Origin of the sequence: Paenibacillus ihumii (genome assembly GCF_001403875.1) — a bacterium.
GTDB lineage: Bacteria > Bacillota > Bacilli > Paenibacillales > Paenibacillaceae > Fontibacillus > Fontibacillus ihumii.
In genome coordinates, this window is the sequence record NZ_LN884299.1 from 868,117 (window position 1) to 925,787 (window position 57,671).

The following is a 57,671-nucleotide window of genomic DNA, read 5'->3' on the forward strand; positions in this document are numbered from 1 at the left end:
AGCTTCGATTGAACCACGCCATATTCAGCCTCAAGCCGTGCAGCTAGAGCATTTATCCGCTGAGCTTCAGCGGGAAGGCCTGCTGCCGGAGGGCGGCGTAAAAGGAAGTGATCTGGCCTTGGGCTCGATCAGCCGTTCTCATCTGCAGGCTGATGCGGTGGACGGAGCCGTATTACAGAGTGAATCGGTAGGATCGTCGCATATCGAGGCCGGTGCAGTGCAGGGATATCATCTGGCAGATGAGTCGATAGGGAGCCAGCATTTGTCTCCAGGCTTGGTGGAATCAGGCCACTTGGCGGAGGAGAGTGTGGCTGGAAGTCACATAGCTGCAGCTTCGATTGAACCACGCCATATTCAGCCTCAAGCCGTGCAGCTAGAGCATTTATCCGCTGAGCTTCAGCGGGAAGGCCTGCTGCCGGAGGGCGGCGTAAAGGGAAGCGATATAGCCGCGGATTCGATCAGCCGTTCTCATCTTCAGGCTGATGCGGTGGACGGAGCCGTATTACAGAGTGAATCGGTAGGATCGTCGCATATCGAGGCCGGTGCAGTGCAGGGATATCATCTGGCAGATGAGTCGATAGGGAGCCAGCATCTGTCTCCAGGCTTGGTGGAATCAGGCCACCTGTCAGAGGAGAGTGTGGCTGGAAGTCACATAGCCGAAGCTTCGATTGAACCACGCCATATTCAGCCTCAAGCCGTACAGCTAGAGCATTTATCCGCTGAGCTTCAGCGGGAAGGCCTGCTGCCGGAGGGCGGCGTAAAGGGAAGCGATATAGCCGCGGATTCGATTAGTCGGGCTCATTTACAGGCTGGTGCGGTTGATGGAGCCGTATTGCAAGGAGAGGCGGTAGGATCGTCACATATCGAGGCCGGTGCAGTGCAGGGATATCATCTGGCAGATGAGTCGATAGGGAGCCAGCATTTGTCTCCAGGCTTGGTGGAAGCGGGCCACCTGTCGGAGGGAATCGTAAGCGCCAGCCATGTTGCGGAAGGCGCGATTGAAGATCGCCATATTCGTAAAGGAGCGGTAAGGCAGGAGCATTTATCCGCCAAGCTGCGGCGGGAAGGCCTGCTGCCGGAGGGCGGCGTAAAGGGAAGCGATATAGCCGCGGATTCGATTAGCGGGGCTCATTTGCAGGCCGGTGCGGTGGACGGAGCCGTATTGCAGGGAGAGGCGGTAGGTTCTTCGCATATCAAGGCCGGTGCAGTGCAGGGATATCATCTGGCAGATGAGTCGATAGGGAGCCAGCATCTGTCTCCAGGCTTGGTGGAAGCGGGCCACCTGGCGGAGGGAATCGTAAGCGCCAGCCATGTTGCGGAAGGCGCGATTGAAGATCGCCATATTCGTAAAGGAGCGGTAAGGCAGGAGCATTTATCCGCTGAGCTGCGGCGGGAAGGCTTGCTGCCGGAGGGCGGCGTAAAGGGAAGCGATATAGCCGCGGATTCGATTAGCGGGGCTCATTTGCAAGCTGGTGCGGTGGACGGAGCCGTATTGCAGGGAGAGGCGGTAGGTTCTTCGCATATCAAGGCCGGTACAGTGCAGGGATATCATCTGGCAGATGAGTCGATAGGGAGCCAGCATCTGTCTCCAGGCTTGGTGGAAGCGGGCCACCTGGCGGAGGAGAGTGTGGCTGGAAGTCACATAGCAGCAGCTTCGATTGAACCACGCCATATTCAGCCTCAAGCCGTGCAGCTAGAGCATTTATCCGCTGAGCTGCGGCGGGAAGGTCTGCTGCCGGAGGGCGGCGTGAAAGGAAGCGCTATTGCCGCAGATTCGATTAGCCGGGCCCATCTGCAGGCTGGTGCGGTGGACGGCAGGGTGCTGCAGAATGATTCCGTCGGCTCCCCCCATTTGCAAGAAGGCTCCGTCCAGAGCTTGCATTTGGCGGATGAGTCGGTTGGTAGCCTGCATTTAGCCGAGAGTGCCGTGCAAGGCAGGCATATCAAGCAAGGGACGGTGGACTTGAAGCATTTGGCCGTTTCCCCCGTGATCGCACTTCATGGCCAGCCGGCGGTCCAGCAGTTTGGCATGGCTGCATTTCTTCTCCAGGATCATGAAGAATCCACCGAAGTGATGGTGTTGTTCGAGGAACCCTTTGCCCATGCGCATTATGTTATCGTGGCGATGTCGAACCATCCGGGGTATTACGTGTCGCTCAAATCGCAATCCCCGGAATCGGCGATTCTTGAAATTTCCAGAATTAAGACCAGCCCCAAGAATTATGGATTCGTAACCTGGCTTGCCATAGGCAGCATAAATTAATGCATAGTATCGGGATGCCAAGGTACAAATGTGTACGGACACGAAGAGTAGAGACCTGAATGTTTGAGCGCAATAGACATCTCCCCTGTCTGAAATTGCGGGTGGTAGCCTGCAGTTTCTGTATGGAGGGAGATGTCTTTTGGGCTGAACAAAACTTAGTGAAGACGGCAATATTTTGGGCCACTTTCGCGAGATCCGGGATAAATTCAGATATGAGGAAGGATATTGCGTTTATTTGCAAAATACGTGTTAAGAAAGAGTTGGAGGATATAACGGATTTTCAGGAAGCAGGGATAAAAGAATCTAGGAGTTGATGAGCAATGAATACCCGTCAACAGGAATTCACTATTACGGCAGGGAGCGTTTATCATATCCAGATGGAAATGAGCCCGCCCATCCGGCATGCCTGGAAAATGATTGCCAGAGATCACGGGACAGTGTTTGGCGAGTCTCCGCGGCAAGGGGAAGACGGTGATGTGATCGTCCGCTATGCCGTGCCAGAGGATGGGTGCCCCGAGTGGCCCGAAGCGTTCTGCTTCCGGTTTGCCGATGGAGCTGGAGGGCGGACAAAGGCTCTGCATATCGCGGGCAGGGACGAGCTGGGCATCATTTATGGGCTGCTTCATTACAGCCATACTGTGCTGGGTGTGGATCCTTTCTGGTATTGGGCGGAATTGCTGCCTGCAAGGAGGGAAATGATCCCTGTTGCGGCATATGATTATAATTCCGTGCAGCCCAAGGTACGGTATCGAGGCTGGTTCGTCAACGATGAAGTCTGCCTGATCGGCTGGAAGGAGGCTTATCCGCCGACGGAGGAGGTGTGGCAGCCGGTATTCGAAGCGCTGCTGCGCTGCGGAGGTAATATGGTCATTCCCGGAACCGATCTTCCCAGAACAGGCATTCATCACACGCTCGCTACAGAGATGGGCTTATGGGTAACTCATCATCATGCCGAGCCGCTTGGAGCAGAGATGTTCCTGCGGGCATACCCCGGCAGACAGGCAAGCTACAGCCAGCACCCGGAGCTGTTCGAAGGCTTGTGGCGGGCTGCGATTGAGAAGCAGCAGCATGACCGTATCGTATGGGTGTTATCCTTCCGGGGCCAGGGGGACAAGCCGTTCTGGGAGGATGATCCGGCATTCGATACCCCGGCGAAGCGCGGCGCATTGATCTCCTCCGTTGTGCAGAGACAGTACGGCATGGTCAAGGAATACGTCGATGATCCCGTATGCTGCATGGCGATGTACGGGGAAATCGCCGAGCTGTACAAGGCCGGGCATATCGAGGTCCCCGGGGACATCATCAAGGTCTGGGCGGACAACGGATATGGCAAAATGGTCTCGCGCCGTCACGGAAATTTAAATTTGCGCGTACGGGCATTGCCTGAGCCGGGGGATGGAGGAAAGCATGGCGTGTACTATCATGTGACGTTCCACGACCTGCAGGCGTCCAATCATTTGACGATGTTTCCCGGCCGCCCGGAGTTCATTGCGCGAGAGCTGGAGGAGGCTTTCCGCTACGGCGCATCGGAGTATTTGCTTGTCAATTGCGGCAATCTATTGCCTCATTTGTATACCCTTGATTTGACCGCCCGGCTGTGGAAGGATGGATCGGCTGAGCCGGGAGAGCATCTGCGCGAATTTATCGGGAGACTGTACAGCTCCCGTCAGGCTCAGATCGCCGGCTTGTACCGGCAATATGCCGAATGCGCCATCTCCTACGGGCCGAATGAAGACGACCGCGCTGGAGACGAATTTTATCATCATCCGGCCCGTGAAATCATGGGGCACTGGCTGCGGGGCAGGACCGATACGGATGAACGCCTCGTATGGGCGACAGAGCGTCTGCCATTTGCCGAGCAGGTACGCTGGTTCAAGGAGAAGGCCGCCGCGGCTGAAGGGAATTGGCTGCAGCTGCGGGAGCGCTGCGTTCAGGTTATGGCGCAGCTAACCGGGGAGGAGAGCAGGAGACTGCAGGTTCAGCTGCTTGTACAGCTCGATCTGCATTTGAGCGGCTGCAGAGGCTTGAATGCCATCTGCAGAGCCTATGAGGCTTATCTGGCCGGGCTGTATCCGCAGGCCTTCGTTCTTGCGTCCCGAGCAGTGTGGAGCTATAAGACCGGCCATGAAGCGCTGCGGGAAGCGGAGCAGGGACAGTGGAAGAATTTCTACCGGGCCGATTGGCTGACAAATGTCGCGAACACGATCGGGCATGCGGATACCATCCGCAAGTATTTGCGGATCTTGGGGGACAGTCCGGACATGTTCCTGTGGTACAAGGAATTTTTGATGCCGGAGACAGAGAAATACATTTATTTGGAGAACACGCACCGCAACCCGCTGGCGGATGATGAGCTGGCCCGCCGTTTGGAAGAGAAATTCACGGCCGAAAATGCCTGGGAAGGGGATTTGGACGTATGCTAGCGTCAGCTATAGATTATTTACTAAAAGATAGGTATACTTTTTTAGTAATATGAAGGATTGAGTAACGATATCCGATTTGTATTGTTCCTCAGCTGGATTGGACAAGGAGCGGAGAAGGCTGATGAAAAAACCGACAATCGAAGATGTGGCGAAGCGCGCGGGAGTTTCCAAAAGCACGGTTTCCCAGTTTTTGAATGAACGATATCAATATATGAGCGAGGAGACGAGAAGGCGGATCGCCGAGGTCATCGAGGATCTCAAATACCAGCCTAACGGACTGGCCCGAAGCCTGAAGCAGAACCGGACCTTCATGGTCGGCATCATTGTGGCTAATATCGATTACTCGCTTTCGATCAAGTGCATACGCGCCATTGAAAATGAGCTGCAGCAGCACAAGACGCAGGTGATTATTTGCAACGCCGATGAAAGCCCGGATAAAGAGCGCGAGTACATCGAAATGCTGGCGGCGCGACAGGTCGATGGGCTGATTGTGTTTCCGACCGGCAATGGCAACAGCTCCTATAACCGGGTAATGAATATGAAGCTGCCGCTTGTATTTCTGGACCGGCTTGTCGATGGGGTTACGACGCAAAGCCTGCTCCTCGATAACGAGGCCGCGGCAAAAATGGCTATACAGGAGCTGGCCGGCCACGGCCATGAGCGGATTGCACTGCTCTCGCTGCCGCTGGGCGACTATGTCATAACGCCGCGCAAGGAGCGGGTCAGCGGGTACAAAAAGGCGATGGAGGAGCTGGGGCTGCCGATCGATGAGGCCTATATTTGCCATGCGGCCAAGGAGGATATCGCCGCCGTGCTGGAGGGGCTGCTCTCGCTGTCCCAGCCGCCTACCGCGCTGCTGGCGGGCAATGATATCGTGCTGGCAGAAATACTGAAGTTCGCCAATCAGACCGGCCTGCGGATTCCGGAGCAGCTGTCCGTGATCGGCATCGACGACGCCGAATTTGCCCATATCTACAACCCGGTCATCACGACGATATCCCAGCCAGCTCATGATATGGGGACGCAGGCAGCGAGAATACTGCTCTCTGCGATCGAGCAGAAGGGGGCGGGGCTGCCGATTACGTATCGATTCCCGCCTGTGCTGCAGCAGGGGCAATCCGTACGAACCCTATAACTAGTAAAAGAACATGCCTCTTTAACGGGCATGTTCTTTTGATTTGTTATGAATATGGAAGCTTACTGCTCCATGAACTTCTGAAGCTTCTCCCGGTCAGGCAGACCGTCCATATCTCCCGGGGACATGACATTGATAGCACCGATCGCGTTGCCGCGGCGGACGGCTTCCTGCAGCGGCAGCTGCTCCAGCAGCCCGCTGATGACGCCGACGGCAAAGCCGTCTCCCGCACCGACGGTATCCACGACCTTCTCGACCTTGAAGCCAGGAACGTATCCTTCTCCGTCCGCGGATTTGAAGTAAGCTCCCTCCGGGCCGAGCTTGATCACGACTAGCGAAACGCCGCGTTCCAGATAGAAATCCGCGATATCCTCCGGCTTGTCATGGCCCGTAAGCAGCTTGCCTTCGCTAATGCCCGGGAACACCCAGTTGGAGCGGACAGCCAGATCATTGATCGCCTGCACCATCGTCTCGATATCCGGCCATAGGGAAGGGCGCAGGTTCGGATCGAAGGATACGGTCTTTCCTTCGGCCCGCATGAAATCGATGGCATGCAGGGCGAATTCAAGACAGGATTTCGATACGGCCGGAAAGACGCCGGTTGCATGCATATGCTTGGCCGAGGCGAAGTAATCGCTGTCAAAATCAGTCAGGCTTATCGTGGAGGCGGCTGAGTTCTTGCGGAAATATTCCACGACGGGATCGCCCGTCAGCACTTTGGATTTAACCAGCATGCCCGTTCTATATTCATTCGTAAATTTTACATTCGAGGTGTCGATATTTTCCCGGTTCAAGGTTTCGGTAATAAAACGGCCGAAGTTGTCGTCCCCGAGCTTGGTAACCAGACCGACGGAATGGCCCAGGCGGGATAGTCCGACCGATACGTTGCATTCGGCCCCAGCCATCGCTTTGGAGAAGGAGACCGCTTTATGCAGTTCCCCGGGTTCATTCGCGTAAAACATGGCCATCGGTTCGCCGAAAGTGACTACGTCTAGCTTTTTATTCATTTATGCTTCCTCCTCAACCTGTTGTATGATGGTAGAATTTTTTAACGGTTTATGATAATGATCGGTTATCTTGAAATTAACACATAAATCGGTTTTGTACAATAAAGGAATTGCTGATTTGCCCTTGGACCTATAAAATTGGTAAGAAAGCGTGAAATATTGCGGAAATACAATTATTTTTCAAGAATATAGTGCATTTACCTCCGAATTATTGTTTAATATGATGTAGATAATAGTAAATTGTAAAGCTAAATTAGATAAAAAAGTTTAGTAGAGAGGAAGATGATGATGAAGAAAATAAAGGTGCTGCAAAATATTACGTCGCTGGGCGTTGTAGCGGTGATTCGCGGAGAGGATGCCGAATCGGCTTATCAAATGTCCAAGGCCTGCATTGAGGGCGGCTTGAACAATATCGAGGTGACTTTTACGACGCCGGATGCGGATGAAGTCATCAAGCGGTTGATAAAGGAATATGGGGGCCAGGCTGTCATAGGCGCAGGCACGGTGCTTGATCCGATTACGGCGAGAATCGCGATCCTGGCTGGAGCTGAATTCGTTGTCAGCCCGTCTTTTGATGAAGAGACCGGGAAGCTCTGTAATTTGTACAGCATCCCTTATATGCCGGGCTGCATGACGCTTAACGAAATGAAGGAGGCGTTGAAGCTGGGCGTGGACGTGCTGAAGCTGTTCCCGGGCAATAACTTTAATCCAGGCTTTATCAAAGCTGTTAAAGGCCCGATGCCGCACGTGAACATTATGCCGACAGGCGGCGTCGACCTCGACAATATGGAGCAGTGGGTTCGCAGCGGCTGCGTCGCCGTGGGGATCGGCGGAAATCTGACGGCGCCGGCGAAGGAAGGGCGTTACGATCTGATTGCCGAGCTGGCGGCCAAATACGTAGCCAAATTTCGCGAAATCCGTTCGTAAGCTGTCCGGGAATAATATAAGCGGTAATTGGAAACGGGCAGGGGATTAAGGTATCCCCTGCCCGATTTTTGCGGCTAAAGTAATGATTTTGCGAGAAGATTCAGTCCAGCGTATACGGCGCAAGATTGTCCGGAAGAGGCGCGGGCCGCTCGCATCGGCTTGTCATTTCATAATAACGGCCTGAATCGGAGGATTCATGGAAGGCCCACATCGCCTCCAGCACATGGAAAGCAAGCTCTCCGCTTGCCCGGTGTGGACGGCCATGGATCAGGGAATAGGCCATGTCCGCCGGACCGATTCCGCGGCTGTTCTCCGTGTAGCCTGGCAGAAGGGGCTGCTCGGTCCATTCGGCTTCACCGATTTTGCGGTATTTCACGGGACCGCCGAAGGTATTCGGGTCAGGCACGAGGATCGATCCTTCCGTTCCGTGGATTTCGATCGGCGGAAGGCTGCTGCCTCCAAAGATATCGAAGCTCGTAATGAGGGTGGCGATGGCTCCATTCTCGAATCGAAGCGTACCGGCCACATGGGTCGGAATATCGACGGTGATGGCTTTGCCATATTTTTTCTCGCTCGTAATGATCCGCTCTTCCTTCGCCTTGCCCGTCATCCCGGCGATGGAATGAATCGGTCCAAGTAATTGCACCAGGGCGGTTAGATAATACGGCCCCATGTCAAACATCGGTCCTCCGCCCTGCGCATAGTAAAATTCCGGATCCGGGTGCCAGAATTCGTGGCCGCGGCTCATCATGAAGGCCGTCGCCGATACCGGACGGCCGATCACGCCGTCCCCGATCAATTTGAGGGCGGTCTGGATGCCGGCTCCAAGGAAGGTTTCGGGGGCGCTGCCGACGAGAAGGCCTAGCCTTTTCGCCGTGTCCAGCACGAGCCTGCCCTCCTCGAGCGTGGCGGTAAGCGGCTTCTCTACATAGACGTGCTTGCCGGCCTCCAGGGCTCTAAGGCTTACCTCGGCATGCACGGCCGGGATCGTCAGGTTGATAATGATGTCGATATCCGGGTCGCCGAGCAGTTCCTCCGTGGTACAGGCGCGGGGAATACCGTATTTCTCCGCCTGCTCCCGAGCCCGGGCCAGATCCAGATCGGCGCAGGCTGCGAGCTCCAGGACGCCGAATTTCTTGCAGTTCTCCATATAAATGCTGCTGATTTTACCGCAGCCGATAATGCCTACCTTTTTTTTGTCCATTGTCCGACTCTCCTCTTAGTAGCAGCATCTGAGCTGTCGCCCATAGCTTCAGGTTACTAGCCTGTCGACCATGCGTTACTGGCTGTCACCCATTCCGGTGTAATGATTCTGCTGCTGTAGCGGCTGACCGCCGTACATCTCTATAGCAAGCCGTTTACCTTCCGCTGCCCAGAGCAGGCCCCGGGTCATCAGCTCAGTGACCTGCGGCAGCGCGACGATGTCTGCATGGTGACCGAGAGAGTTATAGTATACGCGTCCGACTCCCCAGCGCTTCGTCCAGACGACCGGCATATCGACGGCTTTGTTCAAGCGGTGAGGGCCGTCCGCAACGGGGAAACGGGTGGTCGCCAGCACCTCGACCGCAGGGTCCACATGCAGATAATATTGCTCGCTAACCACCTTGAAATCCTCCATTCCGGCGACAAGCGGGCTTGAGGACTGCTTGATTTCCACAGTGTACTCCACTCCGTCATTGCCCGGGTGGGCTACCCATTGGCCGCCGGTCATGAACTGCCAATCTACGTTATGGCGAAAGGAATCGCACATCCCGCCGTGGCAGCCGGCTAGTCCGGTACCGTTCTGTACGGCCGCCGATACGTTGTTGACGTAGGCCTGCGGGATTTCTCCCATCGTCCATACCGGCACGATCAGATCGAGCTCCATCAGCTTCTCCGCATCTGAATACGCTTCCAGCGTATCCGCGACCTCCACGTCGAATTGGTGGCCCTGTAAAATGTTTTTGAAAATGCCTGCGACCTGCTCCGGTTCATGTCCGTCCCAGCCGCCCCAGACGATTAATGCCTTCTTCATATCTCTCTATCTCCTTTACATTTCCGAGATTTCGACCCAGCGCCGCTCGTCGATGGAGCGCTCTACGGCCTCTAGGACGGCCTGGCATTTCACACCGTCGTGGAAATTCGGCTGCGGCAGCCTATTTTCCCGAAGAGCGTTCGTCAGCTCCAGCATTTCATGGATGAAGGTATGCTCAAAGCCGATCGTGTGTCCTGGCGGCCACCAGGCTTCTGCATATTCGTGGGCCGGATCCGTAGCCAGCACTCTCCGGAACCCTTGAACATCCTCTTCATCGGACGTGAAGTACACCTCCAGCTCGTTCATTCGCTCAAAGTCGAATCTCACGCTGCCGAGACTGCCGTTAATTTCAAAAGAGTTGGTTGATCTGTGCCCTGCCGCGAAACGGGTTGCTTCGAAGCTGCCCAGCGCGCCGTTTGCGAACCGTGCCAGGAAGAGCGTCGCATCGTCGACGGTCACCGGGCCCTTCGGGGAATCTTTGCTGCCCTTGGCGCTTAATCCCGTCATTTCCTCGGCGATTGGCCGTTCCTTGATGAAGGTCTCGCTCATTCCGATGACTTCGTTAATGTCTCCTACCAGGTAGTGGGCGAGATCGATCAAATGGGCGCCGAGATCGCCATGCGAGCCCGAGCCGGCAATTTCCTTCTGCAGCCGCCAAACGAGCGGGAAATCCGGATCTATGATCCAGTCCTGCAGGAACCAGGCTCTGAAATGATAGATTTTGCCCAGCCGGCCGCTCTCCACCAGCTTTTTGGCCAGCTTGACCGCTGGCGAGAAGCGGTAGTTGAAGCCGACCATATGGGCGACCTTCGCATCCTCTGCAGCCTGCAGCATTTCACGGGCATCGCTTAACGTCAGCGCGAGCGGCTTTTCGCAGAAAATATGCTTTCCTGCCTTGGCCGCGGCGAGCGCGATTTCTTTATGTGCATCACTAGGAGCATTGATATCGATCAAGTCAATGTCGTCACGCGCGATCAGTTCCTTCCAGTCCGTCACGACATCTGACCAGCCCAATCGTGCGGCGGCCTCGGATACGGCTTCCTTGTTTCTCCCGCATAGAGCGGTCATTTCTGGCCTCAAAGCCTCCGGAAAAAACATTGGCAGCGTCCGATAAGCGTTGCTGTGTGCCTTACCCATAAATTTATAGCCAATCATTCCGACGCGCAGCTGCTTCATGGTATCCCTCCATCGATAATAAATTTGGTTTCACTATCATTATAGAAAGTAGCAGGATGAATCTCTCGCCAGTTTATGCTTATTCATAGACAAAAAATGCACTTTAGGCTTAAAGTGCATTCCAGAAGTGGATTTTAAACTTTTAGATTGAACCGATGACTAGTGCGTTGCCCGCCCAAGTACCGGTGCTGCTATGAAACACCGTGACGGGAGCTGGAGGGGACGCAGCCCTTAAGCTCCTTGTAAACCCGGTTGAACGTGCGGATGCTGTTGAAGCCGCATTCCAGTGCAATATCCATAATGCTGGCATCGCTGCTGATCAGCCTGCGCTCCGCCTTGAGCACTCTGATCGTATTGAGATAGGTCTTGAAATTCATGCCCACGGCACGTTTGAATGTACGGCAAAAATAAGACGGCTCCATCTGGAAGCGGGTCGATATCATTTCTACCGATAAATCATCCTGATAATTCTCTTCGATGAATGACAAAATTTGCTGTATTCTAGCCCGCTTCGATTCGAGCTTGCTTTGCGAGCTGCGGTTCAGGCTCTGGGTCGGCCAGCTTCTCTGCAGCGTTCCGCACAACTCGAGCAGTCCGGCTTTGATGAACATTTGGTATCCCGGCTTGGCGTTCTCTTTTTCCTCCATAATGTCGTAAAGCAACTGCCTGATATGCGTAAAGGCCGGGTGCCCACCCGGGATAAAGGGAGAAACGAAGCTGAAATCATGCGGCCAGTTCACGGACAGGCTGATCATTTCCGGCTTGAATATGAGAATTATAACCTTCGAGAAATCCTTGCTCTCAAAATAATGAATGTCATTGCTGCAGCAAATGACCATATCGCCTTGAGTGAGCAGGCGTTTTTCCTCATTTACTCCGACAAGAATGCTCCCCGATTCGACATAGATAAACTCGACTTCCGAATGATAGTGCGCATAGAACGTCAGGTTGTTTCCCCAGTAGATGACCAAAGGCAGCTCATAGTCGAGCTTCCAATTCTGATAGAAAGATTTCATGCCCTCACTCCCATGCTTTGAACATTTGCATACTCTCATCATATCGGGAAGTACAAATCATGTCTAATTAGGGCTGCTATATAAAATTGGAGTATATTCATCTTGAAGTCGATAAAGTATAATAAATCTATTATAAGGAAAATATGGTTTATTCTATCTTATGGAGTTAATTATCCTAAGGAGAAGAGGGAGAGAGCATATGTCCATCCATAAATTGATATGCCTTGCGCATGCGGGCGGCAGTGCATCGTCTTACTTGCGATGGAGCAGGTTCCTTGACCCGGGTGTGGAGCTTATTCCGCTGGAGTATGCGGGGCGGGGGGCTAGATCGAGCGAGGCCTTATTTGAAAATATGGATGAGGCTGTGTCGGATCTTGTCAATATATTAAAGCCCTGGTTGGCGGACGGGGCTCCATATGCATTATTCGGACACAGCCTCGGGGCGTTGGTTGCTTACGAACTAGCATGTGTATTGCAAACGGAGCAGCTGCTTTTGCCAAATCTTTTAATTGTGTCAGGTAAAAATCCGCCCCATATGGCGATGCAAGCCCAGCGTCATCTGCTGCCGGAGCATGAGTTCCGGGAGGAGCTGGAATCTCTGGGCGGAACGCCTCGCGAGCTGTTGAAGGATCCGGCCTTCGTAGAATATTTCCTGCCGATTGCCCGAGCCGACTTCAAGCTTGTGGAGACATACCGCCTGCAGGCTGGAAGGCCTAAGCTGCATACGGATATTTGCACGCTGAACGGCAGCGATGATACATTCGTTGATTTAGGACGGATGGAGGAATGGGGAGACTACAGCGATGGAGAGGTCAGGCATCAGCAGTTCCCCGGGGGGCACTTTTATTTGCATGAGCATTCCGAACAGGTGGTTTTGTTTCTGAACTGGCTGCTCGTTCAGCAGCAGGCGTGGCAGCCGCAGGCTTAAGGTGCGCAGGCCTAAGGCACGCAGGCTTAAAGCGGATTCACGGGAGAAGGGTGCTGTCCCAGAAGTCTTCTATGATGACTTTTGGGACAGCACCCTTCTTTTAGAGAGCTCATTCGTTTCTGTGGAGATAATTTCTGTAGAAACAATTCTGTGGAAACAATTCTGTGGAAACAATTCTGTAGAAACAATTCTGTAGAAACAATTCTGTAGAACAATTCTGTGGAAACTATTTTTGCGGAATCGATCTTTCCCTTGCCTGCATCCTATTCTTTAGCTCATTCTGTATACATTTCGTGCATTATACTGTGCCGTAGACCAATATGCCATACACTGAGCTGTCACGTACACCAATATGCTATGCACTGAGCTGTGCTGTACACCAATATGTCATGCACTGAGCTGTCACGTACACTAATATGCTATGCACTGGGCTGTGCTGTACACCAATGTCATGCACTGAGCTGTCACGTACACCAATATGCTATGCACTGAGCTGTCACGTACACTAATATGCCATACACTGAGCTGTCACGTACACTAATATGCTATGCATTGAGCGTTACGTACACCAATATGCTATGCACTGAGCTGTCACGTACACTAATATGCTATGCATTGAGCGTTACGTACACCAATATGCTATGCACTGAGCTGTCACGTACACTAATATGCTATGCACTGAGCTGTCACGTACACTAATATGCTATGCATTGAGCGTCACGTACACCAATATGCTATGCACTGAGCTGTCACGTACACCAATATGCCATACACTGAGCTGTGCTGTACACCAATATGCCATACACTGAGCTGTCACGTACACTAATATGCTATGCACTGAGCTGTCACGTACACTAATATGCTATGCATTGAGCGTTACGTACACCAATATGCTATGCACTGAGCTGTCACGTACACCAATATGCCATACACTGAGCTGTCACGTACACCAATATGCCATACACTGAGCTGTCACGTACACTAATATGCTATGCACTGGGCTGTGCTGTACACCAATATGTCATGCACTGAGCTGTCACGTACACTAAATGGAATTCATGTATCTAATTTATGCCTAAACGAATGTTTCAGGGGATTGGATGGAATTGTTGTACCTAAAATTAAGAATCCCGCTCATGATGGACAATTCCCTTCTTTTAATGACATGAAATCCATTTAAATCAATTTTTCTTTCTTTGCCGCTGAATTTAACTACTATAGATCCACTTAGAACGACAAATCTGCGATTCTTGCTCGACTTGAGAACGACAAATCTGCGATTCTTGCTCGACTTGAGAGCGACAAATCTGCGATTACACTCGACTTGAGAGCGATAAATCTGCGATTACACTCGACTTGAGAGCGATAAACCTGCGATACACTCGACTTGGACGAGGAATCCGCGATTCGTGCTCGGCGTAAAGGGGAGGTGGAGAATGTGTTTGGCCTGGTTTCATCTTTTGATAAATCAGCTCAAAAGCAAAGGGAAATGCTTCACTCAGATTCAGTTATTTACGCCGCAGCTGCAATAGAACATATTAATTTGCACATTTGACGTTTCAATTTCATAATTAGTGCGTATTATATATTGAATAATAATTAAATATGACGTAATATATACACAATCAAACTTTTCTTACTGAAGGGAGGAATCAAATTTCGCCAATATGACATTCTAATGACCGGTACGGGAATGTTATACTAAGAGCGAACCTATCTGAAGCGGAGGGATTTATTATTAAACTTACATCCCGTCAATTAGAAATTATTGACATTGTGAAGAAGCATGCTCCGATTACTGGAGATCTCATAGCTGAAATGCTGAATTTGACTCGCCCGACGATCCGTTCAGATTTGTCCATTCTCGTGATGCTCGATTACATCGATGCTAAACCGAAGGTAGGATACTTTTTGGGCAAGCGAAGAACGCCTGAAGACGAGAGCAAGCTTCGGCTGCTCGACATGAAGGTCGGCGATCTGCACGGCGTGCCGGTAATTGTCCGGGAAACAACGACGATCCAGGAAGCGGTCGTCTCTCTGTTCCTTGAAAATGTGGGCCATTTGATTGTAACAGATGAGCAGGGAAGGCTGGCGGGAATCGTGTCCCGCAAGGATCTGCTGAAGGTCACGCTGGGCAACGCGACGGCATCCTCGATGCCCGTAAGCTTCATCATGACGCGGCGGCCTAATATCATCACCGTCTCACCGGAGGATTCGGTGCTTGAGGCGGCCAGGAAAATTATCGCCCATCAAATTGACAGCCTGCCTGTCGTCGTACCGGCGGAGACTGGCGAAGAGGGAGACGTGAAGGTGGTCGGGCGAATTTCAAAGACAAATATTATAAAAATGCTGCTAGATACGATAGCTGAGGAATAGTGGGAGGAATGGGATGAATCAGGCTCCAGCTCATTTTATAGCAATCTGTTCAGATTCCATCGGGGAGACCGCAGAAGCGGTCGTCCGGGCCACTCTAGAGCAATTCGAACTATCCAACACCGAGATTAAGAGGTTCATGAACGTTCGCAATGAAGAAGAGTTAAGTCGTTTGATGGAGGAAGTTTCTGAACGAGGAGGTTTCGTCGTATATACGTTAGTGCAGCCCGAGCTGCGGGAGGCGATGAGAGAGGAAGCCGTCCGCCTAAACGTTCGTGCCGTAGATATTATGGGGCCGATGATGCAGGCTTTTGTAGACACTTTTAATGATACGCCGAAGCGCACGCCCGGCCATAAGCTCGATGAGGAGTATTTTCAGCGGGTGGATGCCATCGAATTCGCCGTGAATAACGATGATGGCAAAGATGTAGGCGCAATATTGAAGGCGGACATCATTATTCTTGGAGTTTCGCGGATTTCCAAGACGCCCCTGTCGATGTTCCTGGCGCATAAGGGAAAAAAGGTCGTCAATTATCCCGTCGTCCCCGAGCTGACGCCGCCGAGCCAACTGCGCGAGGTCAGCAGCCATAAAATTATCGGATTAACGATAGACGCCCAGCATTTGGTCAAAATTCGTTCGGAGCGGCTGAAGGCGATGGGCCTGCCGGATGATGCCGAGTACGCTTCGCTCGAGCGCGTAGAATATGAGCTGAAATATGCCCAGTCGCTGTTTGCCTCGCTAGGCTGCCCGGTGATAGACGTCACCGACAAGGCGATCGAAGAGACCGCCGGACTGATCATGAGGCATTTATAATTTGCTACTTACAAATCATTGATATAGACATAGAATTCAGATAAACAATACATCATACATCTGGTAAAACCCTTGATCCAAAGAGAAATATTCGAAGATAGAAGATATAAGAATGCTAAAAATACAGAGACTTGGCACCCTTATATCGCAAGAAAAGCAACCGCTAATGAAGGCTTCAACCCTATTTTCGAACTGACATCTATAGTTGCTTTTCTTAACTAACTTAAACTATTGGAGGGAGAAACAATGGAACGTCACATAGCACTGGAATTAGCACGCATTACGGAAGCGGCTGCCCTTGAGGCGGCGCGCTGGACAGGTCGGGGCGATAAGAATAGCGCAGATGAGGCGGCAACGTTGGCCATACGCAGTAAATTCAATTCCGTAGCTATTGACGGGACCGTAGTCATCGGCGAAGGGGAGATGGATGAAGCCCCCATGCTGTACATCGGTGAAAAAATTGGAAATCGCCGCGGACCAAAGGTCGACATTGCCGTCGATCCTTTAGAAGGCACGGAGACGGTTGCCAACGGGCTGAACAATGCTATTTCAGTCATTGCCGCCGCTCCCCAGGGGAGCCTGCTCCATGCGCCAGATATTTATATGGAGAAGCTGGCCGTAGGCCCTGCGCTTGCCGGACAGCTGTCGCTCGATGATCCGATCGAGACGACGCTGGCCAAAGCCTCTCAAATACTGGGCAAGCCTCTTGCCGACATGACCGTGTCGATCCTGGATCGGGAGCGCCATGCGGCTCTGATCGATGCCCTGCGCCAGTCCGGCGTCCGGATCAAGCTGCTGAGCCATGGCGATGTGATGGGTGCCATTGAGGCTGCGATGGAGAAGGACGTCGATATGTATGTGGGCTCTGGCGGGGCGCCGGAAGGCGTACTTGCCGCCGCTGCGCTGAAATGCCTCGGCGGAGAAATGCAGGGAAGATTGCTCCCTAACGGGCTTGAGGAATACAATCGCTGTATCCGCATGGGGCTCTCCAAGCCGGATCAACTGCTGCGGATGGAGGATATGATCGGCTATGACAACGTTCTGTTCGTGGCTACCGGCGTAACCTCCGGGGACTTTCTGCACGGCGTGCGCTATTTGCCGAAGCATAAGGCTGAGACGCATTCCGTCATAATGCACTCCGAGAACAGAACGATCAGCTACATCCAGACCACTCACCATTTTACCGAGCAACTCAACTCGGTCAGAGGGGCCGCCATCTAGGCCCTATTTCCACCACAGGAAATTCGACAGGGACGAATTCGCAAGCTGTCCAGCTTGTAGAATAGTCCCGTTTTTTCATTGCATTTTAAATAAATTATAACAAAATATTAAAAATATGGTAAAATATAAACGTAGGAGGTGAATGAAGGGAATCCAGATGGAGAAGGGAGGTTGCGGGGCCAATCTATCGGCCAGGAAATTGAAAGCGCTTTCTAGTTTTTGAGTCTTACTATATTCGAAAAAGGACGTGAATAGTATGAAGCAAAGATTAGCTTTATTGTTGGTGCTGACAGTAATGATAAGCATGTTCTCACTTCCACCTTCCCAGGCAGCCGATCCCGGATACGTTGGCTTTGCAACCATGAACGGCGGAACGACCGGCGGAGCAGGCGGTACCTCTGTCACGGTAACCACAGGGGCCGCGCTTCAAACCGCACTCAAGAATAAAGGCAGCCAGCCGTTGACCATTTACGTGTCGGGCAAAATTACTCCGGCCAATTCCTCGGACAATAAAATCAGCATCAAAGACGTAAAAGACGTCTCGATCCTGGGCTTAGGCACCGGAGCCGAGTTTGACGGCATAGGCATTAAGGTGACGCGCGCCAGTAATATCATCATCCGCAATCTGAAAATCCACCACGTCAATATCGGTGACAAAGACGCGATCAGCATCGAAGGCCCGGCCAATAACGTCTGGGTTGATCACAACGAGCTGTATTCCACCCTCGATTCCGATAAAGATTATTACGACGGCCTGATCGATGTGAAGAAAAATGCCGAATATATCACGATTTCATATAACTACATCCATGACAGCTGGAAAACATCGCTAATCGGCTCGTCCGACAGCGACAATTACGACCGGAAAATTACTTACCACCATAACCGCATTGAAAACATCAACTCCCGCGGACCGCTGTTCCGCTTCGGCCAGGGCCATCTGTTCAACAACTATTACAACAATATTATCGATACGGGCATCAATTCCAGAATGGGAGCCAAGCTCCGCATTGAGCATAATGTATTCGAGAATTCCAAGGACCCGATCGTGTCCATGTACAGCAAGGAACAAGGATACTGGGATGTACAAAATAATCTGTTCGTGAACAGCACGGGCAGTATGCCGACCACTTCAACGGTCAGCTACGCGCCTCCATACAGCTACACGCTGGATGATGTAAACACGGTGAAGAATCACGTGATGGCAAACGCGGGCGTAGGCAAGATATACATTGCCAATTAACAGATGAAATTTTAACGCGCGTACCCGGCAGGGCGCGTGTTTTTTTTCGTTTGGAACGGCAGGGCTATGCCCTTTCATGTATAAGAAGGGTCACAGACAGTACGGCGGCGGTATTTTAAGATATAGTACTGGTGAGTTGCCGCCCTTTTGTTTTTAGATTCAGAAGATGTTCAAGGTTCAATTTTGCATTAAAGGAGTCAGGAGCATGAAATACAAATCATTAGAGCTGGAAAAGCCGATCACCTATGAGCTGGAAGGGCTGGAGATCGGCATAACCTCCAATTGCAACTTTCGCTGCGACTATTGCTGCGCGTATCAGAGAAACGACGGGAACAGCATTGGCGCCAAAGAGGTGATCCCTCTGCTGGAGCAGCTGCCGTCCCTGAAGCGGGTTAGGCTGTCCGGCGGGGAGGTTACCCTGAAGTATGAGGATTGCGTTGAGGTCGTAAGCTATTGTTCGGCTCGCGGCATTCAAACTCAGCTTAATTCCAACGGCAGCCTGCTGAATGAGGAACGGATTCGGCGGCTGGCCGACGCGGGATTAACGACGATCCATATTTCCTTCAACTTTACGACGGCGGAGGAGTTCTCCCGGTATTATCACCTTCCCCCTAGCGTATATCGCAAAATTAGAGATAACATCGCCATGTTCGCTTCTACCAGAGTGGACACCGTGCTGGAGACGCTGCTATTCAGCGAAACCGAGCATCATATGAAGAAAATTCACGATCATGTCTATGACATGGGGGTTCGTACGCATGAGATACAGAACAGCATCATTATGAATCACAGCGGATGGAAGGCTATTGCGGCCCGGGATGCGTTAAAGCAGGCAGTCAACGAGCTTATTGCCCGTAGAAAAAACGACATGACGCTGTATTTCACCTGCATGGACCGGTTTATGGAGGAGCTTGGATTCCAGGAGCAGCCTGGCATATATTTTCCGCACTGCATAGAAGGGAAGAAACAGCTTCACCTGCATGGCAACGGCGACATTCTTATTTCGGAGCTGTGCCATCCCGCCGTCATTGGCAATATTCATGCAGGCGCTTCGCTGCGAGACATCTACAGCGATATGCCGGCGGCCTTGAAGGATTATCTGGACCGGGAGCCTTGTCCCGCGCGCGAAGCGTTGTTTCCGTCCGTCCCCATACGGACCGAAATGATGCAGTCACAGACGGGCCGGAAGGGGCCAACCGGTGCTATAACGTGAAACAGCTGTCTAGCGTGAAACAGCTGTCCAACGTGAAACGGCTGTCCCCAAAATATCTTTACGACCGTTTGCCCTTGATTTGACTAAACACGTCCTCCACCGCTCTTTACGTGTGAGCATGAATCACGGAACTAGCGAGCATGAATCGTGGATTTAGCGAGCATGAATCGTGGATTTAGCAAGCATGAATCGTGGATTTAGCGAGTATGAATCGTGGTCTAGCGAGATAGTGGATCTAGTGAGCATAAATCGTGGAACTAGCGAGCATGAAAGTAGCGAATCTTCCGTTCTAAATGGATTTATAGTAGTTAAATTCTGCGGCAAAGAAAGAAAAGTAGATTTAAATGGATTTCATATCGTTAGAAGAAGGGAGATCGCCATCATGGGCGGGATTCTTGATTTTAGGTGCGTAAAATCCATCTAATCCATTGAACCATTCGTATAGAGCATAATTAGATACATGAATTCCATTTAGTGTTAGAGTTTGATGGTTATGTCCGTGTTCGGCAGCTATGTTCGAGTTCGATGGCCATGTTCGAGTTCGGCAGCTATACTCAGTTCGATAGCTTATGTTCGCGTTCGTTAGCTTATACAAGATGAAGCAAAGAATGGGGTTTTAGTATTTGAGTTCGATTGCTTATATAAGATGGGCTAAAGAATAGGGGTTAGTGTTCGAGTCGACAGCCTGTATAAGATAAGTCAAAGAATGGGATGCAGGCAAGGGAGAAATGGATTCCGCAGTAATTGATTCTGCAGAAATTGATTCCACAGAAACGTATTCTGGCAGACGGATAGCATCATTCTAAAAAAGATAGGGGCGCCCCGCGGTCATATACAATGACGAGGGACAGCCCCTTTGCCGTTTCCCGGCATGTCTTTTCGTTCTGTCCGGTGCTCCAGCCGGCTCGTTAGGAGCGGCCGCGGATCTCCTGGCGGAGAAACAGAACATAGGAAAGGGCGAAGCAGATCAAGGTCAGCGCGATGAGGCCAGTCACCTGCGGCCAGACGAGCAAGAGGCTTTGCCCGAAGGGCAGAGGGCTGGCAATGGCGCCATAGACCTGCTCGGTCGTCAGCGGCCCCAGGTTGCGGACCGAGGGCATGAGCAGCGTGGTGGTTGCCTCATTAAACAGCGTGTAAGGCGATATTCTGCTTAGCCACAGCATCTGGTTCTGGAAGCCGACGATGTCCTCGACCGTGGCCGTTCCGGCGTTCGGCGCGATTCCTTTGGACACGATATTCAGGATCATGTCGTAGAAGAAGCTGAAGAACAGCCAGACGGAAATTCCAGACAGCGCCGAGGTAGCCGGCTGACGGAAGCGCACGGAGAATAGGATGGACAAATTGAGCCAGAACCCGATGTAGAAAATAATGATGAAAATGAAGCTGATCATTCTTAAGAACTCCTCCAGAGTCGGGGGAATGCCTAAAATGATCGTCCCCAGCGCCATGATCAGAAAGCCGAGCATCAGGAACATCATGCTGATGACGCTAAGCGAGGCGACGAACTTCGCGTTAAGCAGCGCGTCGCGGTGCAGCGGCTGGGCCATGATCCGGCTTAAGGTGCCTTTATTGCGTTCGCTGTTGACGGCGTCGAAGCCGAGGCCGATTCCAAGGAGCGGCCCTAGGAAGCCGATGAAGCTGATAAAGGACGGCAGGGTTCCGTCCGACAGCGTGAACAGCTTCAGGATCACGAATTCATTCGCCGAGCTGTCCGACTGAATGGCCTCTTGTATACTGTTCATGGCCGTATAGAGAGAGGCGATGCAGGTAAGCAGAATAATGCCGAGCAGCAGCATGAACCGCCAGCTGCGGATATGGTCGGAGATCTCCTTGCGCACCAATACGCCAAAGGGCGAGGTTCTCCAGCTTCCGGCTTCCTGGCTTCGCTCGGAGACGGAGCCGCGGCCTTCGCTTCTGCGGAACAGCGGCTGGCGCCGGAGCCCTTCCCGCACGGTATTCGCCAGGCGGCGCAGGCTGCCCTTCAGATCAGGCCTGCTGTGTTTCAGGTCGGCTGCTTCCTTGTTCATGCTGTTCACCCCCTTCAAAATAACGGTGATAGATCTCGTCAAGCCCGTATTCCTTCCGCTGCAGGCCGAACAAGGCTACGCCGTCCTCGATGATCATCCGGGCGATTGCATCGCTGCAGTCGGTATCCGAGCCGACGATCATCCGGCTGCGGCCGGCGGACTCTGCTCCAGCCGAAGCGGCAGCAAGGTCCGTTCCGTCCCTGTCTGCAGGCTCAGCGTGCCGTACGCCCGGGATGGCGCGGATCCGCTCCAGCAGTCCGTTATTCAGCGGACCGCTCTCCACGGTAATCTGCAGCGGATCGTCAGCGAACAGCGACCGGGACAGGCTGGCGATATCGCCTTCGGCAAGCAGCCGGCCGCGAACGAACAATCCGACCCGGTCGCAGATTTGCTGCACTTGATGCAGCTGATGGGAGGACAGGAGCACGGTCAAGCCCTGTTCCTCGCTCAGGCTGCGGATCAGCGCCAGCAGCTCATCCATTCCCTTAGGGTCAATCCCGAGCGTCGGTTCGTCAAGAATGATGATTTCCGGCGCCTTGATCAGGACGTCGGCCAATCCGAGCCGCTGCCGCATACCGCGAGAGTATGCCCCCGTTTTTTTATGGGCGGCATGCTGCAGGCCCACGCTCTCCAGCAGCTGATAGGCTCGCTCCTTCGCCTCCGCTTCCGGCACCTGGTTCAGCCTCGCCGTCAGCACCAGATTTTCCAGGCCGGTCCGGTCCTCATAAAAGCCGACGTCGTCGGGCAAATATCCGACCTTGCGTTTGACGGGAATAGGCTCCCTGGTCGGATCGAGGCCGAGAACGTTGATGCTGCCCTCGTCAGGCTCGCTAAGCCCGAGCAGCATGAGAATCGTGGTCGATTTGCCGGCTCCGTTCGGCCCGAGCAGGCCGAAGATTTCGCCGCGTTTGATCTGCAGGGACAGCTGGTCTACGGCTTTTACGCCGTTATAGCTTTTCGTCAACGCTTGAATGTCGATGACCGTCTCTGCCACGGTTATCGCCTCCCGTATTTGCGAATCAGATAGTAGATGCCGCCGAGAATCGCAGCGATGACCAGTACTCCGATCCAGCCCCACAGCATGGAGCCCTTGACGGCGATCCGAAATTGCGCCGAGGAGCTGGATTCCGGAGAGGATGCGGTCATGCCTGTGACATAGTCTCCGGCTATCGCCTTTTTGCTGGCGGTAATTTTGGCTTCTACCGTGGTGGATTGGCCGGCGGCCAGCTTGTCGACCGTTTTCGGATTGAAGCTGACCTCCCAATCGACCGGGGCGTTGGAGCTGAGATTAATGTCCGTGAGATCGGCTGTTCCGGTATTCTTGACCAGCAGATCAATCGTTTTGCTGCCGCCTGCAGTCACATCGGCACTCAGCAAGCCGTTTGGCGTCGTCAGCTCCAGGCCATAAGTACCGGTTATAACGGCCTCCAGCTTCAGCTCCGAGGAGGTGGACTGGTTGGAGGCGCTGACAGGAATGCTGTACGTGCCTTCCTTGACCTGCTCCGGCGGCTGTACCTTGACCGAGATCGACTGGCTGGCGCCAGGCTCCACCTCGACGGAGGAGACCTGATTGTCTCCGGAGGTAAAGGTCACGTTCCAACCCGGATCCGCCTGGGCCTGCAGAGCGTAGTTTTGCTTCTCCGCCGTCCGGTTCTGCAGCTTGAGCGAGTAGGTAAAGCTGGAATCGGAAGGTCCCTGCAGATTGGCCTGATCGGTGGTCAGCTCAGTCTGGTAGATTCCTTTCTCCGTAATTTCTACCGTAAAGGGCAGGCGTGCCGCCGAGCCGGCCGTCAGCTCGAAGCGATAGATTCCTTTGTCTATTTGTAGAGGAACCGTCACGTTCAGCGAGACGGTGCTGGATTCGCCAGGCTTGACGGATACTTCCTTCACCCGCCAGCCGCCGCTGTTCAACTCGGCTGTCCAGTCCTTGGGCAGATTGTTAAGCTCCAGCGGAACCGTTACGACGTCGGACGTGTTATTGATGACCTCGACGCTGTAATCCAAGGCTTCGCCGGGTGGGACGGAAATCGAAGTGTACGCCGAATACAGCGTGACTCCTCCGGCAGCAGATGCTGGCATTCCCCCGAGCAGACCGGCTCCGAGAACAAGCAGGAGCAGCATGCTCACCAGTTTCATTTTCCTTCCCCACGATTTCATCGTATGAACCCTCCTTAATATTTTTGTTCATAAGAAGTACGAAGGAAGCTGCCGATTTGGATTTATCGAAAGCTTAAAATTAGCTAAATATTTGCTTAAAAGCAGCTAAAAAATGATCCAGCAGGCAAAAAGACGGATGAAATTTGCTACAATATGCATAAAATAACTGGCCCTAAAGTAGGCCCAATAGGATCCTAAGTTACAGGTTATGGTCAAGGAGGGACGGGGGATGAAGGAGAGCCCCGAAATATGGCTGGCGGAGATTGCGGAGGGGTCGGTAACGGCGTTCGGCCGTTTCTACGATGCCTATGCTCCGATGGTGTACAGGTTGGCAGAGCAATACATGAAGAATGCTGCCGAGGCGGAGGACGTGTGTCATGACGTATTCATGGAAATTATGGATAAAGCGGGCAGCTATAATCCGGCTCGGGGCAGCGTCGAGGCCTGGCTTGCGGTACGCACGCGCAGCCGGGCTCTGGATCGGCTGAGGAAGCAGCAGCGGTGGTCTGTGGCGGAGGAATGGAGCATGGATCAGGAAGCGGATATCCTCTGGAGCAGAGGGATGGAATCCGCTGAGTACGAGGCGCTGCGCAAATGGGAGCAGGAGCAGCTGAAGCAGGCGATGCAGGCTATCCCGCCGATGCAGCGGATGGCGCTTCACGGAAGCTATATTGAGCAGCTGTCGCATCGCGAAATCGCCGAGCATATGAAGAGGCCCGTTGGAACGGTCAAGTCGTTAATCCGTTATGGCATCCGCAATTTGCGGCGCCGGCTGGACGAGATGAACCTGGGCAAGCTGGGAGGGGGAGTGGAGCCGTATGCGCAGGATAAATTGCACAAATAATCCGATGGATCCGCTTCATGACCGGGCTGAGCCCTGCGGCTTGTTTGCGGAGGAGCAGCTGGCCGATTTCGCAATGGGACGGCTGCCGGACGGAGAGAAGGCCCGGATGGAGGAGCACCGGCGGCAGTGCCGATCCTGCGATGCGATGATTCATGAATGGACGGAGCTGCTGGGCCAGGCCGCCATCGGCATCGGACCGCTCTTTAACGGCTCGGAGGACAGCGGGGAGCCTTCTGCGAATCGGCAGGCGCATTTGCGCCCGTATGCACCGGTGCACTCATGGCCGCATCCGCCGCGAAGGCTGCGCCGCAGGCTGATCCTCTCATTTCGGCTGCGTTCATTTCGCCGCAAATGGGCAGCGGATCGAAGCCGATATACCTTCGGCGCCATAGGCGGGCTGGCGATAATCCTCCTGCTCGGCGGATTGTTTGCCCTTCGTCCGCAGAACTGGCCCGGCGAGCAGCAAAGCCGGATTGAACGGGATATTTCGCATCAAATCCATCTGATTCAGAGCGCTGATACCGAGCAGTATGCGATTGAGCCTCATCCCCCTTATTACGGGGAAGGCATGGTCTGGCTGAAGCGGGAGTCCGGCGAAATGCTGATCGTTGTGGACGGGCTCCACTCGGTGGTGGAGAAGGATTATCAGATTTGGCTGCAGATGGAGGATGAGGCGAGCAGCCCCGGAATTCTTCCGGTGCAGCATCCCCAGGGGAAAACCTATTACCACGGATACGGCGCGGAGGAAGCCGAGCGGCTGATCATTAGCCTGGAGCCGAAGGGCGGCAGCAGGGTGCAGACCGGTCCCGAGGCGGTATGGGTAGAAATGAAACGGTGATAGAGCAGAAAAAAGCCTTTTTAGAGTGCATACAAAAGATTTGAGAAATATCGCATCAAAAGATAAGGATAGGGCCTGCATTTTCCGGTTAAATCGGCCAGCAGGGGAATTTTTGCCCAAATTCGCCGGTTGAAATCGAAGCGGGTCTTCTTTTTATAATAATATTAGCAGCCGACTTCATTGAGTGCTAATATCGAAAGGAGGATACGTATGTGGCTGACAAATGGGGCAAGCCCGCAAAGCAGCCTGCAGCTGCCGGAGGGCTATGCGGCAGGCGGAGCCATCGCTATATTGCAGGCGGAACATACGATGCTGTCCTGGAATATGGGATTCAAGCAGATGGCTATTCGAACGGGAAATCAGGCCAAGCGCCTGAGAAGAAGCATAAAGCGGATGCTGCGGCTTGAGGACAAGCCGGAGATAACAAAGCAAGGAAGCTGAAGATGAGGTTATTTTCACTATTATGGCAACATGATCGTTGAAAAATCGACCGCCATGATTCAGCTTTTTTTAATATCGATCAAGGAAGGGTGATGTTTGTAATGAAGGCATTGCTGTTAGCGGGAGGAATGGGCAGCCGTCTGCTGCCATTAACGGGCCAATACCCGAAACCCATGGCTCCGGTTGGGAACCGGCCTTGGCTGGAGCACTTGATTACTCAGCTCCGGGACCAAGGTTTCCGTGAAATCCTCATTGCCCTCAAGCATTATCCCGAGCTGGTTCACGGATATTTCGGCAGCGGGAGGAAGTGGGGAGTGAGCATCGACTACACGCTGGAGAAGGAGGCGCTGGGCACGGCCGGAGCGATCAAGCACGCTGAATCGAAGCTCGGCAATTCATTTATCGTTCTTAATGCCGATGTGGTGCAGGAGCTCGACCTGAAGCCGCTCGTCGATTTTCATGCCGGGCACGGGCAGGCGGTGACCATCGGGCTGACAGAGGTAGAGGATCCTTCGCAATTCGGTGTCGTTGAGCTGGCTGAAGGACAGCGCATCGTCCGGTTCGTGGAGAAGCCGCGGAAGGAGGAGGCGCCGTCCCGGCTCATCAATGCGGGAATCTATGTCATGAACAAGGAGGCGCTGCAGCTTATTCCCGCCGGAAGGGAGGTTTCCATCGAGCGGGAGGTTTTTCCGAAGCTGATTCGTACGGGAATGGGCGTCTATGGTTATCAGCTCAAAGGCTATTGGCTTGATATGGGCACAAGGGCGAGATACCGCCAGGTGCATTGGGATGTGCTCGATCGAAAGCTGCCGATTCCGATTTATGGCGAGGAGATTCGCCCAGGGGTCTGGGTTGGGCGGCAGTGCAGAATTTCGCCCCGGGCCACGATCGTTCCTCCGGTGCTCATCGGGGACAAAGTGCGGATTGAGGAAGGCGTGACCATTGGGCCGTATTCCGTAATCGGGAACGGCTGCATTATTAAAGAGCAGGCGGAGCTGTCCGAAACGATTCTATGGGAAGGCTGCCGCGTCGAGTCCGGAGCTCAGCTTCATCAATGCGTCTTCGGCACGGGCGCGGAGGCTGGCCCAAATTATGCGCTTTATGAAGCCGTCGTTAATCGGATGAAGGAGGCGGTGTCGTTATGACGAAAATCGCTTTTATCGGTACTTATATTCCCCAACGCTGCGGCATTGCCACATATACGCATCATTTGCGCCAGAGCATCCGGGGGGCGAGAGGATGGCGGGGCATCGATCCGGTCATTGCTCTGCGGACGAGCGAGGCTTCGGGACTGGAGACGGCTCCGGGCATTTGGGAGCTCGACAAGCATGACCGGACCGCTTATATCCGGGCGGCCGACCGGCTGAACCGCAGCGAGGTGGCTGTAGTATCGCTCCAGCATGAGTTCGGGATATTTGGCGGAGAGGCCGGAGAATATGTGCTCGATCTAGCCGAACGCTTGGAGAAGCCTCTGGCCGTGACTTTCCACACGGTCTTCGAGAAGCCGGAGGAGCCTTACCGCAGCGTACAGGAGCGTCTGGCGAAGCGAGCCGATATGATCTTGGTCATGAACCGCAGAGCGGTCGATTTCCTGCACGGCGCCTTCCGGATTCCTCGGGAGAGAATCCAGGTCGTGCCCCATGGCACGCCGGAGCCGGCCCCCGGCAAGCGGATCTCGTACCGCCGCAAAATGGGGTGGGACGGGCGGAAGGTCGTGATGACCTTCGGGCTGCTCGGCCGGGGTAAGGGATTGGAGACGGTCATACATGCGCTGGACAAAGTAGCCCGCGAGGTGCCGGATGTCCTGTATGCGATCGTCGGACAGACGCATCCCGAGGTGAAGAAGCAGGAAGGAGAGGCCTATCGCGAGGAGCTGCAAGCGATGATTCAGCAGCGCGGGCTGGAACGCCATGTAACGATGATCGACCGCTATGTGGAGGAGGATGAGCTGGTCGGCCTGCTGTCGGCCTGCGATCTCTACGTAACCCCTTATCCCGGGCTGCAGCAAATCACGAGCGGCACGCTGGCCTATGCCGTAGGGTTGGGCCGGCCGGTGCTGAGCACGCCTTACGTATATGCAGAGGAGCTCCTGGGAAGCTATCCGGAGCTGCTGCTTGCGCCCGGGGATGCCGAGCTGTGGGCCGAGCGGATGTGCAAGCTTCTCGGAAGCGAGGAGGAACGGCTGGAGATGGAACGCGGCATGATGGATATCGGCCGCGCCATGCACTGGCCAAAGGTTGGCAAGCTGCATTTGAGCCTGTTCGGCCAGCTCTCCGCCAAGGCAAAGGCTGGCGCAGCCGCCTCCAGCCTTAAGCAGGATCGCCCGGAGTTGGCACCGAAGGTTGTGGAAGCGTAATGACTGCCACGATAAGCAAAAGGCTTCCCGGGCTGACCCATCTTCGGCGACTGACCGACGATACGGGGATTACAGAGCACGCGCTCGGGAAAATTCCCCGGCGGAAAGAGGGCTACAGCACGGATGACCAGGCCCGCGCGCTCTGGGCCAGCCTGGAGCTTCTGGAATTGTCCGGCGAGCAGGATCGCCCGCTGCTCTTGACGCTAATCGATACTTATTTGGCGTTCATGTTGTGGGTGCAGAAGGAGGACGGCCATTATCATAACAATATTGCTTATGATCGCTCGGCGGAGCCGGAAGTCCCTTCGGAGGACTGCCTGGGCCGGTGCCTGTGGGCATCCGCTCTGGCTTACTGCCGCCTGAAGGATCCCGGCAGGCGGCTGGCGGCGGAAACATTGCTCGCCCATTCGCTCCCGCTGGTCTCCACGCTGCGGACGCCCCGGGGATGGGCACATGCATTGGCAGCGCTGGGCCTGCTCAAAAGACATGGTTATCACGAGGGTCGAATCCATGGCGCCGCAGCAGCTTCTGCATTCTCCGCAGACCTGGCGGACTCCGCGATCCAGGAGCTGGCGCGTTACCTTAAGCTGAGTTACCGCAGCCACGCGGCGGAGGATTGGCAGTGGTATGAGGCCGAGATGACTTATAGCAACGGGCTTCTGCCTTGGGGAATGCTGTGGGCCTACGAATCGACTGGGGACAGGGAGGCTCTCGACATCGCCTTGCGCAGCCTCGACTTCCTGATCCTGCGCAGCCGCAGTCCCGAGGGACATATTCGTCCGATCGGCAACAGGGGCTGGTGCTCGCGGGACTCCCGGGCCTTATGGGATCAGCAGCCGATCGATGTCATGAAGCTGATGCTGGCCTGCATCAAGGCGGATGAACTGACGGGCGGAATGCGTTACCGTGAGACGGCACGGGCTTGCCGTGACTGGTTCTACGGCGACAACGACACCGGGGTGCCTCTTGCTGATCACGAAGAGGGCAGCTGCTGCGACGGTCTGCAGGAGTGCGGGGTGAATTTGAACCGGGGTGCAGAATCGACCATCTCCTATTTGCTGGCTGAGGTTATGTATGAGGGGCATTTGGCAAACGAGAAACAGCCATAGGAAAATAAGTTAAAGAGAACAATGAACATAGAAGCAGTGGAAGAGGGTAAGAGAAAAGTAGATAGTCATAGAGAAATAACATCGTAGCTGATGAAGATATTAGTCGGAGCAGCATGGACAGCAAGGCAGCGGCCAAGCCTGTCCATGCTGCTTTTTTATTGATAGTTTGGCTGGCGTACAATTAATAACAGGAAAAATCCTGGCCTATCCAGTAAATATACAAAGATTGATATACATATCTGGGCGATCTGTTACGATAAGATAAATATCCAACATCATCGTTTAAAAGGGGAGTCATAGCGATGCCTGACTTGAAAAAGCGTTACGTGCCTTTTACATATAAAATGATGATCCCTTACTTGCTCCTAGTGCTGCTGACGGATGTGCTCATTGGATATATCTCTTATACGATGCTGACGCAGTCGCGGACAGAGATGGCGGAGACGAATATCCGTACCGGGATGGAGCAGGCCAGATACAATATTCAGTACCAAATGGATGAAATCCAGCGCATGTCGGATACACTGTTCGGCAGCGTGGCTTTTCAAAGAGCGCTGCAGAAAAAGGGAGAGCCGCTGGACATTTATTTGACGATGAAGGATGAGATCATCCCGCAAATCGTGTCGCCGCTGCAGCTGTTCGGCAACAACATCCGCTTCATGCTCTACACGCCCAATAGCGACATGATCATAATCAATGGCGATAATTTGGAAGAACCGATCAAGCAAAGTGATTATTATATCCTGCCTTTGCGGGACATCGAGGCAACCGACTGGTATCAGCTGTACAAAAATTCGGAGCGCAACAATCTTTGGGTCCAAATCGATACGGATAAAAAACTGGACCATATTTCCCACATCCGCAAGCTCGTATCATACAGCGACTACGGGGCAATCATCGGCTATGTGCGGATTACTGTGCCTCTCGACGCTTTGTTCGGCAATTTAGCTACTTTTCCGGTAGAAGAAGGGATCACAGTCCGGTTAATCCATCAGCTGACAGGAGAGCGGGTGTACCAGCGCGGCCCTGCGGAATTAGCCGAACAAGCTGAACTGGGGGAACAGACAGGAGGCAGCGATGCCTATCTTCGTCTTCATGAGCCTATCTCAGGGACTGATTTTGCTATCGAAACGCTTGTTCCGAAGGCATATTTGACGAAAGATGCTGGAAAGCTGCAGCGGGTGATTCTTGGGGTGTGCGCAATCAGCTTTATCGGGATGACCTTAATTGGATTCATGGTAGCCAGGCTTAACGGACGAAAAATGACCCGGATCGTCATGCTTGTCCGTTCTTTTCAGGAAGGAAATTTTCAGAAGCGCATCCGCTTTTCGGGAAATGACGAGTTCGTGCAGATTGCCGAAGCTTTCAACATGATGGCGATGAATATCCAGGAGCTGATCGATAGCGTGTATTTGCAAGGGATTCAGAAGAAGCAGGCCGAACTGGAAGCGCTGCAGGCACAGATCAATCCCCATTTTCTCTATAACACATTGTCAACGATCAATAGTTTGGCGAACCTGGGGGAGATCGGCAAGGTCACGGAGATGGTCCAGGGTCTCTCCCGCTTTTACCGGTTAACACTGAATCAAGGAAATGTACATATTCATTTGGGAAAAGAGTTGGAGCAGGTCGAGACGTACCTGGAAATTCAGCGCGTCAAGTACGCCGACGCATTTACTGTGCAGGTCGATGTCGAATCTGAGATACTGGACTATCAGGTCATCAAGCTGATTTTGCAGCCCTTCGTCGAGAACGTATTCAAGCATGCCTGGTTCGGAGAAACGATCGCGATTCGGATTACGGGCCGTCGCATAAACAATGACGTCGAACTGAAGATCATCGACAACGGGGTAGGTATGCGTTCCGAGCAGGTCAGGCTGCTTATGACGGGGCCCAGCCAAACCGGAGGCTATGGGGTAAGAAATGTGGATGAACGAATCAAGCTCAGGTACGGCGAAGCCTACGGTGTTCAAATCGCTAGTATTTACGGCGGGGGGACGACGGTGCGGCTTCTCCTGCCGGCCGGTCACGGTGATGCTGCCGATACGCCCGAATTGCCAAATATGCCGTATTAACGATAATACTTCTTAGAGAGGAGTCGCAAAAGATGAGCGTAAATGTATTGCTGGTAGACGATGAGGCCGTCGATTTGGAGTGGCTGCGCCGCAGAGTCCTGGCAAGCGGACTGGACATCCATGTCGCCGGAACGGCCAACAGCGGTTTTCTGGCTTTGAAAGTGATGGAGGAGCAGCGCATCGACCTGATCCTGTCGGATATCCGGATGCCGATCATGTCGGGAACAGAGTTTGCACGTAAAGCCAAAGTGATTAACCCCGAGGTTAAGGTCGTGTTCATTAGCGGCCACGAGGATTTCAATTATGCCCGGGAAGCAATAGAAATCAACGCGTGTGATTATTTGTTGAAGCCGGTAGAAGACAAGGAGCTGTATGATCTGCTTAGCAAGCTTTGCGCAGAGGTGGAGGAAGAGAAGGAACAGGCGCGTTCTTACTCCGAGACGTTATCGCTGGTTAGCGAGGAGCTGCTGCTGAGGTGGCTGGAACACGACGATCCCGGTTTTCCCGAGCCGCATCTGCAGAGCATTCTCCACCCGCTACTGTCATCTGGCTGCGCCGCCGCGTTCATCGAAATCGATGACTTGGAGTGGAAGCTGCGGGATTTATCCGAGGATGTTCGCCGGGTGGAGACGCGCACCATTATTCAGCGGATTAAATCGCTGGCGATGGGTACGGAGCTTGGCGCCCTAACAATAGCTAGACAGACTAGGCTGATTGTTTTGTCGGCATTACCCGAGGACCTGTTCGTAAAGCGGCTCAATGAGCTTATTCAAGAAGTCGCACAGACTACTTCTTATACAGTTACTGTAGGCGTAGGGAAATATACAAATGACGCCCAAGGCCTGCATGAATCCTTTCAGCAGGCCCAAGCCTCGCTAAGCGCGAAATGGCTGCTCGGCAAGAACCGTCTCCTGCGCGATCCGATGGAGCCGGCGAGGCAGGGAGCTCCCGGCACGCCGATTGACGGCACCATTTCCGCCATGCTGAATGCCATTATGGACTATGATCTGGTCGTCATCGATGACTGTTTGCTTGATCTGCTGCTCTACAAGGACATGCCGCTGGCCAGCAAGAAGGAGGTGTACGAGCTCATTATTCGCATCACATCAAGCCTGCATGCCGAATTGCTGCAGCGCAGCGAGAATTTGTACGAGCTCTTGGAGTGGGAATCACATCAGCCCGATGTGCTGTTTCAGTTCGAGACGGTGCATGACGTTGTATCCTGGCTGAGACGGAGGTTCTTCGAGCTGTCGGAGAAGCTGTACGTGAAGCGGCAGCGGCAGAAGCGCAAGCTGATCGACGAAATCATGGGCTATGTCGAGGAACATTTGGAGAAGAAGATCACTTTGAAGGAAGTGGCGGCGCATTTTGATTTCACGCCGAACTACCTGGGTCATCTGTTTAAGGAAGAGACAGGCATGCTGTTTAGCGAATATTTGAACGAATGCAAGATGAACCGGGTTTGCCAGCTTCTGCGCGATCCGACCCTTAAGGTGTATGAGGTGGCCGAATTGATGGGCTACAAAAACATTATTTATTTCAACCGGCAATTTAAAGCGAGCATGGGAATGACGCCCGGGGAGTATAGAAAAAAGAACAAGATCTAGCTTTGGAAAGAAAGCGAATAGTTGAATGCAAGCTGCCCTCGGCAATTGGCCGGGGGCTTTTTAAGATGACAGAATTTTTGTATTTTCGGTGAATCGGTGAATTAGTATTAGTTTTTGTTGTTTGCCTGAATCCTCACGCGGGAACCGCCTCCTTATAATGAAAAGTAAGGACATTAGAGAGAATACTGAGATTTCGAGAGGGGAGTAGACATGAAAAATCAGGGCTTTTTCAGCGATCTAAAGAAATACAGAGCATTGCTGCTGATGCTCACCCCCGCTGTATTGTTTTTCCTGCTGTTTGCCTATGTACCTATGGCCGGCATCGTTCTTGCCTTTAAGCAGTTCAACTATCAAGGGGGCATATTCGGAAGCCCATGGAACGGATTGGAGAACTTTCGATTTTTCATGGAATCGGGCGACGCTTGGCGTGTAACCCGCAATACGGCACTATATAATATTGCGTTCATCATCGTCAATAATCTACTGCAAATAGTTACGGCAATCCTGCTGTTTGAGGTAGCCGGTAAATGGTTCCGTAAGGTAACCCAGACGGTGCTGTTCCTGCCGTACTTCATTTCCTGGGTCGTGGTTGGGGCTATCGCTTACAACTTGTTTAACTACGACGTCGGTACACTGAACGTAATGCTAAGATCAATTGGTCTCGGGCCTATCGACATTTATAACACAGCTGCTTATTGGCCGCTGATTCTTATCGTAGTGTCAGCATGGAAGGCACTGGGCTACGGCTCCATTATGTATCTGGCGGCGATTACGAGCATCGATACGGAAATGTACGAGGCGGCGGAAATTGACGGGGCGAATATTTTTCAGCGAATTTTGAAAATAACCGTACCGAATCTCATGCCTACCGTCATTATCTTGTTCCTGCTGGCCATCGGCAATATTTTCCGCGGAGACTTCGGCATGTTCTACAATATGGTCGGCAATAACGGACTGCTCTTCTCGTCCACGGACGTCATCGACACCTATGTGTTCCGTTCGTTAACGACATCCAATGAAATCGGCATGTCTGCGGCGGCAGGGTTCTACCAATCCATCCTGGGATTCGCGACGATTCTGCTGGCCAACTATGCGGTGCGCAAATACGACAAGGATCGCGCCTTGTTCTAAAAAGGGAGGCTTGATGCAAATGAGTGCGACAACAGCAAATCCCGGCCGTTTCGATCCGGAAATCCGTGCCGGGAAAGGCAAGGGGAAATCTTCGGACCGTCTGCTGCTCGCGATTATCGGATATACGTTACTCACTATTTTAGCGCTATTTTGTATCTTTCCGTTCATACTGATTATCTCTTCCTCGTTCACTGAGGAAAGCTCGATTATCGAGCATGGGTTCACAATCATCCCGACCCAATTTTCCTTGGAAGCCTACAGCATATTGTTCAAGTATCCTGCGGATATGCTCAAAGCTTACGGGGTTACGATCAGCGTGACTTTGATCGGAACGGCTGTCGGATTATTCCTGACTTCGATGACAGCTTATGTGCTGTCCAGAAAAGATTTCAAATGGCGCAACCACTTTTCCTTCTTCTTCTTTTTTACGACCTTATTCAGCGGCGGGCTTGTTCCGTGGTATTTGATGATCGTCAACTACCTGCAGCTGAAGGACACATTGGTCGTGCTGATTGTGCCGATGCTCATGAACGTGTTCTATATTATCGTCATGAAGTCATTCATGAGCAGTATTCCAGAGGCGATCACAGAATCGGCAAAAATCGACGGGGCCAGCGATTTCCTGATTTTCCTGAAGCTCATTATTCCGCTGTCCAAGCCGGCGCTGGCAACGATCGGCCTGTTTATCGCCCTGGCTTACTGGAACGACTGGTATCATGCCCTGCTCTTTATTTCAAAATCCGATCTAATGCCGCTTCAGTACTATCTTTATAGGCTGTTAGGCAATATGGACGGCATGCGGAAGGCGATGATGGAATCGGGGGCGGCAATCAATCTTGAAATCCCGACAGAGAGCTTAAAGATGGCAATGACCATCGTTGCGACCGGTCCAATTCTGATCGCTTACCCGTTCATTCAACGCTTCTTCGTGCAAGGGCTGACGATCGGGGCCGTTAAAGGGTGACCTCAGGGAAACCTGGTTATCAATATATAGCTGTACTCTTGATTACATTAATTGATTGGGGGAAACATGCCATGAAACAGACTAAAAAGACGGTAACACTTCTGCTGACGGTTTTTCTGGTGCTGGCAACGCTGTTAAGCGCTTGCGGCGGAGGGAAGAATGCGGCAGAGAATGGCGGGTCCGCGAACGCAGGACAAGGAAATAGCGGAGCAAACAGCACAGAATCTACAGATACGATCGATATATCCAAGGAAGTCAAACTGAAAATGCTTCTAGTCGGCGGCAAGCCGGTGGACTACGAAGAGGTTTTTGGCGAGCTGAACAAGCTGTTGAAGGAGAAAATCAACGCTACGGTAGAAGCGGAATTCCTCGACTGGTCCGACTGGACGCAGAAATATCCGCTGAAGTTCGCAGCGAACGAGGACTTCGACATCGCTTATACGGCAAACTGGGCATTTTACAATGATCAGGCGATCCGCGGCGGCTTCCTAGAGCTGACGGAGGAAATGCTTGCGAAATACACGCCGAAAACGTGGGAGGCGCTGCCAGCGGCTGCGTGGGATCAGGCAAAGGTATCCGGCAAAGTATACATGGTACCGCAAAACAGTAACGAGGTTGTAGACAAAGTGGTATTGATCCGCGAGGATCTGCGCAAGAAATATAATCTTGAGCCGGTAAACAGCCCGGAGACGTATGCCGCATATCTTAAAACGATTGCAGCCAACGAAAAAGGAATGAATGCATTCGGTGCCAAACCGGGCGACGGCTGGAAATGGCATGAGCTTGACGAGGTGCTGCTGGAGCAGCAAAACAACTGGAAGGTTGTTGATCCGAACGTGCCGTTTGCATTCAAAATGGACGATCCGTCCGGAAAGGTGTTTAACGTTTATGATACGCCTGAATTTACGGAGCTGTTGAAATATTATAAAGATCTCGTGGATAACGGAGTATGGTCGAAAAACGTCATCAGCTATAAAAATGACGTATGGCAGGACATGAAGGCCGGCAAGTTTGCATCCCGTGCGCAGAACCTGGGTACGCTTGCGTTCAACGTGGCAGAACAGCGCCGGGATAAGCCGGAATATGAGATGGCGGTCGTCGACTTGACACCGGACAAGATGAAATCCGCGGCGGTCTCGACTCAGAACGGCATGGCGATTCATGCTACCTCCAAAAACCCGGAGCGTGCGCTGATGCTGATCGATTTGCTGCAAAATGACAAGGAAATTCACGATTTAACGATGTACGGCATTGTCGGCAAGCACTATGAGCCAGTGGGCGATGACCAATTTACGCCGGGTCCGAGCTCTACGAACTACACCGGCTTCTCGAACTGGGGATGGAACTCCCTGCTGAACCGTACGGATACGACGTATCCGAAGGAAGCTGACGAAATGCTCAATCAGTGGCAGGAGCATGTATACCATTACCCTCTCGAAACTTTCGTGTTTGATGACAGCAAGGTGAAGAACGAAGTATCGAACCTGGGGAACGTGATGCTGCGCTATGCGATTCCATTGGAATACGGCCTAATCCAGGATATCGAAAAAGGCCAAGCCGATCTGATCAAGCAGCTGCAGGCGGCAGGCATCGATAAAGTAGGCGCTGAGATGCAAAGCCAAGTTGATGCATTCCTGGCAGCGCAGAAATAAAGGGTTCAAGGCTGTCCCAAACGCCTGTTTGGGACAGCTTTTTAAATGAATTTTACGATTGGTCTTTGTATTTTTTGGGTGTCAGGCCGTAGGTACGTTTGAACATGCGGATAAAATAGCTCGTTTCCATGCCGAGCTTCTCGGCCACGCTCTCCACTGTTATGTCGGGGTTCTCTTGAAGGAGCTGGGTCGCCCGGCGCATCCGCAGCTGCAAAATGTACTGCTGGGGCGTCATGCCGTAGCTGGTCACAAACAAACGGTGAAAGTGCTGGGGGGAATAGCCAGCGGCCCTGGCTACGTTCGTCAGCAGCAGCTTTTCGTTGTAGTGGTCGTGGATGAGCTTTACTGCGGCTTGCAGAGCAGGCTGCGGGCTGCTGGAAGCAGTAACGCCCTTCAACGATTTTTTGTCACTGGTCTGCCCTTCAAGCAATGAGATGGTCATGCCGTAAATGCGTTTGGAGGCTTCCCAGTACGATTGCTCCCCGTTCAGGCTGATGAGGTGCCATAGCGACTCAAGCTGGCTCCAGAGCAGCTCGAAGTTGGGCACCTGCAGGGCCGACAGCATCAATTCGTGCATTTGCTCCAGCAGCGGCTTGGCCGCATGGCCGTCGAAAGCGACGAAGCCCAAATCCCAATTTTCCGTAGATTCGTAAGGGAAATAAGCGTGCGGGAGATTGGCTGGCAGAAGCAGCGCGGTACCGGGAGTCAACAAAATATCGGCACGGCCTGGGATGCGGAAGATCCCTTGACCGCTGCGGGACAGGAACAGCTGATGGGCAGGGTAGCCATCGGGCCGCTCGAGGTGCTTCTGTTCATGGCTGCCGACGCAATAAACGTACAGCGGGAGTATTTGCTCCAAATTGGTGAATTCCGCAAGCAGGAAAGGCATCATGGCTTTGAGTGACCTCCAAATCAAAAATAGTCCAATGTTAAGATAAGACGATTATTAGTTGTATATGTTCTATGATTATAAGAGGATTTTGGTCTATTATCAAAGGTATATAAGTGAATATGACGATTTTACAAGGAGAGATACAGCGATGACGAAGAAATTTCCACCGATCAGCGACAGGCTTCCCGTATTGATGCACGGAGCGGATTATAACCCGGACCAATGGCTGCATGATCCAAAGGTGCTGGAAGAGGATATCCGCATGATGAAGCTCGCCAACTGCAATGTAATGGCGCTTGGCATGTTTTCCTGGGCTGCTCTTGAACCTGAAGAAGGGGTATTTACGTTTGAATGGCTGGACCGGGTACTCGATTCGTTCGCGGCGAACGGCATTTATGCCTGGCTGTCCACGCCAAGCGGCGCACGCCCGGCCTGGATGTCGGCGAAATATACCGAAGTGCTGCGGGTGGAGAAGAACCGCGTCCGCAATTTGCATGGCATGAGACATAACCATTGCTACACCTCCCCGGTTTACCGGGAGAAGACAGCGATCATTAACGGCAAGCTGGCGGAGCGCTACGGAAACCATCCTGCCGTCATCGGCTGGCATATTTCGAACGAGCTGGGCGGAGACTGCCATTGCGACTATTGTCAGGAGGCGTTCCGGGCATGGCTGAAGGAGAAATACGGCACGCTGGAGAAGCTTAATTTTGCCTGGTGGACATCCTTCTGGGCCCATACGTACACCGATTGGAGTCAGATCGAGTCACCTGCTCCTCACGGGGAAAATATGGTTCACGGACAGAACCTGGACTGGCGCCGTTTCGTGACCGATCAAATGACGGATTTCTGCAATCATGAGATCCAGTCCGTGAAGAAGGCGAATCCTGCCTTGCCGGCGACGACGAACATGCATATGACGGAAGGGCTGGACTACCGGAAACTGGCTAAAATTCTTGACGTCATTTCCTGGGATGTGTATCCGACCTGGCATGATTATAAAAATGACATTGAGCTGGGCGCTTCGATTTCTTTCTGGCATGATCTGTATCGTTCGCTGCAGCAGAAGCCATTCCTGCTGATGGAGAGTACGCCGAGCCTGACAAACTGGCAGCCGGTCAGCAAGCTGAAGCAGCCGGGTATGCATAAGCTGTCCTCCCTGCAGGCGGTCGCTCACGGCTCGGATTCCGTGCAATATTTCCAGTGGCGCAAGAGCAGAGGCTCCAGCGAGAAGTTCCACGGTGCAGTCGTAGATCATGTGGGACATGAACATACGAGAGTGTTTAAGGACGTCGCAGATTTAGGTCGTACGCTTGCCGATATTTCGGAGATTGCGGGCACGCCGACTCCGGCGAAGACAGCGATTCTTTTCGATTGGGATAATCGCTGGGCCGTACAGGATGCGCAAGGACCGCGCAATTCAGGCATCCATTACGAGGAGACGGTTATCGCGCATCACCGGGCGATTTGGGAGCAGGGCGTACCGACGGATATCATCGGCTCGGAGGATGACTTTAGCGGATATAAGCTGATCGTTGCTCCGATGCTGTACCTATGCCGGGAGGAGACGGGCCGTAAGCTGGAGAAGTTCGTGGAGCATGGCGGAACTCTGGTTACGACCTACTGGTCTGGTATCGTCGATGAGCATGATCTGTGTCATCTTGGCGGCTTCCCGGGGCCGCTGCGCAAGACGCTTGGCATCTGGGCGGAGGAAATTGAAGGATTGTACGATCATGACCGGAACGGCGTAGCGATGGCCGAGGGCAATGAGCTGGGCTTCACGGGCAGCTTCGAGTCCCATGAAATTTGCGAGCTGATTCATACAGAAGGCGCTGAGGTACTGGGAACCTATACGGACAGCTTCTATACGGGCCGACCGGCACTTACGGTGAACCGCTTCGGGCAAGGCCGCGCTTACCATATGGCGACGCGCCTGAAGGACGATTTCCTGGGCGAGTTTTACAAGCAGATCGTTGATGTCGCAGGCGTTGAACGGGTTATTCATACTGATCTGCCTGCCGGCGTGACCGCTCAGGTCCGGACGGATGGGGAATCCGATTATGTGTTTGTGATGAACTTCAGCGGACAGGAGCAGCATGTACAGCTGGATGATCGTCAATATGTGAATATGGAAACAGGCGAAGCGTTAAGCGGAAAACTCACCTTGCCTGTTCACGGAGTAGTCGTATTGAAACGTCCGGCTTAAGCCGCAAACCTGTCAATAATACTTGAAATTTGCATGTTAGCCTAACAACAAGCCGGAGCGAATGCCCGGCTTGTCTTCTCTGATCGATTTGCCCAAATTGCCCATTGAGAGGAGTTTTGACGATGCCATATTCCATTCAAGCCAATATTAAGCCCAAAAAAATAACCCCTTCCACCTTGAGGCTGGGCGGACGAAATCCGGCTGGAGACGAAATCAGCTTTACGAACTACTATATGGAGCTCAACGGAAAGCCGTATTTTGCCATCTGCGGTGAATTTCACTATTCCCGCTACCCGGAGGCGGATTGGGAAGCAGAAATCAACAAGATGAAAGCATCGGGCATCAACATTCTTGCGACTTATATTTTCTGGAATCATCATGAGGAAATCGAAGGGCTATACGACTGGCGGGGGAACCGCAATTTGCGGAAGTTCATTGAGCTGTGCCAGCGCAGCGGCCTATACGTCATTTTGCGCATCGGGCCGTTCTGTCATGGGGAGGTGCGCAATGGCGGACTGCCGGACTGGCTGTTTGGCCGGGCGTTCGATGTCCGCTCGAATGATGAGGGTTATCTGCATTATGTCCGGCGCCTATACGCGGAGATCGGCCGTGAGGCGTCCGGGCTTATGTTCATGGACGGCGGACCCGTCGTTGGCATTCAGCTGGAGAACGAACTTAACGCCGCCGCGGCGTTATGGGAGATGACGGCAAAGCAGGGAGACGAGTATTTGAGCGGAGGCAGCAGGGGAAGCGAAGGGGTGAGGCATATGCGGCACCTGAAAGAGCTGGCGATCGGGGCTGGGCTTGAAGCGCCGGTTTATACGAGCACAGGCTGGGGCGGTGCTCCGGTGCTGGAGGATGAGGTGCTGCCGCTTTATGGAGGCTATGCCTATACGCCTTGGAGCATCAGCGCGCAAAATCCGTTGCAGCAGCCGACGCGGGAGTATATATTCGACAGCTATCATGACGATCGGGCAGCCGGAGATTTTGCACCGCCGTACCCGAAGGAGAAATATCCGTTCGCGTGTTGCGAAATGGGCGGGGGCATGCAGACCTGGTATTTGTCCCGCTTTCAGGTGGAGCCGGAGAGCGTGTCGGCTATGAGCCTGATGAAAATTGCGGGCGGCTGCAACTTTATCGGGTATTACATGTTTCATGGCGGAACAAATCCCGTGGGGCAGAGCGGTTATTTGAACGAGAGCACGACTCCGCGGATTACTTATGACTTCCAGGCCCCGATCGGGGAATTCGGCCAAATCCGGGAATCGAACCATCGGCTTCGCCTGCTGCATTATTTCCTGAGAGCCTTCGGGGAACGACTGGCACCAATGTCGACAGTTTTGCCGGAAGGGGCGGCCGGGATTGAGCCGGACAATACAGAGACGCTTCGGTATGCCGTGCGTACCGATGGAAGCTCGGGATTTGTTTTCGTGAACAACTACCAGGATCATGTCGAAATGAAGGAGCATCGGGGCGTTCAATTTGACATTCAACTGGGGGAAGGCAGCATTCGCTTGCCGCAGAATAATACGTTGACGATTCGCAAAAACGCTTCGTTCATGCTGCCGTTCCAGTTCGACTTATCCGGCTTGTTATTGCGTTATGCCACGGCACAGCCTGTAACGGTGACGGGTTCCGGGAAGCTTAGCACTTACTTCTTCGCTATGCCGGAAGGCATCGACGGAGAATTCATGCTGGCGGCGGACGGGATAACGAGTGCCGAGACGGATGCAGGAACGGTTCGGCGGGAAAAAGACGGAAGCTACTGCATCGTAGTGCCTCATCACGTACCGGCAATGATTCGTATTTACCGCACGGACGGCAGCGAGACCCGCATTTATGCGATGTCATCCAAGGAAGCTTCTATGCTGTGGGAAGTGGAAACGGAAATGGGAGGAGTCGAAGATGAACCGGTCTCAGTCTTGGCCTCGACAGCAGGTAGAGGCAGAAGACGCATTCTGTTCTCGGATACCCCGCTTGCCGGAACCGCGTACGGATTAGAGTTTTTCAGTTATGGTGCGAATGAATTTTCATTCCGGGAATATACGGATGAAAGGAACAAGCAGGAATGGCAGGCCGATGGAGAGGGCTGCCGGATTGCGGCCGAGCGGGATGGCTGGTTTGAAAACTGTCATATACAGATGCCGGCCAAACCCATTACAATGGAAGTGAAGCGCATTCATGATCATAAGGTGCTGATTTCTCTAGACCAGCGCATTCTGGAGGATGCCCAGGATGTTCTTCTTAAGATCGATTATACGGGGAATGTCGGCTATGCCTTTTCGAAGGGCAGGCTGTTCCACGACCATTTCTATAATGGCGCTCCATGGGAGATTGGCTTGTCGCGATTTCAGGAAGCCATTGAAGGCGGGGAAATTGTATTGGAAACGACGCCGCTGCGTAAAGGCGTCATGAATGTGGCACAAGACGCTGCCATGGCGGTGGAGCAGTTGTTCGAGGGAGAGCAGACGGCGGAATTTCACGAGGTATCGGCTGAGGTCGTGTACCACGTTGCGGTAACTAGCAGAATAAGAGAGTTGTAAGAGTTGTAAGAGACAGGAGGATCTCAAGATGCAAAACGCAGAGCAAACGATGGAGAAATTGCAGAGCAGCAAGGGGAAAGCATTACTGTCCAAAATGTACGGCGAAGGACAGCTAGCAGATCAGATTGCCCGTTACCGCTCTTTGGTGCAAACCTATAAGGAGTATTTCGGAGACGGCGAGCTGGCTTTGTTCAGCGCGCCCGGCCGCTGCGAAATTGGCGGGAATCATACGGATCATAACCATGGAAAGGTGCTGGCAGGCAGCATTAATCTCGATACGATTGCCGCTGCCGTGAAGGTGGACGAGCCGGTTATTACGTTCATTTCGGAAGGTTATGAAGGGAAGTTCGAAGTTGATTTGACGCAGCAGGAACCGGTTGCGGACGAGGCCTCAACCTTGTCGCTGGTTCGCGGTATCGTAGCCGGCTTCCAAGAGATGGGCTGTGAGGTCGGCGGATTTAAAGCCTATATTTCGACAACGGTCATTCCCGCGTCCGGCCTAAGCTCCTCGGCTTCGTTCGAGATGCTGATCGGCAGCATTCTGAATACGTTCTATAATGAATCCAAATTGGATGCCGTGGCTTTGTCCAAAATCGGCAAATACGCCGAGAACAAGTACTGGAATAAGCCGTCCGGCCTGCTGGATCAAATGGCCTGCGCGTACGGCGGTTTAATCACGATCGATTTCGCCGATCCTGAGCAGCCTGTCGTTCAGCCTGTAAACTATGATTTCCAAAACAGCGGCTACTCTCTGGTTATCGTCAATACCGGCGGCAACCATGCTGACTTGACAGAAGATTACGCCGCGGTGCCAAATGAGATGCGGGCCGTAGCCAAGGCGCTAGGCACCGAGGTCTGCCGGGATTTGGCACCGGAGGATATTTACCGCAATCTGAATTCCCTCCGCGAACAATGCGGGGATCGGGCGGTGCTGCGGGCGCTGCACTTTTTTGCGGAGAATGACCGGGTAGATGCCCAGGTAGAAGCCTTGCAGGCCGGACAATTGGACAGATTTCTGGAGCTGATCACGGACTCAGGGAACTCCTCCTGGAAATGGCTGCAGAACTGCTACCAGGAGACCGATGTTCGCCATCAAGGGATTACGGTTGCGCTGGCGCTGACGGAATCATATTTGAAATTGATCGGCAAAGGAGCCTGCCGGGTCCATGGCGGCGGGTTCGCCGGAGTGATCCTGGCGATTCTTCCAAATGAAGAGGCGGCCAAGTACGCCGAGTTCATCAAGGACACGATCGGCACCTCGACATTCATTATCAATGTCCGGGAGCAAGGGGCCATTTGTCTGGACTTGGAAGGTTAGTTAGAGTGTATTTTCAGCAACGAGGAAATGAATGCATCATACTCGCAATTTTGTTTCCTGGTGAATAGTAGAACGCGTAATGAGAAGTTTAAATGTTAAGGAAGCAGTTATCTCCCGAAATGGTCAGGGATAGCTGCTTTTTTTTACGAAGACTATTTTATAAAAATATATATTGTTTTAAAATTTTATATTCCAAATTATTTACTTTTCTAGTATATTGTAGTTGAGAGAAAGCGCTATCATTTTTTCTCTTCAAATTCAATAAATTGGAGGAATGTCAAATGCGTTATCGGAAATTGCTTTTATCGGTCATCTGCAGTGTCGTTATCCTGGGATCAGCCGTCGGAACAGCCCTGGCGGCGCATTGGAACTTGACCGGCGATGTCGCCGTTCATGATCCATCCATCATCAAGGAAGGATCGGCCTGGTACACGTTCTCGACGGGACAGGGCATCCAAGTACTGAGGTCGGATAACGGCACCAATTGGTACCGTGTTCCCCAAATTTTCCTGAGCCCGCCTTCCTGGTGGAAAACCTATGTGCCGAATATGACCACAAACGATGTGTGGGCACCGGATGTTCAGCTGTACAATGGCCGGGTTTGGCTATATTACTCGATCTCCACCTTCGGCAAGAACACCTCAGCGATCGGCCTCGCTTCAGCGGCGAGTGTAGGCGCGGGCAGCTGGCGGGATGACGGGCTGGTCATTAAATCAGACGCTTCGGTGGACTATAACGCGATTGACCCGAATCTTGTCATTGACGCCTCCGGCAATCCTTGGCTGGCCTTCGGCTCCTGGTTCAGCGGCATCAAAATCACGAAGCTGGACAAAACGACGATGAAGCCGACAGGCAGTCTCTATTCGATCGCTAAGCGAAGCAACGGCATCGAGGGCGTGTCCATCGTTTACCGCAACGGCTATTATTACATGTTCGCTTCCATTGATAATTGCTGCCAGGGATCGAACAGCAACTATAAAATCGTCGTCGGAAGATCGGCGAGTATCACCGGGCCTTATAAGGATAAGAGCGGGGTGGACATGATGAACGGCGGGGGAACGGTATTCGATGCAGGTAATACACGCTGGGCCGGCCCAGGCGGTCAGCATGTGTACAATAACGTCATCGCAAGACATGCCTATGACCGGAACGACAACGGCAACCCAAAGCTGCTTATCAGTGATTTGAACTGGGATTCCAGCGGCTGGCCGACGTATTAAGGCAGAGGTTTATCCATCGTGTATTGTCTGGGTGTGAGGGGATTTATTTTATAAAAACCTGAAATAAACGAATTTTCAGTCGATTTAATTTCTAAGCTAACCCGCAATGGATATTTGAAGGTGTTAACCTATAACAACGCTAAAGAAGCTAAAAATGACTAAACAATTATTTGAATAGTTCAATTTATATAATTGGATTATTAGTAGTTAATTTCTGCGGCAAGAAAGGGAGGGCGGATTTAAATGTATTTCATGTCATTAAAAGAAGGGGGATTGCCTATCATATGCTCGATTCTTGATTTTAGTTGCATTAAATCCATTTAGTCCCTTGAAATGTTCGTTTAGGGCTTAATTAGATACATGAATTCCAGTTACGATACAGCCTAGCGTTATAGATCTTAGTGTGCTTTTAGTGTACGCTACAGTCTAGTGTATAGACCTCAGGCGTGCGTCGTAGTAGTATGCGACCATCCTAGTGTGTAGATCTTAGTGTGCGCCTTAGTACACGATACAAGCTTAGTGGTGCGCAGCTTATATAAAATGAACTAAAGAATGGGTTGCAGGCAAGGGAGAACAATGAATCCGCAAAAACGAAGCAGCTTTCTGAGAAGAAAGCTGCTTCGGGAACATAAGCTCAGGGTCGCCTTTGGGACAGAAATTTGCCTCTTATGAACGCAATTTCATCCAAAAAATCTGAGAGCAGCACGATTATAGGAACATTTCGTATTTGCCCGCATTCATTCCAACAGTTCATCTTAAACAAGCGGCTTTTATGCCGCTGTATTTTTTTCTGTTTGTCTTTAATTATTCATCTGCTCTACAGATTGCGTAACCGGCAGCGTAATCTTGATTGCCGTTCCGTAGCCTGCTTCGCTTTCGATTTGGACGCCGTAATCGGCGCCGAACAACAATTGAATCCTTGCATGTACATTGTTGACCCCGATCCCGGACAAGTGGTGTTTTTTCTTCTCATTGATCTGCTCCACCGTTGAGGACATGCCGATCCCGTCATCCATAATCTCGATCATGAGCCTCTCCTCCAGCCTGCGGATAAATATGTGAATATTTCCGCTCGCGGTTCCCGGAAAGGCATGGAAGAACGCGTTCTCCACAAAGGGTTGAATGATCAGCTTTGGAACGAGCAGTTGAGAGCAGTCCTCCGCAATCTCGTAATGAACCCCGATCTGCTCGCCGTATCTGATCCGGTTAATGAATACATAGTGCTTTAGCGTCTCGATTTCTGTTTCTACCGTAACCATATCCTCGGTTGAACCCAAGGTGCTCTGCAGCATGGAGATCAGACTGTCGATCGTTTGGTCCACCTCGTCCGTACGATGCATTTTTGCCAAATATTTGATCGAGCTAAGCGTGTTGTAAAGAAAATGCGGGTTAATTTGCATCTGCAGCGCATTGAGGTCGGCCTTTCTGCGCTCCTGCTGCTCGTACACCAGCTTATCCGTATATTGATCGATTTCGCGGATCATCCGATTGTACGCTTTGGTCAACACATTCGTCTCGTAGCTGTCGCCTTCCTTCAGGGGATGAAATTTCAGATTATCCCCTTTACTCGTCTGCATCGTCTTCACGAGCTGGCTGAGGGGGCGGGTAATCCGCCGGCTTAAGGAGTAGACGAACGGCATGGTGACAAGCAGTACAACGCTGATGACCGTGAGGATCTCGGTGGAAATGCGGTATAAGGGTGCGAAGGCCGTTAACTGATCGATCTCTTCAAGCAAATAGGCATTGAATTCCGGCAGATAATAGGAAATATAGGTCTGCTTGTCTTCCGAATCCGACCATACGCCGCCCTGCTCGGATACGTGGCCGGCCAGGGACAGCAGGGCCGTGTCCTTCTTACTGATGGAATCCTTCCGGCTGCTCGACAGGATCGTGCCATCCGAGGAGATTAGGGAAATATGGATGCCTTCGGAAATGTAGGGACTGTATTTGCGATAAATGTTCTGCTCGTCCATCACGACGGCGGCATACCCGTACATCCAGCCTGTGCTGCTGTGGACAAGAGGCTTGGTCGCAAAAATATAGTTGTCGTAAGGCACGGTCTCTACGAATAAATCCGGGCTGCTGTTGTAGCGGATACGGTTAGGGATTTTACCGTCCTCGGTCATATAGGTCGAGACGATATCCTGGGGGATTTTGTCCCATTTCAGAGCGTTGCTCGAGTAGTGGCGGCCGCCCAGCCCCGGCAGCGCCGATACGATAATATGCGATTTCTCCGGGCTTAAATAATCCTTGTACAGGTCGATGTACCTGCCCAAGGTCATCACCAGATTGATTTGCTCCTGCGGTGTATTGGCCGGCTTCGTAATATAGTTCCTGAATTCACTGCTGCTGTTAATTTGCAGCATCGTATTGACGACTTGATCGTTATAATTCAGCAGCTCGCCCTTCACGTGATTCATGTTGGCGGAGGCGTTCTTGACGACCTGGTTCAGCAGAATCCGCTCCGAGATCGTAGAGGATGCCAGCGTCAGCAGCAAGGAGATAATAAGAATGCCCGAGAGCATCAGGATGAGAATTTTAATAAAGATGCTGTTCTTTCGAAGCACGTATAACACCTGTCTTCATTGAGAGATTTGATGGCGATATTCAACGGGCGTCATCCCGGTCATTTTCTTGAACACTTTCGAGAAATAATTATGATCCGAGAAGCCCGTCAATCGGCTGATTTCGGACACCGACAGCTTGTGATCAAGCAGCAGCTCCTTGGCCTTGTCCGTCCGTACCCTGTTGATGTACGAAGTCAGATTCTCGCCCGTGCGCTGTTTGAAATAGGAGGACAGATAGCTATAATTCAAATGCAGGCTGTCGGCCATTTCCGATAGCGATATTTCATTGGCATAGTTCTTGTGGACGTATGCGTAAATTTGCTGGAGAATCGGCGATTGCTGCTGTTCCGCACCGGGGAGGATCTCCCTCAGATTCTGCAGAAATTGCAGCATGATGCCTTTAAGCTCCTCGATATCATAGGCTAAATCAATTTTCTTGAACAGCTTCAGCTTGGACGAGCTCAGCTCGGTCACAGGCAGCTTCAACTGCTCGAGCGTGCTCATGATTGTATAAATGAGATTCTGGCAGAGGCGCTTTAAGCTGTATTCGTCATAGGCCATGACGGCGGTGTTTTCGGAGAAAAGCGTTTCCAATTGCGCTCCAGCCTCATCGATGGAGAAGCTGCGCAGCGCTGCCGTAAAATGCTCCTGGTTAAAGTCCGCCTTCTCGCTCTGTATCGTGATATCGTCCTCGTGAACCAGCGTTTGACCCGTAAAATATAAAAGCTTTCCGAGATAGGGAGTCAGCCTTATATGCTCTTCCTTCGTCTGTTGAAGCTTCCTGAAGACATTGGAGAGTACGAATGTGATGTAGGATAGAGCGGCTGAAGCCCCGTCCGCAAATCGCTTCAGGGCGGATAGAACCTCGACGGACCGATTGGATTCATAGTTGACGAGCAGAAGGCACTCATTCTTTAGAAAAACGAGAGCATAGTTCAATTCGCGCAGATGCTCAGACGCAAGCCCGAGCAGTATTTGCTCCAATTGGCTCTGGGTGTAGCTGGTTCTCATGAGCAGAAGTCCTGTGCTCGCCTTGGCGACCACGAAGAGCTCGTCTTCGAAGCGCTGAACCAACTCCTGAGGCGCGGCCTCATTTCGTTTGTCTTCTTCTATATGGCTGCTGCCCAGCCATTGTCCGAGCAGCAGGGCAGGATCATTGTTAACGGTAAGGGGATTCTGCCCGCTCAAATCGATGCCGCTGCACAGCGACTGGATTAAGGAGATCAATTCGCCTGCGGCGACTTTAGGCTTAAGCAAATAGTCGGTGACCCCGTATTTGAATACCTCGCGTACATAATTGAATTCGCTGTAGCTACTCAGCACGACGATTTTGATGTCAGGGTGCTCCTTGCCCATGATTTTGGCGAACTCGACCCCGTCCATGATCGGCATGACAATATCGGTAATTACCACATGGGGATGAACGATGTCTATATACTGCAGCGCTTCCAGGCCGTTCGAGGCCTGAGCAACGATTTCAATTCCATAGACGCTCCAATCGCACAGGTGCACCATGCCCGTTCGCAGAATCGCTTCATCATCCACGATCATAACCCGATAGTTAGCGGAGCGTTCTTCCATGTCTACACCTCACCTGTTAAGTTATTAAGTCTTTTGTCCTCATCATATACCAAACCCTGCGATAAAGGTATGATTGGACGGGGCCCAGCCTAAAAACACAAAATAATTGCTAGCCTCAATAATTTTTACTAGGAAATTGATGGGAGCAGGCCAGAGAGCAATAATTACTGCTAACATAGAGCTAAATTTGATTATACTTCGGATTTTTATTTTTCTAAAATAGATAACGAATTACATGAAACGCTTACAAAAAACACATCAAAAGGGGTTGTAAAGATTGAAAAAGTGGTTATCTATGCTGCTGCTGGTTTCCATGACGGCATCATTGCTAGCGGCGTGCGGTTCTTCGAATACGGCAGAGAAGGGCAGCAATAAAGAAGAAAGCGCCGGAACGAAGAAGGTCGTTGCCTGGGCGTGGGATCCGTCCTTTAACGGAGCTGCGCTCAAAATTGCCGAGGATTTGTACAAGAAGGAGCATCCGGATTTCCAACTGGAAATCATCGATATGGCGAAGACGGATCTGGAGCAAAAGCTGAACACGAACCTGGCTGCAGGCGTCAAAGACGGGCTGCCGGATATCATTCTGGTGAACGATCCGAACATTCAAAAATACGTAACCGCTTATCCGGGAACGTTCGCTGATTTTAAAGAAAAGGTAGACTTTACACAATTTTCTCCTTATAAGGTAGATGCGCTGCGGATCGACGATAAGATTTACGGCGTTCCGTTCGACATCGGCGTAACGGGCATGTTCTACCGCGTCGATTATTTGGAGGAAGCCGGCTATAAGGCCGAGGACCTCGAGAACATTACTTGGGATGAATATATTGAAATCGGTAAAGTTGTCAAAGAAAAAACAGGCAAATACATGGCGACCATCAATCCGAACGATGAAGCCTTGACTTCGATCCTGCTTCAATCCGCCGGCTCCTGGTACATTACGCCGGATAACAAAGGAAATTTCGTAGACAATCCGGCCATGACCGAGACGCTTCGCGTATACAAAGCGATCGCGGATTCCGGGATCGCCAAGCCGGTGACGGGCTGGAGCGAATTCGTAGGCAGCTTCAATACCGGCGACGTAGCTACCGTCGTATCCGGGGTATGGCAAATCGCTTCCATCATGGATGCCCAGGATCAAAGCGGCAAATGGAGAGTCGCACCGATTCCTAGATTGAATGTGGAAGGCGGCGTAAATGCCTCCAACGAGGGCGGGTCCAGCTGGTTCGTGCTTGAAGGCTCGGCCAATAAAGATTTGGCGATTGATTTCCTAGCCTCCACAATGGGCAGCAGTACGGAATTTTATGAGCGCTTCCTGACGGAAAACGGAGGAGTCGGCTCCTTTATCCCAGCCTTCTCCAGCGAAGTATACAATCAGAAACCAGAGTTCTTCGGAGGTCAGGCGATTTATAGCGATTTCACAAGATGGTCTACCGAGGTTCCGGGTATTTCCTTGGGAATGTACACGCAAGAGGCAAAGGATGCACTGAAGAACGAGCTGCCTAACATTTTGAACGGTGCGGATTTGACCCAAAGCTTGGCTAACATTCAGAAACACTTTGAACAGCAGGTGCAATAAAAACTAAGTTAGCGGGTGGTAATCTATGGGCAGTAAATGGAATAAATCTTCTTTGATGGGATGGCAGTTTGTGCTGCTGCCTTCAGCGCTGATTCTTCTGTTCAGCTTCTATCCCATGCTGCAATCCTTGCTCTTGTCGTTTCAGTCCGGCAAAGGAACGGTATATCAGTATGCAGGATTGGCCAACTATTCACGCTTGTTCTCTGATCCAATGTTCAAGCAAGCGGTGTTGAACACATTGCTGTACCTTGTTGTCCAGGTACCGGTTATGCTGATGCTCGGGCTGGTGATCGCTTACTTCCTGAACATGCCGAAGCTTCGCTTCAAAGGGTTTTATCGTACGGCCATATTTCTGCCCTGCGTAACATCGCTGGTATCTTATGCGGTGCTGTTCAAGAGTATTTTTGCTGTCGACGGCATCCTGAACCGGATGCTGATGTCCATCCGCGTGATCCAGGAGCCCATTGCCTGGCTCATGGATCCGGTATGGGCGAAGGTAGTCATTATAGCGGCGATTACCTGGCGCTGGACGGGTTATAACATGATTTTCTATCTGTCGGCAATGCAGAATATCGATCCGAGCGTCTATGAGGCGGCCTCGATCGATGGCGCTTCGAAGACGCGGCAATTTTTCAGCATTACCGTACCGATGCTCAAGCCGATCATTCTGTTTACGGCGATAATTTCGACGAATGGTACTTTGCAATTGTTCGATGAGGTCGTCAACATTACGAACGGCGGTCCGGGCAATTCGACGATGACGATTTCCCAGTATATCTATAACCTGTCTTTCGTCTATACGCCTAACTTCGGTTACGCGGCTACGGTATCGTATGCCATCGTAGTTATGGTCGCCGTGCTGGCCTTCCTTCAGCTTAAGGTCGGAGGTGAGAAGCAATGAGGAAATTAAGCTCGCTGGGCATTCATTTGTTCCTGATTATCGCATCCGTCGTTTCTCTGTTTCCCTTCGTCTGGATGCTGATCGGGATGACCAACACATCCTCGGATATCGTGAAGGGCAAGTTCAGCTTCGGTTCGATGCTGCAGAGCAATGTTACCAAATTGCTGGATATGACGAATCTAGGTGCGGCTTTTTGGAACTCAACGCTGATTGCGATCATCGGCACGATCGGTACGCTGGTGTTGAGCTCCATGGCCGGATACGGGTTTGAGATTTATCGTTCCAAGGGCAAGGACAGGCTGTTCGGACTGCTCATGCTCTCCATGATGATGCCGTTCGCGGCTGTCATGATTCCGCTGTTCCGCATGTTCAGCAACATGGGCATGCTGAATACGCCGACCGCGGTCATCCTGCCTTCGATTACGACGGCATTTATGATCTTCTTCTTCATGCAGAATACGAAGTCGTTTCCGCGGGAGCTGCTGCAGGCCGGGCGGGTCGACGGATTAGGCGAGTGGCGCTTGTTCGCCCAGGTCTACGTTCCAACGATGAAGCCGACCTATGCGGCCGCAGCGATCATTACGTTCATGAACTACTGGAACAGCTTCCTGTGGCCGTTGATCGCCTTGCAGACGCAGGACAAGAAGACGCTGCCGCTGATCGTATCGTCGCTGGCCTCCTCCTATAATCCGGACTACGGAATTATTATGGTGGCCATCGTGATTACGACGCTGCCGACGGTGCTGATTTTCTTCCTGCTGCAGAAGCAATTCGTGCAGGGTATGCTGGGTTCGGTGAAATAGCAGACGAAGTAAAGAAACAAAAGGAGTTCGTTCATCCAGTATCAAAAAAAACAGGACTTTCCCATCCGTCGTGATCGACGGCAGGAAGTCCTGTTTTTGCCATTAAAGTGTTCTAACTTTGATATAAGAACATGAACATGACTCTAACGATGAAGCATCGGGCTGTTCAGCACTTTATATTCCTTCGCGCTGACTCCGCATAATTTGCTGAAATAGGCGGAGAAATACTTGTAGTCCTTGTACCCTACCAATTCGGCGATTTCATAGTATTTCAAATCACTGTTTAGAATAAGCTCCTTCGCCTTTTCGATGCGAATGCGATTCACCCACTCTTTAAAGGAATAACCGGTTTCACTTTTGAAGATTCTGCTCAAATAACCGGTGGAAATGTAAACGGCCTTGGCAACATCGGTCAGCTTGAGATCCTTGTTATAATTCTGGCTGATATAATCCAGTGCGGCTGCAAACTGCACATTTTTATAATCCGTCTCCAGGTTTGGCTTGGCCAGGCTCAGCATCAGCTCAATCACTTCCTCGGGCGTTTCCGTTTCAGCAACAATTTCCGCCGTTCTACGGGCGTCGTTTTGCCTTTCCATCACAGCCTCCATCAGCACGATGATCCGGTTCACCGATTCCAGAAAGCACGACCGTGAGACGGTATTTTGACGCATAAACTCAGCGTATTCCTGGATAGCTTGTTCAATATGGGCAGCATTTCTGGACAATACCGCGGAGATGACCTTGCTCTCGCTATCCTGTATCTCACTTGGTCCGATGCTAGGAAATATATCTGTTGGGGCAACCTCCGTATATTGCCGCTCCATGTTCCAGAAGCAGGCATCCAGTGCCCTATCCAGAAGCGCATAAGCGCAGGAGAACTCCTCGAGCGAATCGATCCGGTTCATTAACACCATACTGTTGCCGAAAATATAAGGCTTGAGATTGGCCAGTGTCTTGTCCATAACCTCCTCCGAAACACCCTGCGCACCAACATTCAATACCGTTACGAGCTTGCCGTCATCCATGAAAAATACAAAGGGCTCGAGCTCCTGAAAAGCCTGCACAAAATGGTTGTACACCGGCCAGTCGTCGTTTGCAACACAGCGGGCGAGCAGCATCGAATAGCAGGGGCCCGGCAGCGGCATATCCAGCTTTTCGGCCTTTTTCTGAAACGTGTTCAACGGAATTTCGTTTTTTAAAAATTTCGCAAACAAGGCCGATTTAATCAAATGCTGGTTTTCCTTATAGATCGTCTGCATCAGCGTCTGACGTCCATAGGCGGCATTTTCTTCCGAAATAGCATCCTTTGCCCGGAGGGCCGCCTCCAATATTTTGCCGGAATCGGCATTTTTCAGAACGAAGGAGCTGACCTTCACTTCAATTGCGCGAGTAAAGTTCTCGGTATTGCCATACGCAGAGAGAATAATCACCTTCGTGCGCGGCAAATATTCATTTAATTTTCTCGCTAGCTCAATTCCGCTCATGATCGGCATCTGGATGTCTGCAAAAACGATATCAGGGGAGAGCTGAATGGCCAGCTTCAGGCCATCTTCTCCGTTAGCCGCCTCTCCGACAATTTCCATCCCATGCTTTTCCCACGGAATCGTATAGCGAATTCCCTGACGGATAAATGCCTCGTCGTCAACGAGCAGGATTTTTATCATGTCTTCAGCCCCTTTGTTTTTCATTGTTGTCGTCCGAAAGCGAAATTTCACGGGAATCGGCCTCTTTATTCCTCAGCTTTTGCGTAATTTGAAAGACGCTGAATCCGTCACGCAAAAAACAACCAAGATGAAAGCCCTTTCCATTCTTCAGAGCGATCCGCTCCTTAATGTTCCGTAGAGCAAAGCCCCGCATGCCGCTGCCCTCTTCCTCCAGCAGGCGGTTAATTTCAGTGACGTCCACCGGGGTACCATTGTTCATGACCTCGTAAACGAGTGAATTCTCATTTTCGTAAATTTGAACCTTTACGATGCCATGGGTGCTGTTCTTCAGACCATGAAGAAGTGCGTTTTCGACCAGCGGCTGCAGCAGAAGGCGCAGGACGTAATAAGACTTCAAATGCTCCGGACAATCGATGTCGAACACGAACTGGTCGCCGTAGCGGATTCGTTGGATATGGATGTAGCAGCTTAGATGCTCCAGCTCCTCCGCCAGCGTCACCATGTCACTGTTGTTGGGGGAGAGCGTCATGCGCATCATTTTCGACATATTTGAAACCATCGAGCTGACATTTTTGGTATCGCCCATCTCCGACATCCAGTAGATCGTATCCAGCGTGTTATATAAAAAATGGGGGTTGATCTGTGTTTGCAGGGCGCTTAGCTGAGCTTGCTGTAATTTCAAATTCCCCATGTAGACTTCTTTATATAGAAAGTCCAGCCGCCGCGCCATACGGTTGAAATTGTTGGCCAGCACCGCGATTTCATCATTTCTCTTCACGTCGATGCGCACGGAGAAATCCTCATTGGAGATCGACTTCATGCGCTTGCCTAGCTTGACGAGCGGAGCCGTGATAATCTGGGAAAAAGTGAAGGACAATAGCAGCGTAAACAGGAGCACAAGCACCACCGTCAGCGATAGGCCCTTAAGAAGCGTTTCCTTAATAATCGTTAAAATATTCGGTTTTACAATGCTGTATAAAACGAATGGAGTTCGTTCTATTTTATGGGCGGAAATGAAGTATTGCCCGTTGATCTGCGTATTGGCCGAGCTGGAAGCCAACTGGAGAAGATGCGGATAGGAAATGTCCCCCTTCAGATTGGCGTAGCTTTGGCCGGAGCTCGTATCCACAAGGAGCTTGTTATTCTCATCAATGATAAAATAGGAGACCTCGTGGTTGATCCGGTCCGACATCAGAGTATCAATAAGCTGCTTCCGGCTCATGGCGATTTTGATAAAGCCGAGCTCCTCGGACAAATTGCTCGGATTCCTTAGCATTCGGGTTAGAGTAATATGGCTGTATGCTTCTTTTGGCGTATCCTGCAGGCTGGAAACGTCGCGATAATCCCAATAGGGTCTCGATTCCCCGGCTCGCGCAGCTTCCAGATCTTCCTTCGATATTTTTAACGAAATGCCTACATTAATAGAGGCTTGATCCCGCGAAAGGAGAGAAATGCCGCGAATGCCGTTGGAGAAACCGTAGGGCATAGACAGCAGGATGCTATTGGCGTTGCTGGTCAGCGTGAAATAGTTCTCATCATCCTTCGGCTTGCTCAAGAAGGCTCTCAGATTCGTTTCCATTAATGGATAGGTCGTAAGATCCAGCGCGTCGGTAAAAAACTGATCTGCGCTTTTGCCAATTCCATGGATATGGTTCGAAAAAAGCGCTTGCAAATCTTTTTTGGTGCTCTCATAAAAAATGCTGATGGCTACGGAATAAATCGTAAGAATCGGGATCATCACGAGGCAGATGAAGAACAGCATAAGCTTTTTACGCATAGTCACAGGGCGCACACTCCCCCTTGTTGTTATGAATTTATTCTGTCATTGCGCCGGACAGGTGTCAATTGTCCTATGCTAATTTAATGAGAAGGTCATTTTTTGCGATAAATATCAAATTTTAAGGATATCGTTCGCAACAAGGAAAGAGGTCGACCCCATTTTTCTTTAGATAATGACAAAATACGAGGATAATGAAGACAAGAAAGCGGATACAAAATGAGTCCCACGTCTTCTATAGTTAGGTTATGAAATCAAATATACATTTGGAGGGGCAACATGAAAAAGAAAAAGATCATTCAAATCATCTCATTTCTGGCAGCTCTCTCGCTAATCCTTTCTGCCTGTGGCGGCGGCGGAAGCGGCAATGGCGGAACTTCCTCCGGCAACTCCGGGGCAAGCGGGGCAAAGGGCGAACAGATTCAATTGACCTTCTCGCACTATTATTTGGAGGAGGAGCGTCCCACAAGCGCAGAAATGGACAGCTATATGACACTGGTTGAAGAGTGGGAAGCGAACAATCCGAATGTCAATCTGGTACAGTCGGTCATGTCGCAGGCGGATTATTCGACGAAAATCCAGGCGCAGGCCGCCGTCAACGAAATCCCGGACATCTTCTTCTTAAAAGGTTCCTGGGTAAGCAATTTTGCAAACAACGACCTGCTGATGCCGATCAACGACTACCTTGATCAATATGAGCACAAGGACAAGTTCCGCAAAGGCGTGTTTGATGCAGCTACGCGGGACGGCAACATTTACGGGATTCCGAATCAGCTATCGATTACCTCGGTTGTTTTTTATAACGAACAAATGTGGAAAGAAATCGGCTATGACCGTTTTCCAGATAATTGGGAAGACATTTACAAGGCCGCAGAGAAATTTAATGAAAAGGGAATCTCCGCTATCGCACTGGGCAACAAGGACAAATGGCCGGCCGAATCCAGCATCCTATCGACCATGGGCGACCGTTTCACAGGCACCGATTGGACGAATTCGATTATAGCCCGTGACGGCAGCGCGAAATTTACCGACCCTGAGTTTGTAAGCGCACTCGATCAGATGCAGAGCATTGCCGCCAACAAAGTGTTTAACCCTGATTTCAATATCATCTCGAATGCACAGGCTGAGGAATATTACGCACAGGGCAAGGCGGCGGCTACCATTGACGGCCATTGGGCGCTTAGCTACCTGCTGTCCAATGCCTCGGAGGAAGTGCTAAGCCAGACCAAGGTTGCGATTCTGCCGCCCGTGGATGGTGGAAAAGGCGATAACAACACGATCTCCGGCGGTGCCGGCTGGTATGTGGCGCTCAACAAAAATCTGGAAGGCGCGAAGCTCGATGCAGCTATGGATTTCCTGTTCAGCACGGCGGGTTATGACTTTTCCAGAGTTTATGCCGAAAAATACGGCATGACCGGCCCAAGCCTGATTGAAGGCACCGATTTGACGCAGTTTCCGCAATTGACACAGGATTTTGCCGCATTGACCGGCTCCCTGACGTTTACGCCGATCTACGACATGCTGATGGAAGGCTCCATTATCGAAAGCATGAATACGGGTCTGCAGGAAGTGCTGAACGGTACGAAAACAGGCCAGGAGCTGGCCGCGCAGCTTCAGTCCGGGCAGGACAGCCTGTAACCGCCGCGATGGTTCAAGCTGCTGGCAC

42 protein-coding genes are annotated in these 57,671 nt (G+C 51.9%); 29 read left to right on the plus strand and 13 right to left on the minus strand.

Going from position 1 to position 57,671, the window contains the following annotated elements; translation table 11 throughout:
* The 3 genes from BN2762_RS11630 to BN2762_RS11645 all read left to right on the plus strand — a co-directional run.
* On the plus strand, positions 1–2,263 hold a 2,263-nt coding region (locus BN2762_RS11630), incomplete at its 5' end, for a WIAG-tail domain (protein WP_187386511.1).
* A gap of 320 nt (positions 2,264–2,583) precedes the next feature.
* Positions 2,584–4,686, plus strand: a complete 2,103-nt coding sequence (locus BN2762_RS11640) for a glycosyl hydrolase 115 family protein (RefSeq protein WP_148499931.1) — start codon at positions 2,584–2,586, stop codon at positions 4,684–4,686.
* Positions 4,687–4,807: 121 nt separating this feature from the next.
* On the plus strand, positions 4,808–5,821 hold the full coding sequence (locus tag BN2762_RS11645) for a LacI family DNA-binding transcriptional regulator (protein WP_055107152.1): 1,014 nt from the start codon (positions 4,808–4,810) through the stop codon (positions 5,819–5,821).
* Between the two features lie 62 nt (positions 5,822–5,883).
* Here BN2762_RS11645 and BN2762_RS11650 read toward each other — a convergent pair whose 3' ends face one another.
* Positions 5,884–6,828: a sugar kinase gene (locus tag BN2762_RS11650; protein ID WP_055107153.1), complete on the minus strand. Its 945-nt coding sequence runs from the start codon at positions 6,826–6,828 to the stop codon at positions 5,884–5,886.
* 288 nt (positions 6,829–7,116) lie between these two features.
* Here BN2762_RS11650 and BN2762_RS11655 point away from each other — a divergent pair, with 288 nt between their 5' ends.
* Complete coding sequence (locus tag BN2762_RS11655) at positions 7,117–7,755, plus strand: bifunctional 4-hydroxy-2-oxoglutarate aldolase/2-dehydro-3-deoxy-phosphogluconate aldolase (RefSeq protein ID WP_055107154.1); 639 nt, start codon at positions 7,117–7,119, stop codon at positions 7,753–7,755.
* Between the two features lie 100 nt (positions 7,756–7,855).
* Here the strand turns inward: BN2762_RS11655 and BN2762_RS11660 are convergent, their stop codons facing one another.
* The 4 genes from BN2762_RS11660 to BN2762_RS11675 form a co-directional block, all read right to left on the minus strand.
* Positions 7,856–8,959 carry a Gfo/Idh/MocA family protein gene (locus BN2762_RS11660; RefSeq protein ID WP_055107155.1) on the minus strand — a complete coding sequence of 368 codons (1,104 nt, stop codon included), beginning with the start codon at positions 8,957–8,959 and terminating at the stop codon, positions 7,856–7,858.
* A gap of 75 nt (positions 8,960–9,034) precedes the next feature.
* A complete protein-coding gene (locus BN2762_RS11665) occupies positions 9,035–9,769 on the minus strand; it encodes a ThuA domain-containing protein (RefSeq protein WP_055107156.1) in 735 nt (244 codons plus the stop codon).
* Between the two features lie 15 nt (positions 9,770–9,784).
* Positions 9,785–10,945: a Gfo/Idh/MocA family protein gene (locus tag BN2762_RS11670; protein ID WP_055107157.1), complete on the minus strand. Its 1,161-nt coding sequence runs from the start codon at positions 10,943–10,945 to the stop codon at positions 9,785–9,787.
* A 191-nt stretch (positions 10,946–11,136) separates the two neighbouring features.
* The gene (locus BN2762_RS11675; protein WP_055107158.1) at positions 11,137–11,961 is read right to left on the minus strand and encodes an AraC family transcriptional regulator; all 825 of its coding nucleotides are present in this window, start codon (positions 11,959–11,961) and stop codon (positions 11,137–11,139) included.
* A gap of 199 nt (positions 11,962–12,160) precedes the next feature.
* Between BN2762_RS11675 and BN2762_RS11680 the strand changes: the two genes are divergently transcribed.
* The 6 genes from BN2762_RS11680 (at position 12,161) to BN2762_RS11705 (ending at position 19,753) form a co-directional block, all read left to right on the plus strand.
* Positions 12,161–12,889 (plus strand): thioesterase II family protein, encoded by a 729-nt coding sequence (locus tag BN2762_RS11680; protein ID WP_055107159.1) that lies wholly within the window; start codon positions 12,161–12,163, stop codon positions 12,887–12,889.
* A 1,764-nt stretch (positions 12,890–14,653) separates the two neighbouring features.
* Complete coding sequence (locus tag BN2762_RS11685) at positions 14,654–15,265, plus strand: helix-turn-helix transcriptional regulator (protein WP_230202615.1); 612 nt, start codon at positions 14,654–14,656, stop codon at positions 15,263–15,265.
* Positions 15,266–15,278: 13 nt separating this feature from the next.
* Positions 15,279–16,076 (plus strand): pyruvate, water dikinase regulatory protein, encoded by a 798-nt coding sequence (locus tag BN2762_RS11690; RefSeq protein WP_055107161.1) that lies wholly within the window; start codon positions 15,279–15,281, stop codon positions 16,074–16,076.
* A 246-nt stretch (positions 16,077–16,322) separates the two neighbouring features.
* Positions 16,323–17,297 (plus strand): class II fructose-bisphosphatase, encoded by a 975-nt coding sequence (gene glpX, locus BN2762_RS11695; RefSeq protein WP_055107162.1) that lies wholly within the window; start codon positions 16,323–16,325, stop codon positions 17,295–17,297.
* A 295-nt stretch (positions 17,298–17,592) separates the two neighbouring features.
* Positions 17,593–18,540, plus strand: coding sequence for a pectate lyase family protein (locus tag BN2762_RS11700; protein WP_230202616.1), 948 nt, complete (start codon positions 17,593–17,595; stop codon positions 18,538–18,540).
* A gap of 205 nt (positions 18,541–18,745) precedes the next feature.
* Complete coding sequence (locus tag BN2762_RS11705) at positions 18,746–19,753, plus strand: radical SAM protein (RefSeq protein WP_083484903.1); 1,008 nt, start codon at positions 18,746–18,748, stop codon at positions 19,751–19,753.
* A gap of 908 nt (positions 19,754–20,661) precedes the next feature.
* On the opposite strand, the gene BN2762_RS11710 is transcribed toward BN2762_RS11705, so the two are convergent.
* Genes BN2762_RS11710 through BN2762_RS11720 form a run of 3 tightly spaced genes read right to left on the minus strand, consistent with a single transcriptional unit; the run spans position 20,662 to position 23,937 of the window.
* The gene (locus BN2762_RS11710; protein ID WP_083484905.1) at positions 20,662–21,780 is read right to left on the minus strand and encodes an ABC transporter permease; all 1,119 of its coding nucleotides are present in this window, start codon (positions 21,778–21,780) and stop codon (positions 20,662–20,664) included.
* Complete coding sequence (locus BN2762_RS11715) at positions 21,740–22,774, minus strand: ABC transporter ATP-binding protein (RefSeq protein ID WP_055107164.1); 1,035 nt, start codon at positions 22,772–22,774, stop codon at positions 21,740–21,742. The genes BN2762_RS11710 and BN2762_RS11715 overlap by 41 nt, the downstream gene beginning before the upstream one ends.
* 2 nt (positions 22,775–22,776) lie before the next feature.
* A complete protein-coding gene (locus BN2762_RS11720) occupies positions 22,777–23,937 on the minus strand; it encodes a COG1470 family protein (protein WP_055107165.1) in 1,161 nt (386 codons plus the stop codon).
* 229 nt (positions 23,938–24,166) lie between these two features.
* Here BN2762_RS11720 and BN2762_RS11725 point away from each other — a divergent pair, with 229 nt between their 5' ends.
* From BN2762_RS11725 to BN2762_RS11775, 11 genes are all read left to right on the plus strand, one after another.
* Positions 24,167–24,781, plus strand: coding sequence for an RNA polymerase sigma factor (locus BN2762_RS11725; protein WP_055107166.1), 615 nt, complete (start codon positions 24,167–24,169; stop codon positions 24,779–24,781).
* Positions 24,756–25,619: an anti-sigma factor gene (locus tag BN2762_RS11730; RefSeq protein ID WP_055107167.1), complete on the plus strand. Its 864-nt coding sequence runs from the start codon at positions 24,756–24,758 to the stop codon at positions 25,617–25,619. Before BN2762_RS11725 ends, BN2762_RS11730 begins: the two co-directional genes overlap by 26 nt.
* Before the next feature lie 210 nt (positions 25,620–25,829).
* Entirely contained in the window at positions 25,830–26,060 is a 231-nt protein-coding gene (locus BN2762_RS11735; RefSeq protein ID WP_055107168.1) for a hypothetical protein, read from the plus strand.
* Positions 26,061–26,161: 101 nt separating this feature from the next.
* A complete protein-coding gene (locus BN2762_RS11740) occupies positions 26,162–27,205 on the plus strand; it encodes a nucleotidyltransferase family protein (RefSeq protein WP_055109960.1) in 1,044 nt (347 codons plus the stop codon).
* Positions 27,202–28,416: a glycosyltransferase family 4 protein gene (locus BN2762_RS11745; RefSeq protein ID WP_055107169.1), complete on the plus strand. Its 1,215-nt coding sequence runs from the start codon at positions 27,202–27,204 to the stop codon at positions 28,414–28,416. The genes BN2762_RS11740 and BN2762_RS11745 overlap by 4 nt, the downstream gene beginning before the upstream one ends.
* Positions 28,416–29,525: a hypothetical protein gene (locus BN2762_RS11750; protein ID WP_055107170.1), complete on the plus strand. Its 1,110-nt coding sequence runs from the start codon at positions 28,416–28,418 to the stop codon at positions 29,523–29,525. Before BN2762_RS11745 ends, BN2762_RS11750 begins: the two co-directional genes overlap by 1 nt.
* Before the next feature lie 302 nt (positions 29,526–29,827).
* On the plus strand, positions 29,828–31,600 hold the full coding sequence (locus BN2762_RS11755) for a sensor histidine kinase (protein WP_055107171.1): 1,773 nt from the start codon (positions 29,828–29,830) through the stop codon (positions 31,598–31,600).
* A gap of 32 nt (positions 31,601–31,632) precedes the next feature.
* Positions 31,633–33,207 carry a response regulator gene (locus tag BN2762_RS11760; RefSeq protein WP_055107172.1) on the plus strand — a complete coding sequence of 525 codons (1,575 nt, stop codon included), beginning with the start codon at positions 31,633–31,635 and terminating at the stop codon, positions 33,205–33,207.
* A 210-nt stretch (positions 33,208–33,417) separates the two neighbouring features.
* Positions 33,418–34,338: an ABC transporter permease gene (locus BN2762_RS11765; protein WP_055107173.1), complete on the plus strand. Its 921-nt coding sequence runs from the start codon at positions 33,418–33,420 to the stop codon at positions 34,336–34,338.
* Between the two features lie 19 nt (positions 34,339–34,357).
* The gene (locus BN2762_RS11770; RefSeq protein WP_083484907.1) at positions 34,358–35,302 is read left to right on the plus strand and encodes a carbohydrate ABC transporter permease; all 945 of its coding nucleotides are present in this window, start codon (positions 34,358–34,360) and stop codon (positions 35,300–35,302) included.
* 71 nt (positions 35,303–35,373) lie between these two features.
* On the plus strand, positions 35,374–36,954 hold the full coding sequence (locus BN2762_RS11775; protein WP_055107174.1) for an ABC transporter substrate-binding protein: 1,581 nt from the start codon (positions 35,374–35,376) through the stop codon (positions 36,952–36,954).
* A 52-nt stretch (positions 36,955–37,006) separates the two neighbouring features.
* On the opposite strand, the gene BN2762_RS11780 is transcribed toward BN2762_RS11775, so the two are convergent.
* Positions 37,007–37,846 (minus strand): AraC family transcriptional regulator, encoded by an 840-nt coding sequence (locus tag BN2762_RS11780; protein ID WP_055107175.1) that lies wholly within the window; start codon positions 37,844–37,846, stop codon positions 37,007–37,009.
* 148 nt (positions 37,847–37,994) lie between these two features.
* Here BN2762_RS11780 and BN2762_RS11785 point away from each other — a divergent pair, with 148 nt between their 5' ends.
* The 4 genes from BN2762_RS11785 to BN2762_RS11800 all read left to right on the plus strand — a co-directional run bounded on the left by BN2762_RS11785 (position 37,995) and on the right by BN2762_RS11800 (position 45,133).
* A complete protein-coding gene (locus tag BN2762_RS11785; RefSeq protein WP_055107176.1) occupies positions 37,995–40,052 on the plus strand; it encodes a beta-galactosidase in 2,058 nt (685 codons plus the stop codon).
* 122 nt (positions 40,053–40,174) lie between these two features.
* Positions 40,175–42,595 (plus strand): beta-galactosidase, encoded by a 2,421-nt coding sequence (locus BN2762_RS11790; RefSeq protein WP_055107177.1) that lies wholly within the window; start codon positions 40,175–40,177, stop codon positions 42,593–42,595.
* Between the two features lie 28 nt (positions 42,596–42,623).
* Positions 42,624–43,913, plus strand: coding sequence for a galactokinase (locus BN2762_RS11795; protein WP_055107178.1), 1,290 nt, complete (start codon positions 42,624–42,626; stop codon positions 43,911–43,913).
* 281 nt (positions 43,914–44,194) lie between these two features.
* On the plus strand, positions 44,195–45,133 hold the full coding sequence (locus BN2762_RS11800) for an arabinan endo-1,5-alpha-L-arabinosidase AbnA (protein WP_055107179.1): 939 nt from the start codon (positions 44,195–44,197) through the stop codon (positions 45,131–45,133).
* An 800-nt stretch (positions 45,134–45,933) separates the two neighbouring features.
* Here BN2762_RS11800 and BN2762_RS11805 read toward each other — a convergent pair.
* Both BN2762_RS11805 and BN2762_RS11810 read right to left on the minus strand, forming a co-directional pair.
* On the minus strand, positions 45,934–47,700 hold the full coding sequence (locus tag BN2762_RS11805; RefSeq protein ID WP_055107180.1) for a sensor histidine kinase: 1,767 nt from the start codon (positions 47,698–47,700) through the stop codon (positions 45,934–45,936).
* A 15-nt stretch (positions 47,701–47,715) separates the two neighbouring features.
* Complete coding sequence (locus BN2762_RS11810) at positions 47,716–49,281, minus strand: response regulator transcription factor (RefSeq protein WP_055107181.1); 1,566 nt, start codon at positions 49,279–49,281, stop codon at positions 47,716–47,718.
* A 277-nt stretch (positions 49,282–49,558) separates the two neighbouring features.
* Between BN2762_RS11810 and BN2762_RS11815 the strand changes: the two genes are divergently transcribed.
* Genes BN2762_RS11815 through BN2762_RS11825 form a run of 3 tightly spaced genes read left to right on the plus strand, consistent with a single transcriptional unit; the run spans position 49,559 to position 52,564 of the window.
* Positions 49,559–50,860, plus strand: coding sequence for an ABC transporter substrate-binding protein (locus tag BN2762_RS11815; RefSeq protein ID WP_055107182.1), 1,302 nt, complete (start codon positions 49,559–49,561; stop codon positions 50,858–50,860).
* Positions 50,861–50,885: 25 nt separating this feature from the next.
* Complete coding sequence (locus tag BN2762_RS11820) at positions 50,886–51,761, plus strand: carbohydrate ABC transporter permease (protein WP_055107183.1); 876 nt, start codon at positions 50,886–50,888, stop codon at positions 51,759–51,761.
* On the plus strand, positions 51,758–52,564 hold the full coding sequence (locus BN2762_RS11825; protein ID WP_055107184.1) for a carbohydrate ABC transporter permease: 807 nt from the start codon (positions 51,758–51,760) through the stop codon (positions 52,562–52,564). Before BN2762_RS11820 ends, BN2762_RS11825 begins: the two co-directional genes overlap by 4 nt.
* A gap of 143 nt (positions 52,565–52,707) precedes the next feature.
* Here the strand turns inward: BN2762_RS11825 and BN2762_RS11830 are convergent, their stop codons facing one another.
* Both BN2762_RS11830 and BN2762_RS11835 read right to left on the minus strand, forming a co-directional pair.
* A complete protein-coding gene (locus BN2762_RS11830; protein WP_083484909.1) occupies positions 52,708–54,279 on the minus strand; it encodes a response regulator transcription factor in 1,572 nt (523 codons plus the stop codon).
* On the minus strand, positions 54,233–56,005 hold the full coding sequence (locus BN2762_RS11835) for a sensor histidine kinase (RefSeq protein WP_055107186.1): 1,773 nt from the start codon (positions 56,003–56,005) through the stop codon (positions 54,233–54,235). The genes BN2762_RS11830 and BN2762_RS11835 overlap by 47 nt, the downstream gene beginning before the upstream one ends.
* A gap of 279 nt (positions 56,006–56,284) precedes the next feature.
* On the opposite strand from BN2762_RS11835, the gene BN2762_RS11840 reads away from it, so the two are divergent.
* Complete coding sequence (locus tag BN2762_RS11840) at positions 56,285–57,643, plus strand: extracellular solute-binding protein (RefSeq protein WP_055107187.1); 1,359 nt, start codon at positions 56,285–56,287, stop codon at positions 57,641–57,643.
* Positions 57,644–57,671 lie beyond the last annotated feature (28 nt).

Coding starts and splice junctions, on each gene's coding strand:
- BN2762_RS11820 (WP_055107183.1), top strand. CDS start 50,886: ATGGGCAGTAAATGGAATAAATCTTCTTTGATGGGATGGCAGTTTGTG.
- BN2762_RS11800 (WP_055107179.1), top strand. CDS start 44,195: ATGCGTTATCGGAAATTGCTTTTATCGGTCATCTGCAGTGTCGTTATC.
- BN2762_RS11785 (WP_055107176.1), top strand. CDS start 37,995: ATGACGAAGAAATTTCCACCGATCAGCGACAGGCTTCCCGTATTGATG.
- BN2762_RS11640 (WP_148499931.1), top strand. CDS start 2,584: ATGAATACCCGTCAACAGGAATTCACTATTACGGCAGGGAGCGTTTAT.
- BN2762_RS11840 (WP_055107187.1), top strand. CDS start 56,285: ATGAAAAAGAAAAAGATCATTCAAATCATCTCATTTCTGGCAGCTCTC.
- BN2762_RS11765 (WP_055107173.1), top strand. CDS start 33,418: ATGAAAAATCAGGGCTTTTTCAGCGATCTAAAGAAATACAGAGCATTG.
- glpX (WP_055107162.1), top strand. CDS start 16,323: ATGGAACGTCACATAGCACTGGAATTAGCACGCATTACGGAAGCGGCT.
- BN2762_RS11650 (WP_055107153.1), bottom strand. CDS start 6,828: ATGAATAAAAAGCTAGACGTAGTCACTTTCGGCGAACCGATGGCCATG.
- BN2762_RS11700 (WP_230202616.1), top strand. CDS start 17,593: ATGATAAGCATGTTCTCACTTCCACCTTCCCAGGCAGCCGATCCCGGA.
- BN2762_RS11780 (WP_055107175.1), bottom strand. CDS start 37,846: ATGATGCCTTTCCTGCTTGCGGAATTCACCAATTTGGAGCAAATACTC.
- BN2762_RS11810 (WP_055107181.1), bottom strand. CDS start 49,281: ATGGAAGAACGCTCCGCTAACTATCGGGTTATGATCGTGGATGATGAA.
- BN2762_RS11835 (WP_055107186.1), bottom strand. CDS start 56,005: ATGCGTAAAAAGCTTATGCTGTTCTTCATCTGCCTCGTGATGATCCCG.
- BN2762_RS11660 (WP_055107155.1), bottom strand. CDS start 8,959: ATGGACAAAAAAAAGGTAGGCATTATCGGCTGCGGTAAAATCAGCAGC.
- BN2762_RS11795 (WP_055107178.1), top strand. CDS start 42,624: ATGCAAAACGCAGAGCAAACGATGGAGAAATTGCAGAGCAGCAAGGGG.
- BN2762_RS11680 (WP_055107159.1), top strand. CDS start 12,161: ATGTCCATCCATAAATTGATATGCCTTGCGCATGCGGGCGGCAGTGCA.
- BN2762_RS11710 (WP_083484905.1), bottom strand. CDS start 21,780: ATGAACAAGGAAGCAGCCGACCTGAAACACAGCAGGCCTGATCTGAAG.
- BN2762_RS11665 (WP_055107156.1), bottom strand. CDS start 9,769: ATGAAGAAGGCATTAATCGTCTGGGGCGGCTGGGACGGACATGAACCG.
- BN2762_RS11825 (WP_055107184.1), top strand. CDS start 51,758: ATGAGGAAATTAAGCTCGCTGGGCATTCATTTGTTCCTGATTATCGCA.
- BN2762_RS11750 (WP_055107170.1), top strand. CDS start 28,416: ATGACTGCCACGATAAGCAAAAGGCTTCCCGGGCTGACCCATCTTCGG.
- BN2762_RS11735 (WP_055107168.1), top strand. CDS start 25,830: ATGTGGCTGACAAATGGGGCAAGCCCGCAAAGCAGCCTGCAGCTGCCG.
- BN2762_RS11670 (WP_055107157.1), bottom strand. CDS start 10,945: ATGAAGCAGCTGCGCGTCGGAATGATTGGCTATAAATTTATGGGTAAG.
- BN2762_RS11730 (WP_055107167.1), top strand. CDS start 24,756: ATGCGCAGGATAAATTGCACAAATAATCCGATGGATCCGCTTCATGAC.
- BN2762_RS11725 (WP_055107166.1), top strand. CDS start 24,167: ATGAAGGAGAGCCCCGAAATATGGCTGGCGGAGATTGCGGAGGGGTCG.
- BN2762_RS11655 (WP_055107154.1), top strand. CDS start 7,117: ATGAAGAAAATAAAGGTGCTGCAAAATATTACGTCGCTGGGCGTTGTA.
- BN2762_RS11745 (WP_055107169.1), top strand. CDS start 27,202: ATGACGAAAATCGCTTTTATCGGTACTTATATTCCCCAACGCTGCGGC.
- BN2762_RS11790 (WP_055107177.1), top strand. CDS start 40,175: ATGCCATATTCCATTCAAGCCAATATTAAGCCCAAAAAAATAACCCCT.
- BN2762_RS11770 (WP_083484907.1), top strand. CDS start 34,358: ATGAGTGCGACAACAGCAAATCCCGGCCGTTTCGATCCGGAAATCCGT.
- BN2762_RS11775 (WP_055107174.1), top strand. CDS start 35,374: ATGAAACAGACTAAAAAGACGGTAACACTTCTGCTGACGGTTTTTCTG.
- BN2762_RS11705 (WP_083484903.1), top strand. CDS start 18,746: ATGAAATACAAATCATTAGAGCTGGAAAAGCCGATCACCTATGAGCTG.
- BN2762_RS11645 (WP_055107152.1), top strand. CDS start 4,808: ATGAAAAAACCGACAATCGAAGATGTGGCGAAGCGCGCGGGAGTTTCC.
- BN2762_RS11720 (WP_055107165.1), bottom strand. CDS start 23,937: ATGAAATCGTGGGGAAGGAAAATGAAACTGGTGAGCATGCTGCTCCTG.
- BN2762_RS11740 (WP_055109960.1), top strand. CDS start 26,162: ATGAAGGCATTGCTGTTAGCGGGAGGAATGGGCAGCCGTCTGCTGCCA.
- BN2762_RS11675 (WP_055107158.1), bottom strand. CDS start 11,961: ATGAAATCTTTCTATCAGAATTGGAAGCTCGACTATGAGCTGCCTTTG.
- BN2762_RS11755 (WP_055107171.1), top strand. CDS start 29,828: ATGCCTGACTTGAAAAAGCGTTACGTGCCTTTTACATATAAAATGATG.
- BN2762_RS11760 (WP_055107172.1), top strand. CDS start 31,633: ATGAGCGTAAATGTATTGCTGGTAGACGATGAGGCCGTCGATTTGGAG.
- BN2762_RS11690 (WP_055107161.1), top strand. CDS start 15,279: ATGAATCAGGCTCCAGCTCATTTTATAGCAATCTGTTCAGATTCCATC.